At 35.6% G+C, this 45,506-nt stretch carries 41 protein-coding genes (1 of these 41 cut by a window edge); 12 read left to right on the top strand and 29 right to left on the bottom strand.

Annotated elements, in window-relative coordinates; translation table 11 throughout:
• Positions 1–133: 133 nt before the first annotated feature.
• From A8B35_RS06750 to A8B35_RS06650, 22 genes are all read right to left on the bottom strand, one after another.
• Positions 134–1,906 carry an ABC transporter ATP-binding protein gene (locus A8B35_RS06750; RefSeq protein ID WP_075602579.1) on the bottom strand — a complete coding sequence of 591 codons (1,773 nt, stop codon included), beginning with the start codon at positions 1,904–1,906 and terminating at the stop codon, positions 134–136.
• Between the two features lie 697 nt (positions 1,907–2,603).
• A complete protein-coding gene (locus A8B35_RS06745) occupies positions 2,604–3,731 on the bottom strand; it encodes an acyltransferase family protein (RefSeq protein ID WP_075602578.1) in 1,128 nt (375 codons plus the stop codon).
• Between the two features lie 1,133 nt (positions 3,732–4,864).
• On the bottom strand, positions 4,865–5,782 hold the full coding sequence (locus tag A8B35_RS06740) for a DUF3137 domain-containing protein (protein ID WP_075602577.1): 918 nt from the start codon (positions 5,780–5,782) through the stop codon (positions 4,865–4,867).
• Positions 5,783–5,785: 3 nt separating this feature from the next.
• On the bottom strand, positions 5,786–6,340 hold the full coding sequence (locus A8B35_RS06735) for a LemA family protein (RefSeq protein ID WP_075602576.1): 555 nt from the start codon (positions 6,338–6,340) through the stop codon (positions 5,786–5,788).
• Between the two features lie 205 nt (positions 6,341–6,545).
• Positions 6,546–7,025: a VOC family protein gene (locus A8B35_RS06730; RefSeq protein WP_075602575.1), complete on the bottom strand. Its 480-nt coding sequence runs from the start codon at positions 7,023–7,025 to the stop codon at positions 6,546–6,548.
• A 25-nt stretch (positions 7,026–7,050) separates the two neighbouring features.
• On the bottom strand, positions 7,051–7,368 hold the full coding sequence (locus A8B35_RS06725) for a hypothetical protein (protein WP_075602574.1): 318 nt from the start codon (positions 7,366–7,368) through the stop codon (positions 7,051–7,053).
• Positions 7,369–7,441: 73 nt separating this feature from the next.
• Positions 7,442–8,140, bottom strand: coding sequence for a hypothetical protein (locus A8B35_RS06720; protein WP_075602573.1), 699 nt, complete (start codon positions 8,138–8,140; stop codon positions 7,442–7,444).
• A gap of 132 nt (positions 8,141–8,272) precedes the next feature.
• Positions 8,273–8,758, bottom strand: coding sequence for a pyridoxamine 5'-phosphate oxidase family protein (locus tag A8B35_RS06715; RefSeq protein WP_075602572.1), 486 nt, complete (start codon positions 8,756–8,758; stop codon positions 8,273–8,275).
• A 1-nt stretch (position 8,759) separates the two neighbouring features.
• Positions 8,760–8,891 (bottom strand): hypothetical protein, encoded by a 132-nt coding sequence (locus tag A8B35_RS23750; RefSeq protein WP_262506896.1) that lies wholly within the window; start codon positions 8,889–8,891, stop codon positions 8,760–8,762.
• Positions 8,892–9,454: 563 nt separating this feature from the next.
• Positions 9,455–10,831, bottom strand: coding sequence for a 30S ribosomal protein S6--L-glutamate ligase (gene rimK / locus A8B35_RS06710; protein ID WP_075602571.1), 1,377 nt, complete (start codon positions 10,829–10,831; stop codon positions 9,455–9,457).
• Between the two features lie 40 nt (positions 10,832–10,871).
• A complete protein-coding gene (speA, locus tag A8B35_RS06705) occupies positions 10,872–12,767 on the bottom strand; it encodes a biosynthetic arginine decarboxylase (protein WP_075602570.1) in 1,896 nt (631 codons plus the stop codon).
• Between the two features lie 33 nt (positions 12,768–12,800).
• On the bottom strand, positions 12,801–13,670 hold the full coding sequence (gene speB / locus A8B35_RS06700) for an agmatinase (protein ID WP_222844106.1): 870 nt from the start codon (positions 13,668–13,670) through the stop codon (positions 12,801–12,803).
• 1 nt (position 13,671) lies between these two features.
• A complete protein-coding gene (gene nspC / locus A8B35_RS06695) occupies positions 13,672–14,841 on the bottom strand; it encodes a carboxynorspermidine decarboxylase (protein ID WP_075602569.1) in 1,170 nt (389 codons plus the stop codon).
• A complete protein-coding gene (locus tag A8B35_RS06690; protein ID WP_075602568.1) occupies positions 14,820–16,022 on the bottom strand; it encodes a saccharopine dehydrogenase family protein in 1,203 nt (400 codons plus the stop codon). Before A8B35_RS06690 ends, nspC begins: the two co-directional genes overlap by 22 nt.
• A gap of 366 nt (positions 16,023–16,388) precedes the next feature.
• The gene (locus tag A8B35_RS06685; protein ID WP_075602567.1) at positions 16,389–16,973 is read right to left on the bottom strand and encodes a hypothetical protein; all 585 of its coding nucleotides are present in this window, start codon (positions 16,971–16,973) and stop codon (positions 16,389–16,391) included.
• 27 nt (positions 16,974–17,000) lie between these two features.
• A complete protein-coding gene (locus A8B35_RS06680) occupies positions 17,001–17,327 on the bottom strand; it encodes a DMT family transporter (RefSeq protein WP_075602566.1) in 327 nt (108 codons plus the stop codon).
• A gap of 36 nt (positions 17,328–17,363) precedes the next feature.
• Entirely contained in the window at positions 17,364–17,834 is a 471-nt protein-coding gene (locus A8B35_RS06675; RefSeq protein ID WP_075602565.1) for a hypothetical protein, read from the bottom strand.
• 80 nt (positions 17,835–17,914) lie between these two features.
• Positions 17,915–18,313: a flotillin-like FloA family protein gene (locus A8B35_RS06670; protein WP_075602564.1), complete on the bottom strand. Its 399-nt coding sequence runs from the start codon at positions 18,311–18,313 to the stop codon at positions 17,915–17,917.
• 76 nt (positions 18,314–18,389) lie between these two features.
• A complete protein-coding gene (locus tag A8B35_RS06665; RefSeq protein ID WP_139314832.1) occupies positions 18,390–18,869 on the bottom strand; it encodes a hypothetical protein in 480 nt (159 codons plus the stop codon).
• A gap of 236 nt (positions 18,870–19,105) precedes the next feature.
• Positions 19,106–20,077: a transglutaminase domain-containing protein gene (locus A8B35_RS06660; protein WP_075602562.1), complete on the bottom strand. Its 972-nt coding sequence runs from the start codon at positions 20,075–20,077 to the stop codon at positions 19,106–19,108.
• Between the two features lie 327 nt (positions 20,078–20,404).
• Positions 20,405–21,409: a hypothetical protein gene (locus A8B35_RS06655; protein ID WP_075602561.1), complete on the bottom strand. Its 1,005-nt coding sequence runs from the start codon at positions 21,407–21,409 to the stop codon at positions 20,405–20,407.
• Positions 21,402–22,700 (bottom strand): lamin tail domain-containing protein, encoded by a 1,299-nt coding sequence (locus tag A8B35_RS06650; protein WP_075602560.1) that lies wholly within the window; start codon positions 22,698–22,700, stop codon positions 21,402–21,404. The genes A8B35_RS06655 and A8B35_RS06650 overlap by 8 nt, the downstream gene beginning before the upstream one ends.
• Before the next feature lie 255 nt (positions 22,701–22,955).
• On the opposite strand from A8B35_RS06650, the gene A8B35_RS06645 reads away from it, so the two are divergent.
• The gene (locus tag A8B35_RS06645) at positions 22,956–23,921 is read left to right on the top strand and encodes an endonuclease/exonuclease/phosphatase family protein (RefSeq protein ID WP_075602559.1); all 966 of its coding nucleotides are present in this window, start codon (positions 22,956–22,958) and stop codon (positions 23,919–23,921) included.
• Positions 23,922–24,228: 307 nt separating this feature from the next.
• Positions 24,229–24,699 (top strand): OsmC family protein, encoded by a 471-nt coding sequence (locus A8B35_RS06640; RefSeq protein WP_075602558.1) that lies wholly within the window; start codon positions 24,229–24,231, stop codon positions 24,697–24,699.
• Positions 24,700–24,721: 22 nt separating this feature from the next.
• On the opposite strand, the gene A8B35_RS06635 is transcribed toward A8B35_RS06640, so the two are convergent.
• Together A8B35_RS06635 and A8B35_RS06630 are read right to left on the bottom strand one after the other, a co-directional pair.
• Complete coding sequence (locus A8B35_RS06635; RefSeq protein ID WP_075602590.1) at positions 24,722–25,177, bottom strand: GNAT family N-acetyltransferase; 456 nt, start codon at positions 25,175–25,177, stop codon at positions 24,722–24,724.
• Between the two features lie 32 nt (positions 25,178–25,209).
• Positions 25,210–25,452 (bottom strand): hypothetical protein, encoded by a 243-nt coding sequence (locus A8B35_RS06630; RefSeq protein WP_075602557.1) that lies wholly within the window; start codon positions 25,450–25,452, stop codon positions 25,210–25,212.
• Between the two features lie 205 nt (positions 25,453–25,657).
• Here A8B35_RS06630 and A8B35_RS06625 point away from each other — a divergent pair, with 205 nt between their 5' ends.
• Positions 25,658–26,035 carry a nuclear transport factor 2 family protein gene (locus A8B35_RS06625; protein ID WP_075602556.1) on the top strand — a complete coding sequence of 126 codons (378 nt, stop codon included), beginning with the start codon at positions 25,658–25,660 and terminating at the stop codon, positions 26,033–26,035.
• Between the two features lie 45 nt (positions 26,036–26,080).
• On the opposite strand, the gene A8B35_RS06620 is transcribed toward A8B35_RS06625, so the two are convergent.
• Complete coding sequence (locus tag A8B35_RS06620; RefSeq protein ID WP_075602555.1) at positions 26,081–26,836, bottom strand: carbohydrate-binding family 9-like protein; 756 nt, start codon at positions 26,834–26,836, stop codon at positions 26,081–26,083.
• Between the two features lie 269 nt (positions 26,837–27,105).
• On the opposite strand from A8B35_RS06620, the gene A8B35_RS06615 reads away from it, so the two are divergent.
• The 5 genes from A8B35_RS06615 (at position 27,106) to A8B35_RS06595 (ending at position 35,327) form a co-directional block, all read left to right on the top strand.
• Complete coding sequence (locus A8B35_RS06615; protein WP_075602554.1) at positions 27,106–27,618, top strand: GbsR/MarR family transcriptional regulator; 513 nt, start codon at positions 27,106–27,108, stop codon at positions 27,616–27,618.
• A 27-nt stretch (positions 27,619–27,645) separates the two neighbouring features.
• Positions 27,646–28,755 (top strand): efflux RND transporter periplasmic adaptor subunit, encoded by a 1,110-nt coding sequence (locus tag A8B35_RS06610; RefSeq protein ID WP_075602553.1) that lies wholly within the window; start codon positions 27,646–27,648, stop codon positions 28,753–28,755.
• Positions 28,756–28,816: 61 nt separating this feature from the next.
• On the top strand, positions 28,817–32,008 hold the full coding sequence (locus A8B35_RS06605) for an efflux RND transporter permease subunit (protein WP_075602552.1): 3,192 nt from the start codon (positions 28,817–28,819) through the stop codon (positions 32,006–32,008).
• 17 nt (positions 32,009–32,025) lie between these two features.
• The gene (locus A8B35_RS06600) at positions 32,026–33,420 is read left to right on the top strand and encodes an efflux transporter outer membrane subunit (protein WP_075602551.1); all 1,395 of its coding nucleotides are present in this window, start codon (positions 32,026–32,028) and stop codon (positions 33,418–33,420) included.
• 269 nt (positions 33,421–33,689) lie between these two features.
• Positions 33,690–35,327, top strand: a complete 1,638-nt coding sequence (locus tag A8B35_RS06595) for an ABC-F family ATP-binding cassette domain-containing protein (protein WP_075602550.1) — start codon at positions 33,690–33,692, stop codon at positions 35,325–35,327.
• A 42-nt stretch (positions 35,328–35,369) separates the two neighbouring features.
• Here A8B35_RS06595 and A8B35_RS06590 read toward each other — a convergent pair whose 3' ends face one another.
• A complete protein-coding gene (locus A8B35_RS06590) occupies positions 35,370–36,197 on the bottom strand; it encodes a nitroreductase family protein (RefSeq protein ID WP_075602549.1) in 828 nt (275 codons plus the stop codon).
• Positions 36,198–36,414: 217 nt separating this feature from the next.
• On the opposite strand from A8B35_RS06590, the gene A8B35_RS06585 reads away from it, so the two are divergent.
• The 3 genes from A8B35_RS06585 (at position 36,415) to A8B35_RS06575 (ending at position 42,617) form a co-directional block, all read left to right on the top strand.
• Positions 36,415–37,764, top strand: coding sequence for a S41 family peptidase (locus tag A8B35_RS06585; RefSeq protein ID WP_075602548.1), 1,350 nt, complete (start codon positions 36,415–36,417; stop codon positions 37,762–37,764).
• Positions 37,765–38,004: 240 nt separating this feature from the next.
• Positions 38,005–40,035: a thioredoxin domain-containing protein gene (locus tag A8B35_RS06580; RefSeq protein WP_075602547.1), complete on the top strand. Its 2,031-nt coding sequence runs from the start codon at positions 38,005–38,007 to the stop codon at positions 40,033–40,035.
• A 146-nt stretch (positions 40,036–40,181) separates the two neighbouring features.
• Positions 40,182–42,617 (top strand): TonB-dependent receptor domain-containing protein, encoded by a 2,436-nt coding sequence (locus tag A8B35_RS06575; protein WP_075602546.1) that lies wholly within the window; start codon positions 40,182–40,184, stop codon positions 42,615–42,617.
• A gap of 68 nt (positions 42,618–42,685) precedes the next feature.
• On the opposite strand, the gene A8B35_RS06570 is transcribed toward A8B35_RS06575, so the two are convergent.
• The 3 genes from A8B35_RS06570 to A8B35_RS06560 all read right to left on the bottom strand — a co-directional run bounded on the left by A8B35_RS06570 (position 42,686) and on the right by A8B35_RS06560 (position 44,539).
• On the bottom strand, positions 42,686–43,039 hold the full coding sequence (locus A8B35_RS06570) for a DoxX family protein (RefSeq protein ID WP_075602545.1): 354 nt from the start codon (positions 43,037–43,039) through the stop codon (positions 42,686–42,688).
• Between the two features lie 18 nt (positions 43,040–43,057).
• Complete coding sequence (locus A8B35_RS06565; protein WP_075602544.1) at positions 43,058–43,918, bottom strand: SDR family oxidoreductase; 861 nt, start codon at positions 43,916–43,918, stop codon at positions 43,058–43,060.
• Between the two features lie 69 nt (positions 43,919–43,987).
• The gene (locus A8B35_RS06560; protein ID WP_075602543.1) at positions 43,988–44,539 is read right to left on the bottom strand and encodes a TetR/AcrR family transcriptional regulator; all 552 of its coding nucleotides are present in this window, start codon (positions 44,537–44,539) and stop codon (positions 43,988–43,990) included.
• A 150-nt stretch (positions 44,540–44,689) separates the two neighbouring features.
• Here A8B35_RS06560 and A8B35_RS06555 point away from each other — a divergent pair, with 150 nt between their 5' ends.
• Positions 44,690–45,506, top strand: the 5' portion of a protein-coding gene (locus tag A8B35_RS06555) for a DUF6377 domain-containing protein (RefSeq protein WP_075602542.1). The gene runs 818 nt beyond the window's last position; only the first 817 of its 1,635 coding nucleotides appear in the window; its start codon is at positions 44,690–44,692; its stop codon lies off the right edge, out of view.

The following is a 45,506-nucleotide window of genomic DNA, read 5'->3' as shown; positions in this document are numbered from 1 at the left end:
ACGGCTTGCCTTGAGATTGCTTCCTTCGTCGCAATGACGAGGCGCTTCTTTAAGTATAAATGATTAGTGTTAAGTTATAAGCGAGAAGCAAAGCGTTTATCATTTATAACTTAACACTTATCCCTGATTTAAACTAAACCGAGAACTGCAATTCGCTTAATTTACGGTAGGTGCCATTGGTGTTTTTCATCAACTCATCGTGAGTTCCTCTTTCGGTAATTTCGCCATGCTCAAGCACCACAATAGTATCGGCTTTGCGGATGGTAGAAAGGCGGTGTGCAATAATGAGCGAAGTTCGTCCTTTCATCAGTGTATCTAGGGCTTCTTGCACAAGTTTCTCCGAGGCTGAGTCCAGAGACGAAGTTGCTTCATCGAGGATGAGTATCTTCGGGTCTTTTAAAATGGCACGGGCAATGGCAATACGCTGTCTTTGACCTCCGGATAGCTGAGTGCCACGCTCACCCACAAGTGTTTCAAATCCTTCTTCAAAGCGCTCAATAAACTCCAATGCATTGGCGTTTTTGGCTGCAGCCAGTATATCTGCATCATTGGCATTGGGGCGTCCGTAGGCAATATTCTCACGTATGGTACCGCCAAATAGAAATACATCTTGGGGCACCAAGGCAATTTGTTTACGCAGGGCCGAAACATTAAACTCGTTATTGGGTCTTTGGTCGAATAAAATGGCGCCCTCATTGGTTTTGTGCATTTGTAATAATAATGCGGCAAGGGTCGATTTTCCGGCACCGCTGCCACCCACAATTGCTACGGTCTGGTTTTTATTTATGGTGAGGTTGATGTTCTTCAATACCTTTGTTTCGGGACGAGAAGGGTAGGCAAATGAAAGATTTACCAACTCAAGTTGTCCTTGAATCTGATTTTCTTCTGAAATCTCATTCAGGGTAATTATTTCTTCTTCATCCTCTTCGTGTAGTTCGAAAAGCGTTTCGGTGGCACCAATAAACTTTTGAATATTGGCAAAAACAGCGGCCAGTCCACCAATGGTTCCACCCACATATACCGAGTAGATTACAAAGGAAAAAAGTTGTCCTGAATTAATGCCTCCCGTTGATAGCATTAAAGATCCACGCCATATAACGGCAACAATAGCTCCAAACATTCCGAAGATGATGAACGACGAAAACATAGCACGGTATTTCCCGCTTTTCATCCCCAACAGCTTAATATCTTCCGTACGCGAAAAATATCTATCTATTTCGTAAGCCTCGTTGGTAAACGATTTCACGCTCTGTATGCCTTGTAGGGTTTCTTCCACTATAGTGTTAGAGTCGGCTACGTTTTTTTGCACATCCTTAGAGAATTTACGAATAAACTTACCAAAGAAACGGGCTACAATCATAGTTGGTGGCAAAATAATTAGCATAAAAAGCGTGAGTTTTACCGAGGTAAAAGCAAGTAAGGTAACGCCTCCGATAATAATGATTAATTGGCGAATAAGCTCAGCTAATGTAGTGGTTAAGGTTTCTTGTAACAATGAAATATCGGCCGATATTCTACTGTTTAATTCACCCACACGGTGTTTTTCAAAAAAGGTGATGGGTAGTTTTATAAGGTGATTAAAGGTATCGCGCCTGAGCATTGCCAAGCTTTTTTCGGTTACATTGTTGAATAAAATAATTCTGAAATAGGAGAAGGTGGCCTGTACCAACAATACAATACCCAATACCAAAGCAATTTGATTTAGGTTGGCCCAAGAGTCCTCGCCCGATCCGGCGTTTACCAAATCGCCCAATAGTTTAGGAAAGGTAAGATTGGCTAAGCTAGATACCAAAAGGAAGAATAGGCCTAAGAAATATTCGCGGCGATACGGACTAATGTATTTGTATAGTTTAAAAACTTTTGATAAGCCCGATTTGGTGATTTTATTTTTCTTTTCGTCTTGCATATGCTTTTATCTTACTGCTTCAATAACAACAAAATTAAAAGCATTTGGTTAAGGCACTTAATAATTATTAATTATCAATTGTTAATTGGAATTCAGCTTGCCCACGATATTGCGTCATCGCGAGGCACGTGGCGATCTCAAGGTGGTTATGAGAAGTATCAAGACGCAAGTATCAAGTATCAAGACGCAAGTATCAAGAGATTTACGGCTTGCCTTTATGTAGTTTTTTAACACAGAGACACAAAGTACACTGAGTTTTTTCTTTGTGTTCTAAGTGTCTTTGTGGTTTACCAATACGCTATTGCGTCATCGCGAGGCACGCGGCGATCTCAAGGCAGTTATGGTTGGTATCAAGGATCAAGGCAATTGTTAGTGGCTAATGGTTTCGCAAGTTGCCAACACGCTATTGCGTCATCGCGAGGCACGCGGCGATCTCAAGGTGGTTATCAAGTATCAAGACACAAGTATCAAGAGCTTTACAGCTTGCCTTGAGATTGCTTCCTTCGTCGCAATGACGAGGCGCTTATTTAATAGATAGTTGTTAATGATTTTTCAAGTTTCCAACGCGTTATTGCGTCATTGCGAGGCACGCGGCGATCTTAAGGTGGTTATGAGAAGTATCAAGTATCAAGACACAAGTATCAAGAGTTTCGCAGCTTGTCTTGGGATTGCTTCCTTCGTCGCAATGACGAGGCGCTTAGGTAATCTTTAATAGCTTATCTCGTAATTTAAGAAAAGGTTTTTCAATGATTAGATGAAGTAATAAACCAGCAACAATCGCAATTATTATGCAAATCCAGAAAGTCCACTGTTCTATACTTTCATTGCCTAAATCTTTAATAAACATCTTAGTAAAGTGATAAACTTGTTTGTGTGTTAGATATATAGAATAAGATAAAGTGGCTATAAGCAGCGTAAATTTGGTTTTAAACTTGTACAGTAGGCAAGTAGGACTAATTGCGGCAAGCACAATAATTGCATAAGCCAATGAAATTAATGGGTATCCGTAAATAGATGTATTGTACGAGATAAAATTGGCACAAAGCACATAGGCAAGCATAAATACCATTAGGCCTGCGAGTAATACTTTATTACCGTGCTGTATCAATTTTGCTTTGATGTTTGGTTTGTAGTTGAAAATTACGGCTATGCTTAAGCCCATTAATAAGCCATCCATTCGGTTATAACTTGGGTAATATACCTTTTCGAGAAAGCCATAAACCATTTGTCGGCGATTGCCATTATCAATAAATGGTTGAACATGCTCTTGCCAATTATACAGTCTTAAAATGTAACCCAGTATTATCAATCCAATTATTAAATAGGGCGTAGTTTTTTGAAGCTTATTTTTAAATAACAGTACAATCGAAATTGGAAGCAATAAGTAAAATTGTTCTTCAATGCATAAGGACCATGCGTGCGAAAAAGACTTTTCGGTTTGTGCATTTAGTCCAAAATTCTGAGTAAAAGTTAAAAACTTCCATAAAGGTGGTAAACCAGATCCTTCTTTTAATTCCGACAATGAATAATACATGATTAAAACAGCCAAATAAGCAGGTATTATTCTAAAGAATCGTTTAATGTAAAATTGACCAAAACTAATTCGGTTTGTGTTCTTGTATTCTATCAGTAACTGAAACCCTATTAAGTAACCGCTAAGTACAAAAAACAAATCAACACCCGTCCAACCTATCTGTTTTATGGGTTCTAAGTATGCGGGTATTCCTCTACCATAATGAAAAACCATAACAAGAAGTATTGCTATGGTTCTTAAGTGATCTAATCCGTGTAGTCTTTCGGTTTTGCGTTCAGTAATTTTAATCATTCACATCTTGTTTTTCTGCACTTGGGGTTTTGTTATAAAAGCAGGGGATACTGCCGTTATAGTATTGTTTACAAGATAAGATAATTAGCACAACTCTCAGTTAGGCAGTCTTACTAAAGCTTTAAATAAAACAAAAGCTATTTGTAAATAGGCCTCTAACGTGGTGCTTACACGCTATTGCGTCATCGCGAGGCACGCGGCGATTTCAAGGTGGTTATGAGAAGTATCAAGTATCAAGACGCAAGTATCAAGAGCTTTACAGCTTGCCTTGGGATTGCTTCCTTCGTCGCAATGACGAGGCGCTTATTTAATTGTTAGTGGCTAATTGTTTTGCAAGTTGTATACACGCTTTTGCGTAATCGCGAGGCACGCGCGATCTCAAGGTGGTTATGGTTGGTATCAAGTATCAAGAGTTTCGCAGCTTGCCTTGGGATTGCTTCCTTCGTCGCAATGACGAGGCGCTTAGGTAATTTTTAGTGGCTAATGGTTTTGCTAGTTGCCAACACGTTATTGCGTCATCGCGAGGTACGCTGCGATCTTAAGGCAGTTATGGTTGGTATCAAGTATCAAGACGCAAGTATCAAGAGCTTTACAGCTTGCCTTGGGATTGCTTCCTTCGTCGCAATGACGTGGCGCTTAGGTAATTGTTAGTGGCTAATGGTTTCGCAAGTTGTATACACGTTATTGCATTATCGTTTGGCACGTGGTGATCTCAGGTGAGATGTAAATAAAAAAGCCCCAAATCCGTATTAATGGAGATGGGGCTTTGTTATAAGTGCGGTGTTAAAAAATAAGTTATTCTGTTTCTACTATTTCACTTTCTTCAATCATTGATTTAGTGCTTCCATAAATAACATAATCGTTATAAAAAGCTTCGTTTTTGCCTTTCCAAACTAGTTTGCCTACATCGCTAAGCTCACTAATTTGTTTGTATAATTCGTTCGCTAATTTAATGCGTTCCAGGGTCTTTTCTTTACGTTCGGTAATGGTTAATCTTAAGGAAATATATATTAAGAATTAGAGGTTGCAGGATTTTGCTTGTGAGGTGAAAAAACAATTCCCGCAGTCAACACTGCGGGAATTGTTATATGTTTTGGTTTGTCACAAGAAGGGATTCTTGCGGCAGCGGTATTCTATTTCCAAATTTTTGTATTTAAGTCTAAATCATTAACCAAACCAGTAAGAAGTTCAAAATAATCAAAATGAGTTTTCATAAACTCTTTACTAGTAATGGGCTTCAGTAAATTTACTTCAAACAAATTAACATTATTAGGTATTGCAACATACAGCCAGTTATCTATTAAAGAAAAGGCAACTTTTTTATTCACCTTCTTTTTGTATTCGAGCATTCTGTGCATTAAACTAGGTGTTAGTTTATATCTCGATTCTACCTGATCTTCACCTACTACGGTAAACTCTTTGCGAAACTCAATATCTTCAAGCTTAATATTCATTTCGTTATGAATGCCAATTTTTACTTTAGTATATAAAGAAACATTAGAACGAGGCATTATAACAGTTTTAGAAGTAAAAGTTTTATTGAATCGTACTGCGATAAAAATACCGGTAAAAAAAATATCATATATACCCCATGCTTGAACTTCTGAGAAGTGTATATGTGTATTACCTATTCTACACTCGGTATAATCATCACCTGTTGTTCTCTTTACTTTCCCTCCTAATAAAAGACTATTGGTTAAAACAACAGGACTCATCCTTTGGCGAGGTAAGTATCTTACATCTTCATAAAAATATAATAGGAGCTCTGTAATTACTTTATTTTTGAATATTGGTGTTAATTCCTTAAATGCCTTTTGTCTTTTTCCATTAATCAGACCATAAAAAGTTAGTGCAGTTATAACTAGTTGGAGTATAGTAAATTCGATAGGAATTAAAAGATAAAAAATTGGTACAGAAACAAGAAATGCAACAAACCATTTAAAAAGGATCTGCATTTCATTAAGCCATTTTTTACGTACAATTTCAACCTCTTCGAGAACAGGATATATTTTAGCAAAAAAAGTATCGAAATCTTTATTTGAAAATTCCATTATTTAAGCTTTAAATAAATCTGACGCTTTAATATTATCGCGTTCAATTTCCTCGGCCTCAAAAACCTTTTTTTCGTTGAAACCTAGTAAGCCTGCAATAATATTAGAAGGGAACACTTGAATTGCATTATTGTATGATGTTACAGCCGTATTATAATACCTTCGTGCAGCCGAAATTTGTTCTTCTGAGGAAGTCCAATTTGCCTGAAGCGCAAGAAAAGTAGAATCTGCTTTTAATTGAGGATAGTTTTCTACATTCATTAATAATCCATTCATTTTACTTTGAAGATTATTATGGATTGTGACATCCTCAGTTACACTTCCTTCGCTAATAACCTGTGTGCGAAGTCTTGTTATTTCAGCAAAAACACCTTTTTCATACTTCATATACTCTTTTGTAACTTCTACAAGATTTGGTATTAAGTCGTATCTCTTTTTTAACATTACATCAACTGACCCAAACGCATTGGCTACCTCGTTTTTTCGCCTAATAAGGTTGTTATAAATTGTAATTAATATGATTAAAATAAAACTTACAATTGCTACTAAAATTATCATCGTTTAAAATATTTATTATTTGTGACTACTTAATTATTACCTATAATGTTTGGCTAGATGAAGCCGATTGATAAACTATTATCCCCATTTAAAGTAGGAGTGAGCTGAAAAAAGAATTCCCGCAGCCCCATGCAGCGTGAGTTGGTGTTTCTTTTATCAGTGTTTACCACAAGAGAGGACTCTTGCGGCAGCCTTGCATTATACCTCATTCTGTTAGGCATATTTCTTTTACCATTTCAATAGGTACAGATGTTCGTTCAGAGACTTGATTAACGCTCATTCCTTCATGGTAGAAACGTTTTACAAAACACGGAATGGTTTCTCCAATTTCAATCAAATTATTTTCAGGATCATAAAACCGAATTGTTTTCTGTCCCCACGATTCCTCAATGGTTTCGTGTAAGTATATCAAATTGTGTTCTTTTAATTTGGTAATTACGGCTTCATAATCATTCGTATCAAAACATATTTCCAGATTTTTATTTCCCGATGGGTGGTAAGTTTTACCAAGCTTTTTGGCAATTGTATAATCCTCTGAAAGTTTCCACAATGAGATGCCATTTTTAAATCCGATGCAGTTTCCAAAATCAACATCAATTTCTTGTTGTAATATTTCCTGATAAAATGCTTTCATCTTATCGAAATCATGGGTCATTATTACAGTTGAATGAAATTTTATATCCATTTTTTTAAAATTTAGGTTCGTTCGTTTATGCTATAAATTTTGCTCCTGCAATTCCAATTCCTGCTCCTAGTATTACCGAAAATACAAACATCGGAATTATGGCTTTTTTATCCCTTGGGAAAACAATTACCATTATCGGAATAGAGCTTAGAACACCAATCGCCATTCCTGTTATCCAGGGAGCAATGCCCCAATTTACAAATGGAATAATTAATCCGAGAGCAAAATAATGCAAAAAAGCAGAGATAATGTCTCGTTTATCCAATTTCTGTATTACCATAGGGATTGCATCTAGCAATCCGGCTACAAGTCCGATTAGTATTGCTATTAAGAAGTTATTCATTTGTGGGGTTATTTATTTAACACTTCAGTGATTAGCGAACTGGCCATTGATTCGATTGACGGTATGTGTTTTTTTATTGGATATCACTTATTCTAAATACTGCAAAATTTGCTATTAGTTTTGTTTCATTTTCAGTCTGGCCAGTTAATATCATTGGAGTTTCTTCAAAAAGAATTGGCTCTGCCGAAAAGGACGCTTTAAATTCATCAATAGTAAAGAATTCCTCTGGTGGATGAGAATGTCCCATTAAAGAATCAACAAATTTACGCTGAGCTAACACTTCCTCTGTAGTAACTCCAATTCTATAATTAGGAAACCCTATTGATATTATAGAATCAGGTCTAGAATTAAGTTTTAGAAAATTCTTAATGTCTTGAAAGAATATTTCCTTGTTTTCTTTTGGAGACTTACTATTTGATAATGAAATCTCGTGAGCTGCACTTATCATTAAAAACACATCCGCTTTCCAAGGGAATTGATATTTAAGAGCATCTTTAAACGACAATTTCAATGTAGAATAGTCAATGTTATTTAGATCAGGGATTTCATCAATATTATTTGAAGGCTCAACATTGATCAACTTAACTCTTTTCCCAAATTTATCTATAATTTTTGCTCCTATTCCTGGTCCTCCTCCAATATCAATAATATTTAGATTATCAGAGTCAATCAATGCAGTCAAATTACTTGCAACTAACTGATGCATTGAATTAATATTTACCGCGAAATTATTTACGTAATCAATTCCTTCAAATTTTTGAAAATTATCCATTTATTTAGGTTTATTTATTTTTGAATCGCTTTGCTTTTCTGCTAAGGTCTATTTGCTAAACTGTTTTCCTATGACGAGTGGGTGATGGCGCTATTAAATATATACATTGCTGTGTCGTCGTGCTATATATTACTATCGTCCAGCTTTTCCATGAATCTGTTTAATTCTTAGTTTTAGAATCTCCATTTTTGAGTAAAATTCATCCGATTTCAATAGTTTGTCCTTAATAACAGAATCCTTTTCCTCTAAATGATGAAGCAAAATCCGCATTCCATTTTTCTTATCTTGCAAATCATTAACTATTTCCATATCGCCCCAGAAAACAACAGATTCATATTCATGTCCGCATTCATCAATAACGTAACCTTTATCTTTAATCACTGTTGCACATACATTTTTGTTAGCATCCAAGAAATCCAGTTTCAAACCTTTTTTTGCACAGTGAAAATATAAAATCTCATTTACGGAATCATATCCATAACTCAAGCTTACAGCGTATGGTTCATTGTTACGGCACATTGAAATCACTGCAAATTTGCCTTCTTTTAAAATTCGGTCTATGTCAGATTTCTCAGTAAGTTCCCTATTCGGTCGATTATGTAAATGGTATTGTTTCATTTCAGTTTATATTTGATAAGGCTTTAGAATGGTAAGTCTTCATTTTTCTTCCTCCCCGCATTACCTCAAACATTCCTTGAAAGTTATTGGGTAAAAACACTTCGTCGCTGGGGTTATTCGAAATGGTTTTCATGCATAGTATTTTTTTATGATTGGTTTATAAGATTACAAGGGTGTCATCAATAATTAAATTAATTGCTGTACTTATTAAATATACCGTGTAGCTTCGGGGGAGCGTATATATTATACAATGCAAGAAGTGTGTGTAGTGTGCAGTGTAGCATGTTTTTCATGGTTTAGGATTTGGTTATTTTTTTTCTTCGCTCTCGAAAATAGGGAATTAATTGTGCAATGCAAATATTACCCTTGCGCTAATTTAGTGTTATGCAGTAATTTATAACCATACTAAATTATGTAGATATGAGTATAGGCGTTTTTAGGAGGGGAGGTAGTAATGTCAATCAATATTAGAATATGAACACAAAGACACTGAGGCACAGAGTTATTAATTTAATTTGCTGATTACATGATTCAAATCTAAGCTAACTGTTTGAATATATATAATCACACTCTGCGTCTTCGTGTCTCTGTGTTTTTACTTATTTTATCCCTTGATTTGAATTAGTAATAGAAGTTGTTTATGACTTCAAACCAACGAACTAACACTTCACTAAAAAGCGCTGCTATTGCGCTAAACTATGGCCTTTTAAATTTCAAGTCTCTTTCAATGGCTTCAATCATTTTTCCTGCAATATCTTTGTTCGATGCTCCTTCAATGCCTTCGAGACCGGGTGATGAGTTTACCTCAAGCAATAGCGGACTATTCTGACCCCGAATAATATCAACACCCGCAACTTTTAGTCCCATGGTTTTGGTAGCTAAAATAGCAATGCGTCGTTCTTCAGGGGTAATTTTAGTTATGGCAGCCGAGCCACCCATATGTATATTAGCTCTAAACTCACCAGGAGCTGCGGTGCGCATAATGCTTTCAACTACTTTTCCGTTCACCACAAAGCATCTAATGTCTTTACCATTGGCTTCTTTAATGAATTCTTGCACCAATATGTTTGCTCTCAGGCTTTTGAAAGCATTAATTAAGCTTTCTGCAGCTTTTTTGGTTTCGGCCAAAACTACGCCTTTACCTTGTGTACCCTCCAATAGTTTTACAATTAAAGGGGCACCACCCACCATTTTAATCAACTCATCGGTATCAAGTGGTGAGTTGGCAAAGCCTGTAGTGGGAATTGGCAAGCCGCTGTTAATAAGTAGCTGTAAAGAGTACAGCTTGTCTCTTGACTGCGTAATTGCCGATGCAGAGTTAAGCGTGTAAACCCCCATTGCTTCAAAATGACGCGTAAGTGCTGTTCCGTAAAAAGTGGCACTGGGGCGTATGCGAGGTATAATGGCATCAAAACCCGATAAAATACGACCACCACGGTAGTGCATCTCCGGATTTTTACCATCAAGCTTAATATAACAGTCCTTAATGCTTAAAAATTCAACGTCGTGACCGCGCTCTTGGCCTGCCTCAATAATACGCCGATTACTATATAAATCAGGATTAGAGGCCAATAAACCAATTTTTAAACCCGTAGGCTTAATAATATTGGTGCTGTAGTAGGTTTCAAGTACGTCAGGTGTTAAGTCGCCCAATAATAACGATGATTCTGGGTCAACCAACATTTTGCCACTCATGGCTTGTCTGCCCAAAAGCATGCGATAGCCCATAGAGTCCCGATTGGTTAAAGTAACCTCAACTTCCCAAGTATCCTCAGCTATTGAAATAGACGTTTTAATTACAAAACGCCTTTCGCTTTGTCCGCTCGAACTTTTAACTCTGCGTTTATCGTACACAGGCGCTTCGCAATGTATGGTGGTTTTACCATCGTTTTGCAAAGGGTGCACTTCAAAACTCACCCAAGGGTTACCATTTTTTTTAAATGGGGTAATGTTTACGGCATGTAGCGCCGAGGTTTTTGCACCCGAATCTACACGCGCTTTAATAGCCGGAATATTAATTTGGGGTAAACCGCACCACTCTTCACTACCTACTACTATTTTGTTTTCAGTCATTTCTTTAGCATTTATGGATGATATTCAAGCAATTTAAATATTATTTCTCTAAATAGGTATAGCCGTATAAGCCCGATCGGTAGTTCGATAAAAACTCTTTCCCTTCCTTGGGCGAAATTTTACCTTGCTTAACCGATGCAGTTACCCATGCCTCAACCGTACGTACCAGTTTTTTAGGGTTGTATTGTACGTATTCCAACACATCAGCAACGGTTTCGCCATCTATTATTTTATCAATAGAGTAGCCCTCTTTGGTGGCTGATAAATGCACTGCATTAGTATCGCCAAATAGGTTGTGCAAATCGCCAAGTATCTCTTGATACGCACCCACTAAAAATACGCCAATGTAGTACGAGTCGTCTGCTTTAAGCCGATGAACCGGTAAATTGTAGCTAATATTTTTAGTAGCAATAAAATTTTCAATCTTACCATCCGAATCGCATGTAATATCCTGTATGGTAGCTTCCACATCAGGCCTTTCGTTATGGCGATGAATCGGAATTATCGGGAATATCTGATCAATGGCCCATGAGTCGGGTAAAGACTGAAACAAGGAGAAATTGCAAAAGTATTTTTCCGATAATAGTTTCGATAAAGCATTCAATTCATCCGGCACATGCTTTAGGTTTGATGCTATTTTGTAAATATCGCGCGCAATGCTCCAAAACAAACGCTCAATTTGTGCACGTGTTTTAATATCTAACAAACCCAAGCTAAAACGATCTAGGGCTTCTTCGCGGATGAGTTGCGCATCGTGCCAAACCTCTAACATTTTAGATTGATTCAGGCATTCCCGCGAGTTATACAGCTCTTTAACCAAATCGTGGTCGTTTTCGCTTAGCTCCACTTCGTTTTTCCAAAGCGGGGCACACGACGATTCTAAAACCTCAAATACCAATACCGAATGGTGCGCCGTTAATGAGCGGCCCGATTCTGTAATGATGTTAGGGTGTGGTAGTTCGTTTTTATCCGACACATCTACCATGCACGAAATAGCATCGTTCACATACTCCTGAATACTATAGTTTACACTGCTTTCGCTATTGGCCGATTTGGTTCCATCGTAATCAATGCCCAAACCACCGCCTATATCAACAAACTCAACTTTAAAGCCCGATTTATGAAATTGAGCATAAAATTGCGATGCCTCGCGAAGGGCAATTTTAATGCGGCGAATATTGGTTACCTGACTACCAATATGAAAATGGATGAGCTTTAAGCTGTCCTTCATATCAATAGATTCAAGATAATCCATGGCCTCAATTAAGTCGCTCGATGTTAAACCAAACTTGCTTACATCGCCACCCGAACTTTCCCACTTGCCGCTACCTGAGCTGGCCAGTTTAACACGGATTCCAAGGTGTGGTGTAATGTTTAAGCGCTCAGCAATGGTAGTAATCATTTTAAGTTCGTTGAGCTTTTCAACTACCAAAAATATACGACGTCCCATTTTTTGCGCCAACAAGGCCAACTCAATGTAATCTTCATCCTTGTAGCCATTGCAAATAATCAACGAATCGTTATTGGTGCTTGATGCAATAACAGCATGCAATTCAGGCTTTGAACCTGCCTCTAAACCAATGTTGAACTTTTTACCATGGCTCACAATTTCATCAACCACAGGCTGAGTCTGATTTACCTTAATGGGATAAACCACAAAGCTTTCGCCTTTGAAATTATATTCTGCACTTGCTTTCCTAAAGCAGTCGTTCATTTTTAGGATTCGATTATCCAATATATCCGGAAAACGTAGTAATACAGGCGTGTTTATATCACGCACCTGAAGTTCATCAATCACTTCCTTTAAATCGATGCTGTTACCGTCTTTTTTAGGTGCAACGGTTACATTTCCTTTATCGTTAATTGAGAAATAATTAATTCCCCAGCCTTTAATGTTGTAAAGTTCAACTGAATCGTCAATGGTCCACTTTCTCATTTTATTCTTATACTAAACCTACCGTAGTAGCTGTTATTGCTTGCTTTTATAAATAATACTTAGGATGCGATAAATCAACTTTGCAGCCAAATAGTCGGGTGCTTTATTGGCTTTGTTTGGGCATAATTCTACTACATCAAATCCTACAATGTTTACCTTGGATGCCACTGTTTCTATAAGGTCAATCACATCATTAAACAATAATCCATCCGGTTCAGGCGTACCTGTAGAGGGCATAATAGAGGTGTCAAACACATCTAAATCAATGGTGAGATAAACGTTTTTATTGAGCTGCTTCAGCACCTCCTTTTTCCATGTTTTCTGCTTTCTAATCTGATGTCTGAAAAACATGGTGTCGGCATTAACAAAAGCCTTTTCTTCCTCGCACATGCTGCGGATGCCCACCTGTACAATGGGTGCTACTTCGCGTGCCTGATACATAGCACAGGCATGGTTATTTTCAGAACCCTCATACTTTGGGCGCAAATCAGCATGCGCATCTAACTGTAGTATACTAAGGTCTTTATACTTTTGTGCGTAAGCCTTAAAAGCGCCAATGCTTACCGAGTGCTCGCCACCAATTAATACCGTAAACTTATTGTTTTTAAACTGCTCGTTAACGGCGTTTTCAACGGCCAAAACCATGGCTTCCGGACTGGCTTTTTCATCCACAGGAGCTAGGGTGTAAATACCTTTTTTGCTCACATCCAATTCGGTTTCTATATCATACATCTCCAAGGTGCCCGAGGCCTCGATAATGGCTTCAGGGCCTTTGTCTGAACCCTTTATCCAGGTACTTGTGCCATCGTAGGGAACAGGAAGAATAACCATTTCAGCCTTGTTGTAATCGAGGCAATAGCCATCTTCGCCACAAAAGTGTTTCGAAAAATCTATGTTCATCATCTTAACTTAAGCGTGATTTGTAATCGAGATAACCAAACTCTTTAACGAGTGTAAGTTGCCCCATATCCGAATTAAATTTGTAAATATTAGGCAAGCGAACGCCATTAAATGTGGTGTTTTTAACCATGGTATAATGGGCCATATCGCCAAACACAAGTTTATCTCCAATGCCTAATGGCGCCTCAAAACTATAATCGCCAATTACATCGCCCGCCAAACAAGTTACACCGCCCAAACGGTAGGTGTGTGCTTTTACAGTGGGCTCATCGCCATTTTCGATAAACGGACGGTAAGGCATCTCCAAAACATCCGGCATATGGGCTGTGGCCGATGTGTCCAGAATCGCTAAATTCATTCCATTATTGAACACATCTAAAACCGAAGACACCAATACGCCGGTATTTAAAGCAATAGCCTCGCCAGGTTCTAAATAAACCTTCAGCTTATACTTATGCTTAAAATTGTTTATAATTCGGATGAGTCTTTCAACATCGTAATCGGGGCGGGTAATATGATGTCCACCACCAAAGTTAATCCACTCTAGCTTATCAAAATAAAAACCAAACTTCTCTTCAACCACCGCAAGGGTACGCTCAAGCGCATCGGCATTCAGTTCGCATAGGTTATGAAAATGCAACCCTGTGATGCCCTCAAGATCATCTAGGCCAGCCTTAAAGTTATCAAGCGTAGTGCCTAAACGACTGTTTGGACCACTAGGATCGTAAATAGCTGTATCGGTTTCTGAATGTTCAGGATTCACTCTAATGGCCGTTTGAATATGCGGATGCTGCTTTAACTGTTCCTTGAATCTGTTCCACTGCCCAAGCGAATTGAATACAATATGATTGGCTAATTTTACATGCGCATCCATATCAGCCTGAGAATAGGCAGGGGCATAGCAATGCAACTCGCCGCCAAACTCATTACGACCAAGCATAGCCTCGCTAACCGAACTAGCTGAAGTACCGGGTAAATATTTACGAACAAGCTTTGCCATGCTCCACATAGCAAAACCTTTAAAGGCCAAAAGGATTTTAGCACCCGTGTTATCTTGCACATATTTAAGCAGCTTGAGGTTCTCCTCCAACTTACTTTCGTTAACAATATAACACGGTGTTTTTAACTCATTTAGCTGCTGCTCCGAAAGCTTTATTCTACCGAACTGTTCCATTCTTCAACCTGCCAAGGTAAACCATAAGTATTTAGATCGTCCATAAAAGGATCCGGATCTAATTGCTCCATATTGTACACACCAGCTTGCTTCCATTTGCCAGTCAATATCATTTTGGCGCCAATCATGGCAGGAACACCTGTGGTGTAAGAAACAGCCTGCGAACCTACTTCCTTGTAGGTTTCGGCATGGTCGCAAATGTTATAAATAAATTTACGCGACTTTTTACCGTCTTTAATACCCTCAATAACACAACCAATGGATGTTTTACCCGTGTAATTCTCAGCCAAAGAGCCAGGATCAGGCAACAGACGTTTCAGAAACTCAAGCGGCACTACCTTCTGACCCTTATAATCTACCTCGTCGATACGATCTAAACCTAAGTTTTGAATCACACGCAAGTGCGTTAAATACTCTTCGCCAAAGGTCATCCAAAAGCGGATGCGCTTCAGGCCTTTAATATTTAGGCATAGCGATTCCATTTCCTCGTGATACATCAAGTACATTTTACGTGTACCAACACCTGGAAATTCAAAATCTTGTTTTACAGATAATGGGGCAGTTGTATGCCATTCGCCTTGTTCCCAATAGCGCCCGTTGGCTGTAATTTCACGAATGTTAATTTCAGGATTGAAATTGGTAGCAAATGCTTGTCCATGGTCACCGCCATTGCAGTCCACAATGTCTATTTGATGAATCTCATCGAATAAATGCTTTTGCGCATAAGCACAAAACATATTGGTAACACCTGGGTCGAAACCAGAACCAAGCAGAGCCATTAAACCAGCATCTTTGTATTTATCCTGATAAGCCCACTGCCATTTGTACTCAAATTTAGCCTCATCTTTAGGCTCGTAGTTGGCCGTGTCAAGATAATCGACACCTGTTTCCAGACATGCATCCATTATGGCCAAGTCCTGATAGGGCAGGGCCACATTAATCACCAACTTAGGCTGGTGCTTTTTGATTAGAGCAACCGTTTCTTCTACCTTATCAGCATCTAATGCTTCGGTAATAATTTCACGGTTCAAACGCTGTTTAACGTCTGCTGCGATTTTATCGCATTTACTTTTGGTACGAGATGCCAATACAATCTCACCAAAAACTTCCGGAACTGCTGCGCATTTATGTACTACTACATTACTTACGCCTCCGGCACCAATAACCAATACTTTGTTCATTTTTTTATGACAAAAACTAATTGTTTAAAAAATGTAATGACTCTCATTAGAGCCAAAACTCAAAAATACTCACTGTGTTAAGAACGCTTTGCAATTATCTATTAACCAATCCTTTATTTTGATTTAAGTTGGTTTCAAGAAAAAAGCCCGCAAATATATACTTTTATTTGATTTAAATGTATTAAAAAAATTACAGAACTAATTTCTCTTCAAATAAAAAGAATGTGTCTGGTGTAAGTATTATTAAGTCAGTTGCTTATGGGTGTGGGTTGGTCAGGTGTTCTTATGAAATTTCTTTATAATACAATGGAAATTAGTATTGATGCTAGGGAATAAAAAGACCAGCTAGCATCAATTGTGATCCTTTTATTTATCAATTAAACAATTTAAAACTTCCCAATTATTGTTTGTTTTTAGCAAGTTTACATTGGCTTTAAAGTTCCCATTTTCGGCAACGATGGTAAAGAGTAAATCCGATTCGCCTGTTTCTCCTGAATTTGTTATACCACCGCTAACGAGTATCCCATAATAAGAGATATTGCCAGTCTGCTCCTTTATAGCAGTATTATTCTCGCAATAGTGTTTGGCGGTTTTAAATGCGTTTGAGTTTCCAAAAATCAGAAACCCCATTAAAACCATACCCATCCAACCAATAATTGCAAAAGTCCAGGTTTCAAATAGGTGTTTAAACAGAAAGCTTATTCCTGTAAAAGGATTTTTTCTCATTTTCCTATTTAGCTCCTTGGCTATTTTTAAAAACTTTGGATAATGACCTCGTGTAGCTTTATAGTATTTAAACCAATGAAAGATGCCAAATAAGGTGATTATTGGAGCGCTAATAAGCCCAATAGTGGAATAAGGTTGATAGTTATAGAGCTCGCCATAAAATGAAGCAATCCATAATAAACATCCTATTAAAATTGCTGGTCGATGATTGAGGTTTGTATTCATATGAGTGTATTTATAGTATTAGTTGGTTTAGTGTGAAACTACTTTAAGTCCAATGATTGAGATAATTAATGTGCTAATAAAGAATATGCGCCAAAAGGTAGCAGGTTCATTAAATACGAGGATTCCAACCAACACGGTGCCTACGGCTCCAATGCCTGTCCAAACGGCATAGGCAGTTCCAATGGGCAATTGTTGTGTTACCTTGACCAAAAGAAACATGCTTACGGCTAAGCAAAGTAAGAATCCAAGATACCAGTATGTAGCTTGAATCCCAGTAGCTTCTTTGGCTTTACCCAAACAGGCAGCAAAGGCTACTTCAAACAGGCCGGCAATTATTAATAGTATCCAATTCATGAGTTATTGTTTATAAATTACAGGTGAAGTTATTTTTTATACAATAAAAACTAAAAATATACTGGCCAATAAACTTATTGCCAACCTCAATAACATTCTGTTATCAAATAACTTTATTGAGGGTTCACTTTTTTTAAAATAGATGAATAGGATTATGGCAATGGCAACCGAAGGAATTGTAACTAATAACATACTCTTTGAGCCGGGAAGATGCATAATAGTGTAAATTATTCCTATTGCTGTAACGCTTAAAGATATTGCAGAAACTTTTGAAATTACTTTAGCCAATTCGGTAAATTTAGCATCCTCATTAGGGTAGAAGGCACTTAAAAAGTAAAAGATGCCAAGAATACCCAATGGTGCTACAATAATTATCTCGTATGCTGAACTGATGTACTCTGTTAATGAATAAAACAGTATAAATACAGGCACTAAAAAAAGTTCTAATTTATTTAATCGGGGTTTAACCCATTTGCTAACCTTTACTAATTGTTCGTTTTGTTCCATGGTGATTTTGTTGATTATTTAGTGAATTGGATGTTTATTTATTTAGGTTTTTCCTTAAGGCTACCTGTTGCTTCTGAAGATTATTCAAATTGTATTTTTTCAAATTCCGATTGGTTTTCCGTTTTATTCATTATAGTTTCTACAATATCAATATCTTCTAAATCAAGTTTTGTCGCATTTTTGAAGGATAGTTTTAATCCATTTTGTTTGGCGGCAATCATTCCATGAACAATATTTTCGATATTACATCCTGCAAGGAAAATGGTTTCTAATTCTTCCTTACTAACTTTGATACCACCTTTATTAGCAGCAATTAAACCTTTTACAATTTCTGCTGGGGGTACTTTTCTAATCCGCATCATTATTAAGTCTAGTAGCGATATTTGAATGCCTGATACTAGTGCCGCAAACCAGAGAAAGAAAGGCACATAATATAAAAGAATAAAAAGTATTACGATTGTAATTGATAAATAGATCATAGGAGGGGTGCTATTATTTAAAATTAAATATAAATGGGAAAACAAAAGTTACTAGAATGGTCCGTGTACTATCTAATTAGTCTAAAGTGCGATCTAGTGTGTATATTAAGGTTCCGCTTGTTTCTGATTCAGATAGTACAATTTGATTAGATGAGACCTTTTCAATTTTCATGCTCATTGAAGCAAAGATTTGCGAATTAGAATTGTTTTTTTCTATCAATTTCCATTTGCCATACTCTTCAAAAAGTAATGTATCAGTATTAAGAGTAATTTGTTTTCCTAGAGTACTTACCGACATGGTTCCTTTGTGTTTTCTTCCATTTTCTAAGGCATTTTTAGAAATAGTCATGCAATAAGTGCCATTGTTTTTAAATTCATATTTAGTAGCGAGAGCCAATATCTTTGCATTCTGAATTAGTGGTTTGGGTACGTTCTTCATATCTACTTTTAGATCTGTAACCTTCCAATTACCAACTATTTCGTTTGAAATATTATTTGAGCATGAAACAAATAATAACACCATAAGGGTGCAACTTAATTGGAGTAGAACTTTCATTAGGCGTATACTTTTGGGTTTTTGTAAAAGAAAATATTTTAAGCAGTGTGTTTCGTCCTTGTCAATAATCAGCATTGATTGGATTTAGCGATTAATGACTTTATCAGGCCTGAAAATAGGGAAATAATTAACAAATGCTTAGTATGGTTTGACTAAATGTATGCTTTACATATTAATTTATAACGAGACTAAATTATTTAGATGGGAGTATAATTATTGAAGGAAATGGAGAGTTCCTATTTCAAATTGATTTTATATGCTACAATGGATTTGTTATTATGATATAGCGTTAGGTAACCACGTTTTATATTTTTTATAGGTATACTAAAACTAGTTTTTCCTTTGTTGTATTTAGTTTTAAGCTTTGTGGAATATTTATCTTTGCTAAAGGCATAACTAAGCTTACTTATTTCTGTATCACTATTAATTGTAAATTGTATGGCATCGCCTTTTACTTTCTCTATTACCCCATTATTCGGCTTTATTATTTGTATGTTAGAATTAATAGCAGACGAATAGTACAATGGCAAGTTTGCAAAATCTTTTTCGTTTCTTTTAACAAGTAACCATTGTTCATCATCAGGAAAGTGCTTTAAAAAGAAAAGCTCAGGGGCAGTGCAAAAGTAAGTTTCATCGTAATCTTGGGTAAATTTATTAGATTGTGCATTTACGCTTCCTGCTCCCCAAGTGGCATCAATTAATTCCCATTTACCATCTAATTTAACGGCATTCCATGCATGATCACTTCTTTTTGGTAATTTTCCAATATCATTAGTTGTGGTTTTTGAGGTTCCGCTGATAATTACACATTCAATATCATTTAAGTCGCAGAGCGTTTTAAATAAACGCGAATAGCCATCGCAAATGGCCTTATGCTTTTTAAATACCTTGGTAATAATTTTATGATTGTACTTGGCTTCTATCTCCAGTTTCTCTTCTTGCGTGCGATAAGAATATGATTTAGGCTTTATATTGGCATTAGCAGCAGGTACATCGTAAGCTATATTATGAGTAATCCAAACATAAATTGCGCTGGCTTTTTCTCTGTTAGTTTTATAATCAGAATTAATTCTTTTGGCTAATTTTTCATAGTTAGAAATAGACTTTGGATAATTGATCACTGTTTGCTTTATGCTTTCATTAATTTGAGCTGATAGCGATAAGCTAATAAATAGGGCAATAAGAGAAGTAAGTGTTATTTTGAACATGCTATAATTTGTTGGTTAGCCTCAAAGATAGGGATATTGAAAATAGAGTAGTGATGAACTTTCTTATTTTTTGACTTGTAAGTTTATTAGTATTCTTCAAAATACCATTTCTCAATGTTTTCAATTGAAAAGTCGTTACCATAAAGCTTAGTTCCATCAAGGTATTGTTTCATTCTGTTTATTTAATAGGGCTGTATTGCTATAATTTCTTTCAACTATAGGAGTCCCACTTGAACAATTCGTAGCCTAGACTTATGGATCTGTTGTACACATTTATGAGTGAGGTTGCATATTTAATGTGAAAATTATTTTTTGGTATTTTTTAAACTAATTGAATACTTTACTCAAGTAATCCAATATCTCAGGTGAATTTATCATATCATTAGTTTTATGAGATACGCCTTCAACTTTAATGAGCTGATGCGTATTGGCAGGAAAATATAAATCCATATAATTTTGTATGTTTATGGCTCTTTCATGCCTATGTTTACCTTGATATAATTCTTCACAGTCAAAGTTCTCATTATCTTCGTTCAGGTCTTCAGTACCACTACCAATAGTTACCTGCCTCAATGGGAAGTAATTTATTATCTCTGATGCTTCTATGCCTCTGAGGTATTCGTTTGCTGATACGTCTGTTAAACCAAAAATCCATGCATCATAACCAGGACAACTAGGAGCATTTAATGGAACTTCAAACCTATCCTTTTTTTCATTCCACCTTTCTGGCCCTAAATAAGCAACAGATGATGGGTTTAATGGTAAATATATTACCTCTTGTTCAACAATATCAGGCAGTTGTGATAATACAGCATAACGGTAAATATATTGTGCCCCTGCAGAATGACCGGAAAGAACAATGGTTTCGAGATTGGGGTATGTTTTTAAAACATGATTTATTAATAAGGTATCGAGTAAAGCAAACGAACTTATTTTTGGTACTGCATTAATTGATTTTTTGCCATCCTTCCATGAATATTTGGTCCAATAATAGTTGTTTCGATAATTGTGCATTTCATATTGGGGAGCCAAAACAATTACATTTGACCTATCGGTTGCACTATAGGCTGCATTTCTTGCAAATGTATAATGATCTGTGGCATTAAAATTGGCTCCATGCATATATAATAATAACTTGGTATATTGATTATTTCTCTCATGGGAACTAATATTTGCACTACAATAAAAATAAAAGTCCATTCCATCCTCAACTGTTATATGCTGCAAGTAATCTCTATTACGATCATAGTCCGATGATTTTGAGCACCCTAAAAACAGGAGCAAAACGCTCAAACTAATGATAGAAATATATGTCGTATATTTTTTATTCATACTCCTGAGGTGTAAATGTTCCTAAATTACTGTAGTCATCTTTTTCTTTTACAATCCATTCTGAATCTTCAACATTAGTACCTGCTGAATTAAGCCAATCTGTATTGGGGTCTGATACTATCCATTTACGCCAAAGTACTTTATTTTTTGAGGCACCAGGTTCGCCAGCAATATCCCAATCTCCATCCGGATCGTTAGTCTCATCATATGGCTCACCATACTGATCTATTAATTCAAATAATCCATTATTCTTTTTAAATAAACCAACGGCATCATCTCCGTTAGCTTTTAAATCGGGCCATACATAGTCGGGATTAAGAATTATAGAAGGATCAGTCCCTTCTCGTGCAATAATGACAACCTCGCCATGTGCTAATGTGCCATCAAAAGTAAGTTGAGTGGATCCGTCGAACATTCCATCGTTACCATTTGATGCGTATTGTAATGCATAATTTGATAATTGCACATCACTTTCAGTACCATTGTATATTTCAATATATGTATTTCGGAAATCACCTTCCTCTGCAGTACTTGTTACCCGAACCTCTGAAATTATAAGGTCATTTGTTAGAGGTGGAATAATTTCTGGTATTGTTGAATCTTCAGGTTCGAAATCGGCAATATTTGGACTATATGTACCTACATTTGAATAATCATCCTTACTAATTACAATCCATTCCGATCCAATTTCTGTAGTTCCAGCACTTTGTTTCCAATCTATATTTGGTGAATCAACCAACCATTTTCGCCAGAGTACGTAATCTTTTGATCCGTCTTCAATACCAGCTATATCCCAAGCTCCATACTCTGGAGCATTATCGTTTGTATAGGGTTCTCCATATTGATCAATCACATTATATCGATTGCCCGTCTTTTTTATAAGAGCAATACCATCATCACCGTTGGCTGTTAGATTTTCCCATACAAAATCAGGAAAAGGAAAGATTTTAGAGTCTGTTCCTTCTCTTACAATAACAATAACTTCTCCGTGAACTAGAGTTCCTGAAAATGAAATTTGAGTACTTTCATCCCATCTACCATTACTGCCATTAGAAGAATACCACATTCCATAATCTGATAAATCTACATCAAAACCTGTTCCGTTATAAACCTCAACAAAGGTATTTCTAAATCCATCATCTTCAGGGATACTTGTTACCCTTACCTCAGAAATTAGTAACTCTTTAGTTAGCGGAGGATCATAAACAGGTTCTTCATCTGTATCATCATTAGAACTGCAGGCAATTGTAGCAAGTATGAGAGTAATAAATATTAAATATTTTAGAAACATAATTCAATAATTAATTTAAAATCTATTGCATTATAAGTAATACAAATAGGAACGAAAATAGTTGTAGTGTATATGGATTATTCTATTGTGCAATAACGCGTTATAGTCTGTTGTGATTTACCGTAGCTCAATACAATATATAAGTGTAGGTAAAGAATAATAATAAATAAACTAGCTATAAAATGCATGTTCTTGATTTATTAGGTATTATGATATAAATTGCTTTTTTGAATTTTTAACCTAAACTTATTTATAATGGAAAATCACTTTATTGCATGGTGGAATGTTGAGAACTTATTTGATGTTAAGGATGCGCCATTGGAGCGTAGACCAGAGCGTGTGAAACGTAAAATTGCATCTGATTTATCGGTTTGGACAGTTGATGTGCTTGAGCAAAAATTACATAATTTGGCTTGGGTTATCTCGCAAATGAATAATGGTATGGGACCTGATATTCTCGGGGCTTGCGAAGTTGAAAACAAGTATGTACTTAAACAGCTTTTGTCTAAGATTACTTTATTGGATAGAGATTACGATATTATCCACTCCAACTCCGAAGATAGTAGAGGTATTGATATTGCATTTATCTACGACAAAAAGAAGTATACCTACATTGATACCGAATTTTTTCAGCATGCTGTTGTGAAGAGGTATGCTACTCGTGAAATTATTCAGGCAACTGTAAAAACCAAGCAAGGTAATGAATTGGTTTTACTCGGTAATCATTGGCCATCACGTACATCAGGTCAATACGAATCAGAACCTTTTAGAATAATAACAGGGGAGACCTTGAGCTATTTTGTGCAACGAATACAGGAGGTTAAGGGCTCTGATACAGCTGTAGTTGTAATGGGCGATTTTAATGATGAACCTTTCAATAGAGCTTTAAGCGATTATGCATTAAGCACTAGGAATAAGGCCAAAGTGATATCGGGTAGAAATCCTTATTTGTATAATTTGATGTGGCCATTAATGGGTGAGCGAACATCGAGTTATATATATGGAGGTCGTCCTTTGATGATTGATCAGTTTTTGGTTGCCAAAGGGGCGCTTAAATCAAATGGTACTTTTAGGGTGAATGAAGATTCCATTTCTATTGAGGTGTATGATGGTATGGTTAAAGGCAAGTATAATACTCCAGTTCGTTTTGGACAAGAAAAACCAAATTTAGCTGGTTATAGCGATCATTTGCCTATATCCTTTATTTTGGAAGAAAAATGACTCTTTCATAATATCATATAATTAATAAAGGGAGAATACTATTATTGTAGCTATTCTCCCTTCTTCATTTATCACAAGGTGTGGTAAATAATTTGTTAGCGTCGCTTATATTAAAATAGAATTCCTCGAAACAATCAGAAGTGCCTGTTTCTTGTAACTCAATTCAATTTATTCTCGGAAATAAAATACTAAGTATGATTGAACTTCAAAACTAAAGCGATTCAGTTTTGTTTGTAACAATAGTTTCTCTAGCGTACTAGTATTCAGTTAAAGGAAGAGTATTAAATAAATCTAATTCATCAAATAAATGAAAAATCACAAATATCAGGTGCAGATTGAGTGGACAGGGAATGAGGGCTTCGGTACAAAAAGTTATAACTCATATAATCGTAATCATGAGATTATAGTAAGCGAGAAATACGATTCTATAAAAGCCTCTTCTGATCCATCATTTATGGGAGAGTCTACCAGATATAATCCTGAAGAATTACTTCTATCATCGTTATCTTCTTGCCATATGTTGTGGTATTTACACCTCTGTAGCGCCCATAAAATTATTGTTGTGGAATATACTGATGAGGCTAGCGGAATAATGACTGAAACGGACAATGGTAGTGGTAAATTTGTTGAAGTAACTCTAGCCCCAAACGTAACTATAACAGATGCTAATCAACTTATAAAAGCTAAAGAATTGCATAAAAAGGCAAATGAAATGTGCTTTATAGCCAATTCGTGTAACTTCGCAATTAAGCATGAGCCTAATATCCGTACTGTATAATAATTAAGACATATAAGCTATGTTAAGCATCCAATAGTTTTTCAAAACAGATGCTGTCGCTAATGTTTTTATAGGGTTCATAATTCGGAGTTACGCTGTAACCATTTTTTTTGTAAACAGAAATTGCTTCAGGCATTTTAGCGCCTGTTTCCATAATACATCTCTCGTATTTTAACGCTTTAGCCCATGTTTCTAATTCGTTTAAAATTGAAGTTGCAATGCCCTTACCGCGCATCTGAGGGAGTACAAACATTCGTTTGATTTCCATAGATGATGCATCATAGCTTTTCATAGCACCACAACCTACAACAACTTTTTTATCATAAGCTAATACAACATTTTTAATTAAATCAATTTTATTATGTTGGGCGAAAAAGTTATTAGAGTCTCCATTTTTCTTGGCTAGGTTCTGATCTAGCTGGTTTACTAATTTCTGAAAATCGGGGTTATCTGATGAGGTTCTTATAAGCGTATACATATACAAAAAAAATATTCGATTAGCGATTACCATTAACGCTCATTGTCCTTAATTGTAGGCATCTTAATTTTATCAGGCTCTTGTTGGTGAAACACTTTAAATTCCTCAATTACCAGTTCCATATCTTTTAAGAATTCACTTGTTGCTCCGTTCTCTTTGGCAATGATGTAATAGGTTTCTAGGGTCTTTATTGAAGATATATCATGACCAGCAATTACAAATGCTGGCTCATCATTTTTTATGCATTTATGCAATATTGCTTTTTGATCTTTCATTCTGTTATGTTTAAAATAGAAGAAAACAAATATGCTAATTAATATGTGAAAATCGAATAAGTGTAGAAGGATAGTTCATCTTACCAAGTAAACATGATTTTTCTACCAATTATTCATGACTTATTTTAATGAGTAAAGGTAAGTGTTTGATATTTTAACTTTTATGCGTAAGTTGTATATGGCTCTATTAATTTAAATCCTTATTATGAATTTAGAAGTGAATAAAAAAAATGCCATTGCTTTTTATCAAATGGCCTATGAAGGTAAACCTAGAGAAGCTGTAGAAAAATATGTAGGAGATGACTATATTCAGCACAACCCAGATGTTGCCAATGGAACACAAGGCTTTATTGATTATTTTGAGAGAATGCAAAGCGAATATCCTAATAAAACCATAAAATTTGTACGTTGTATTGCCGAAGACAATTTAGTAGCCTTGCACACTCATCAAATTTGGCCAGGAAATGACCAGTATGTTACCATGGATTTTTTTCGTTTTGATGTGGAAGGTAAAATATGTGAGCATTGGGACTCTATTCAGCAAATACCAGAAAAATCGGCTAATCCAAATTCTATGTATTAAGCTAAGTATGATGTAAGAATAGTTTCTTCAAGCTTAGTATGCTATCTATTTCATAAATTCCATTAGACCAAAGTGGTTTTTGTTGTGTACTTGTTGGTGTTTTCTAACTGTAGGGAATATCGTTGACTGGCTCACGCGATCACCTTCAATATCATTTCTGTCTTTTCGCAAGGCAAAGAAATTCCATTTTACACCTTCTGTAATTGGAGTATAATTTCCGGTAATATGAAATGCTTTTAACGGGATTGCCATTTCTAAAGTCCAGCCATTATCAATATCAGAGTTATCGTTTATTGTTCCATCTATGGTAACTTCAACATCAAAATTAGGGCTATATGATTTGATTACCATCTTTTTGTTCTTATGTATTTTATTGAGGTATATGAAATCATTGCTCGCTTTATACGGATTAATTTCAAAGCCTAAATGCATGTTTAACTTAGTATCTGCCGGAATTAAAAATATCTCTACACAATCATCTAAAAAAGGCATACCATCACGTTCGGTTTCACGAGCCGTTATATATTTGTCTTCGCATTGATATAACAGATATAGGTTTTCATCATCCCACATCATTTTAAATTTTGTGAACTGTTTATCCGTAGGCCGCTCAATATCATAGAAGTTATTAAAGCTTCGTTCCTCTGCATTTGCCCATGCCTTGTCGTTTCCCTTGCCATCAATAATAATATCGCTATTAGCCTTGTATACAGAGTAAGTTTTTTGAGCTTTACCGTTGTATGTGCATAAAAAAAACAATAATAAAGCAATTAGTACTGGGTGTTGTAATATGTATTTCATAGGTGCAAATTTTAAATTACAAAGCTACAGTACCGTATAATTAGTACAGATGATTATTGTGTTTAAAAGGCAGGGTGTTTTGAACGAGTCCTGTATTTGTTCGTAAATTCAAGAAAATTAATGTATTCTGCTCGATATTTTTTCAACGGGTTTAAGTTGGTTTACTTGAACCATCTAAAAATGACTAAACAACAAATTGGGTACATAAATATATAGTTAGTTCGGTTATTTCCGAACTAATTGTATATTTGTGAAACAAAATAACCTAAATGGAGACAAAAGAAGAAGTTTTATTAGGCGTAAAAGAGCTTGTTGAAGAGCAAGGCCTATTATTTCAAAAGACATACAAAATATCGCCAGTTGTTGCTCGTGTTTTTGCATTATTAATAATAAAAGGTTCAGAAGGTTTATCTTTTGATAAAATAATAAGCACAATAGGAGCCGGTAAAGCTACCGTATCGGGTGCGTTAAAAACATTAGAAGACAAAAAGATGGCTTCCTTTTATACCAAGCCAGGTGATAGAAAACGCTATTTTAGACCAAACCCCAAACACTTTATAAATAATCTTGAAGATGAATTAGAAAAGGCTAAGAACTCCCTAGCAATGCATCATAAGATTAATCTTTTTAAAGTAGAGGCGAATAAAATTTTAAACGATGATGATAAACTAGAACTACCATTGGTTAATCCATCTAATTACACAAAGTACCTTACTAAGCAAATTGAAACAATAGAAAAGTTTATTGAAGATTTAAATTCTTTTTGGAAAGATAAATTTTAACACTACATAATTTACACTACAACTATTATGAATTTTACTAAACAATGCTTGGGTATTGTTGTATTGGCTGCAAGCTTAAGTGCATGCGGTCCTAAACAACAGCGCGCGCAGCAACAAGAACTTCATCTAAAAACAAAATCTGTAAACACTTCTAATGTCGAAATTTCTCGTCAGTATGCTACCAATATCGAAGGAATACAGACTATTGAAATTCGCCCGCAAACTTCAGGTTTTATTGAAAGCTGCAATATTATAGAGGGGCAGGAAGTAAAAAAAGGAGATGTGCTATTTACTATTAATAGCGAAAATCAGAAACAGACTGTAAGAGCTGCAGAAGCATTGGTGTTGGTTGCCAAAGCCAATGTAGAAAGAGCTGAGTTGGAAGTAGCTCAGGTAAAGCCTTTGGTGGAAAAAGGAATAATTGGAGAAGTTGAGCTAGCTACAAAAAAGAGTAATTTATCAGCATCAATTGCTCAATTAGAAAAGGCTAAAGCCGATTTATTGAACTCAAAGGAGAACCTATCCTACACCGTTATTAAAAGCCCGGTTGATGGGGTTGTTGGCGATTTACCCTACAAATTGGGTTCATTGGTAAGCAGCCAAACACCGCTTCCGTTAACAACGGTTTCTGATATTAGCGAAGTATACGCTTTTTTTACCCTTACCGAAAAAGAATTATTAGCCTTTAACAGAGGTAGTAAGGGGATGAGTCAAAAAGAAAGAATAATGGCTATGCCCGATGTTACATTGCTTTTGGCCGATGGATCCACTTACGAACATACGGGTAAAATTGTTGCAATCAATGGTTTGGTTAATCCGCGAACAGGAAGTGTGAGTTATAAAGCAGTATTTCCAAATCCGGATATGTTAATCCGAACCGGAAGTAGCGGAACGGTTAAAGTACCTTCTGCGCTTAATGATGCGTTATTAGTGCCACAATCAGCCACCTTTGAGTTACAAGGAAAACTTTTTGTTTATAAACTAGATGAAAATCGTAAAGCTATATCAAAGGAAATTAAGGTAAACAACAATCGTTTTAAGGATAACTATATTGCCGAATCGGGCATTAATATTGGCGATGAGATTGTTGCCGAAGGTATCATTAAAGTACGCGAAGGAATGACTATTTTGAATTAAAATTTCTCAATAGTCCTATTCGTTATTACCCACATTTTTTCTTATCAAACTATCATTTAATATGATTCAGAAATTTATAGAACGTCCTGTTCTGTCAACTGTTATATCCATACTTATTGTATTGTTGGGGTATATGGGCATTACCGGATTACCAATAGAGCAATTCCCAGATATTGCTCCACCAACAGTTACTGTTGATGCAACTTACCCAGGCGCCAATGCCGAAACAATCCTGAAAAGTGTTGTTACACCAATAGAAGAGGCCATTAATGGGGTTGAGGGCATGAGCTACATTAGCTCAAGTTCAAGTAACTCGGGCTCTGCTAAAATTAGTGTATTCTTTGAGTTGGGTACCGACCCGGATATAGCCGCGGTAAATGTACAGAACCGTGTTGCAAAAGTAACCAATAAACTACCGCAAGTAGTTGTACAAACAGGTGTAGAAACCAAAAAGGTACAAAATAGTGTATTGATGTTTGCATCGGTATATTCTGAGAATCCTGATTACGATTTTAACTTCTTAGATAATTATGCAAAAATCAACCTCATTCCAGTGCTTCAACGTATTGAAGGTGTTGCCGATGTGGATGCCTTTGGTGCACGTGATTACTCTATGCGTATTTGGCTTAAGCCAGATAAAATGGCTGTTTATGGCTTATTACCAGATGATGTAGCCCGTGCCATTCAAGAGCAAAATATAGAAGCGGCTCCGGGTAAGTTTGGAGAAAATTCTTTTGAGGTTTTTGAGTATACCATTCGTTACAAAGGAACTTTTTCTGAAGAAAAAGAATACGAGAATATTATCATCCGCACAGAGGGAAATGGAGATTTCCTAAGATTAAGAGATGTTGCTGATATTGAACTAGGTGCTTTTAGTTATATGTCAACCAACGTTACAGAAGGTAATCCATCTGTTGCTTTTGGTATTAAACAGACTGCTGGTTCAAATGCCAACGATATTATTATTGAATTAGAGCATGCACTTGACGAAGCTGCAAAAGATTTTCCTCCAGGAGTACATTATGTGATTCCGATGAATACTAAAGATTTCCTTGATGAGTCAATCAGTCAAGTTCTAATAACATTGGCCATTGCCTTTATATTGGTATTTCTTGTTGTACTTGTATTCTTACAAGATTTTAGAGCAACCTTAATTCCATCTATCGCAGTACCCGTAGCCATCATCGGAACATTCTTTTTTCTTGAGGTATTTGGCTTTTCTATAAACATGCTTACCATGTTTGCCATGGTACTTGCCATTGGTATTGTGGTAGATAATGCCATTGTGGTTGTTGAAGCCGTATATGTAAAACTCGATGAGGGTGTTGAGAGTGCTCGTAAGGCATCTATCATGGCCATGAAAGAGATTATTGGTGCTATTATTTCTGGTACACTAGTATTAGCGGCTGTATTTTTACCTGTTACTTTCTTGGGTGGTCCTGCCGGGATGTTTTACAGTCAGATTGCTATTACATTAACAATCTCTGTTATAATATCGGCTGTAAATGCACTTACTTTAAGTCCTGCTCTTTGTGCTCTGTTTTTAAAGCCACTGCACAAACGAAAAACAAAAAACTACAAAAGCATTACTGTTAAACTTGGCGATGGTTTTAATAAATCATTTGATAAAATAACTGATAAATATGTGTCTACAGTAGAGTTGTTCCTTAAAAAAATGTGGATACCAATTTTATTCCTGATTATCTGTGTAGTAGGTACTATTTGGTTATTTAATACTACCGCTACAGGGTTTATCCCGGCAGAAGATCAAGGAACTATTTATTGTGATATTGAACTTCCGCCAGGTTCAACATTAGAAAGAACCACTGCAATTGGCGAACAGCTAGATGATATTATTGCTGCCATGCCAATTGTAAAAACCAGAATGTTTATCAATGGTTTTAGTTTGATGAGTGGTACCAACGGATCGTCAAGAGCCTTTGCGGTAATTAAATTGAATCCTTGGGATGAACGAACAAAAGATAGTGAGCAAGTAAATGCTGTTGTTAAGCAATTGTATGGTGCAGTAGCTCATATTAAAGAAGCCAATATTTTATTTTTTACGCCTCCAACTGTCCGTGGTTTCGGTAACAATTCAGGTTTCGAATTTCAGTTACAAGATAAAACGGGTGGCGACTTAAAAAATATGGAAGCCAAAGCACAGGCCTTTTTAATGGAGCTTAATAAGCGACCAGAAGTAGCTTATGCTATTACTACATTTTCTACCAAATATCCGCAATACGAGATGGAGGTTAATGTAGAAAAAGTTAAGGAAGCGGGCTTAGATGTAAGTACATTATTTAGTACAATGCAAGCTTATTTTGGTAGTAGATATATTTCCGATTTTAACCGTTTTGGTAAACAATATCGTGTAGTGATTCAGGCACGCCCTGAAGAACGAGCAACGGCAGAAGCATTAAATAATATATACATCAGAAATGGTAAAAACGAATCGGTTGCTATCAGTCAGTTTGTTTCTATGACAAAAACAAATGGTCCTGATTTGGTAGAGCGTTTCAACTTGTTTAATGCTGCTAAAATAATAGGGGCAGCAGCACCGGGGTATAGTTCTGGGGATGCTATTAAAGCCATTGAAGAGGTGGCAGAAACACTCCCTACTGGTTTTGGATATGAGTTTTCGGGTATGACTCGTGAAGAACGTAAATCCGGTGGCGATTCGGCTATTGTATTTGCATTGAGTTTAATATTTGTTTATTTCTTACTATCGGCACAATACGAAAGTTACATTATTCCTTTCTCGGTTCTTCTATCATTACCTGTTGGAGTATTCGGAGCCATTGTATTTATCAATTTATTCGGAATAGAGAATAATATTTACTTCCAGGTGGCACTTATTATGTTGATCGGACTATTGGGTAAAAATGCCATATTAATTGTGGAGTATGCCCTTCAGAACCGCCGTAATGGAGATTCTTTATACAAGTCGGCTGTTGATGCAGCGCGTGTTCGTCTGCGTCCAATTATTATGACTTCGTTTACCTGTGTTCTAGGTCTTATCCCTTTAATGGTGGCCACAGGAGCTGGTGCAATGGGTAACAAATCCATTGGTACGGGTGCTGTAGGTGGTATGTTCATCGGAACTGTGCTTGGGGTATTTGTAATACCAACCTTGTTTGTGATATTCCAGTCTTTACAGGAGCGTATTAAAGGTGGTACCAAGCATTTTACACAAAAATTGGTAGATGTGGATGAGTTGGAGTTCGACAAAGAAAAAGTTAAGAAGTTTGATTAACTGCAACAGATTAATTAATGAGAGAACAATTAAATATGAAACAAACTACTTATATAATACTACTAAGCATGATATTTACATCGTGCTTAGTTACCAAAAAATACACGCGACCTGAGCTCGAACTATCAGAGGCTTATCGCGATGTAACATTAAAAGACTCCACTTCCTTAGCAGAAATGCCTTGGAACGAGTTTTTTACTGATCCAACTCTAAAGGACTTAATTAATGAGGCATTGGAGAATAACTTCGACTTATTAATGGCTTACCAAAGAGTACTTGCCGCTGAGGCTTTATTTAAACAAGGGAAAGCTGAATATATGCCAACCTTATCGGCTAATTTAGGTGTAGCCGAAAATAAGATGTCCAATCAATCGTGGATGCAAGGACTTAGCTTTGAAGAGTACAGTCTTAAGGGAAGCTTAACTTGGGAGCCCGATATTTGGGGGAGAATAACAGCCAATAAAAATGCTGCTAAAGCCACTTTATTTCAGGTGCAAGAAGATACCAAAGCCATACAAACAGCTTTAGTGGCTAATTTAGCATCGGCTTATTTTCAGTTGATTAAGGCTGATGCACAAATCGATTTGATGCATAAAACCATTGCCAACAGGAAGGAAAGTTTTGAGGTGATGATGGAGCTAAAAAAGAGTGGTAGAGTTAACGAAGCAGGAGTGATGCAAACAAAGGCTCAATTACATGCAACAGAAGCGCTATTGGTTGACTTTAATAGAATGCAGAAACTGTTAGAGAATACAATAAACCTAATATTGGGTCGTGAGTATGCAGATATAAAAAGAAGTCAGTTAAATGATATCAATACAGCTAAATCTGTAGAAACAGGCGTACCAGCCTTATTGTTGGCCAATCGTCCTGATGTGCGTGCTGCGGAGTTCAGGCTTATGCAGGCTTTTGAGCAAACCAATGTGGCTCGTACTAGTTTTTACCCAAACATTAGCATAAGCGCTTCGGGTGGTTTACAGGCTATGGATCCATCACTCTGGTTTAATAAAGATGCTTTGCTATATAACGCAGCTGCTAATTTAACGCAGCCAATTTTTAACAAACGCAGAAATAGAACAGCTCTTGAAGTTGCAAAGGCACAGCAAGAACAAGCTTTTATCGATTTTAAAAAATCGATTACGGGTGCATCAACACAAGTGTCTGATGCTTTAATTAACTACCAAGCAGCTACAGAAAAGTACAAAGTTAAATCTGATGAGTTAGAGGCTTTAAATAAGGCGGTGACATACTCTGAAGATCTTTTAACCAGTGGATTTGCAACCTATTTAGAGGTGCTAATTGCTCAAAACTCAGAACTCAATGCCGAAATAAATATTATTGACATAAAGGTTTCTAAACTTACCTCAATGATATCTATTTACGAGGCCCTTGGCGGTGGATGGCGTAATTAATAAATCTACTTTCAGTATTAGAATATACATTAAAAGTATATAGAATAAGAACTAATAAGGATGAGGCTGTCTCAAATGAGATGGCCTCTCTTTTTATAAATAAATTTTGTTGCTATCTGATTTTAAGTTTAAAAAGATTATCCATAATAACCCCAATCAATAATTTCTCCTCTAAAAATAGTTCTCTTAATCTTCGATTTTCTTTCTACTGGATAATTAATATAAAAACATACTAATTATATTTGCGCTCTGAAATAAAAATAGCACAAATGATTTCGATAGAAGGTTTAGGAGTAGAATTTGGAGGGAGTACACTTTTCAAAGATGTTTCATTCGTAGTTAATGAAAAAGATCGAATTGCTTTGATGGGAAAAAATGGAGCAGGAAAATCAACATTACTAAAAATAATGGCGGGTGCTCAGGCTCCTTCAATGGGTAGAGTTTCTGCACCAAGCGATTCTGTTATAGCATACCTTCCTCAGCATTTGATGACAGATAATGACCGCACTGTTTTTGAAGAAGCATCGCAAGCTTTTAGTGAGCTTATACAGATGCAAACAGAAATGGAAGCACTAAATAAGCAGTTAGAAACAAGAACTGATTATGAGAGTGAAGAATACTACGGAATTATTGAGAAGGTTAGTGTCCTGAGCGAAAAAGTATACAGTCTAGGCGAAATAAATTTTGATGCAGAGGTTGAAAAGATATTATTAGGTTTAGGTTTTTTAAGGGAAGATTTTACTCGACCAACTAGAGAATTCAGTGGAGGTTGGCGAATGCGTATTGAGTTAGCAAAAATCCTTTTGCGCGATCCGGATTTAATACTTCTTGATGAGCCAACCAACCACCTCGATATTGAATCGGTTCAATGGCTTGAAGATTTCTTAATAAATAGTGCTAAAGCAGTTATTGTTATTTCGCACGATAAAGCTTTTATCGATAATATCACCACACGTACTATTGAGGTGACGATGGGACGTATATATGATTACAAGGTTAACTATTCGCAGTATTTGATACATCGCCAAGAGCGAAGAGAACAGCAGCAGAAGGCTTATGATGAGCAGCAAAAGATGATTGCTGATAATATGGAATTTATTGAGCGCTTTAGAGGAACTTATTCAAAAACCAATCAAGTACAGTCTCGCGTTAGAATGCTTGAGAAATTAGAAATTCTTGAAGTAGATGAAGTAGATACTTCACATTTACGATTGAGGTTTCCTCCAGCACCTCGTTCAGGCGATTATCCGGTAATTGCGAAAGATGTGGAGAAAACTTACGATGATCATCTTGTTTTCTCGGAGGTTTCATTTGCGATAGAAAGAGGGGAGAAGGTGGCCTTTGTAGGAAAGAATGGTGAAGGTAAATCTACCTTGATAAAGGCCATTATGAGTGAGTTAAAACACAATGGTGAGCTAACTTTGGGCCACAATACTAAGGTGGGTTATTTTGCTCAAAATGAAGCTTCATTACTGGATGAGGAGTTAACTATATTTCAATCTATTGATGATATTGCAAAAGGAGAAATTAGAACTAAGATAAAAGATATACTAGGAGCCTTTATGTTTAGAGGCGACGATTTAGAAAAGAAGGTAAAAGTTTTATCAGGTGGTGAACGAACTCGCTTGGCTATGATTAAGCTTTTGCTTGAACCATACAATCTTTTAATATTAGATGAGCCTACTAATCATTTAGATATAAGAACTAAGGATATTTTAAAACAAGCCCTAATGGCTTACGATGGAACTTTGATTTTGGTAAGTCACGATCGTGATTTCTTGGATGGTTTAATCAGTAAGATATATGAGTTTGGAAATAAGAAAGTAAAAGAACACTTTGAAGGAATACAGGAGTTCTTAGAACGTAAAAAAATGGAACATCTTACCGAATTAGAAGCTAATAAATAAGAATTATCCCCAATACTCGATGTGAGTGTTGGGGAGTTGTTATTATAAATTTAATGTATTTACATTTAAGCCTTCACTTTGTACAGACCGAGTGTACTTAACCGCAGGTTTACCAAAAACCATAATATACCCTAAAGTATGTTCTTCAGGTATACCTAACTGCAATTTTAGTTCAGGAGCAATTTTATCAAATACAACTTTCGCCAATCCATCCCAAAGAGTACCTATACCTTTGGTGTTTGCATATAGTTCCATGTAAGTAAGAGAAATAACACAATCGGCAACACATGAGTTAATAGAACTAGGAGCAGAAGCTAAAATAATGTGGGGTGCATTTCTAAACAACACATCAATACCTTTACTATCCCATACCTTCTGAAAACTTCCAAACATGGCTAGAGAGTCAGGTAATTTCCCTGCATCTATTACTTCTTTTATAGCATCATAAACTAAAACTCTTAGCTTATCACGTTGTTCAGTTGACTTAGTAAGGGTTAAAAGTACTTGATTCTTATTATGACCAGTAGGTGCAAAAGCCGCTGTTTGCAATAAATCATTCAATTCAGAAGTGCTTAAAACCTCATCTTTATACTTACGAATAGTTCGTCTGGTTTGTATAAGGTGTTTCATGGCGTTCGTGGAAGGAATTTCGCCTTTTACCAAAACACTGTCTTCAGGATTTTTACCTAGTATAGATAATGCACCCGTTGGACAAACAGCCAAACAGTGTTGGCATTTTATACATTGTTTTTCTTTGCCTTCTTTTATTTCAGGTATACCTTTCTTTCCGTCAATTATCAAGGTTGGGCACTCCTTAGAGCATAGGCTACATTCGGTGCATTTTTCAATATCTATTTTAAAATCTATCATCATAATTTGTTTAATAACTGGTAGGCACAAAGATATATTAAAACTTATTTTATCGAAAAATAAGCATTAAAACACCCTGCTATTAGTCTTATTTATATTCATTATTAAGTGCACTTTCGTAGGGTGTAATAATGTACAATAACTGATATTGTATTGGCATCTATCAAATGATATATTTAAGTTGCAGATCTAATAACTAAAACAATTTATCAATTCTATGAAATTATTTGATTCTGCTATTTTAATCCTAATTGCAGTTTTTTTATGCGTTGGATGCAAAAAGGATAAGCAAATAGAACTTTCCCAATTAGAAAAAGTTAATGAATTCATTCATGAGAGTATGTCCACCAATTATTATTGGGAAGAACAGATGCCAGAGTTATCTCCTCATGAGCAAACAGACTGTAAAGTGTATTTTGATAAGTTATTGTACTCTTCAATTGATAAGTGGTCATTTATTACGAGCGATTATCAGGGCTTAGTTGATTATTTTAATGGAGTACGTAAAGAATATGGTTACTCTGTTAGACCGGCATTAATAAGTGAAGGAAGTTCTGATTGGATTGGTTTTGTTGAATTTGTTTACCCCAATACCCCCGCATCGAGAGCTAATTTAAAAAGAGGAGATATTATAATAGAAGTAAATGGACATTCTTTAAGTGAAAACACATATGCTGAGCTTTTTGATAATGAATCTATTTCGCTTACCCTAGGAACAATGAAAAGTGGTGTAGCTGAACCCTTAGATCAGCCAATTGTGTTATCCCCAGAAGAAATACATATTAATCCTATATTGAAAACACATGTTCAGGACCGAGATGGGCATATTATAGCTTATTTGGCTTATACATCATTTATTTCAAGCTTAAGTGCCGATTTAGAAAGTCTATTTGCAGAGTTTAAAGAACAAGGAGTACAAGATTTAATTCTTGATTTACGATATAATGGGGGAGGATCTGTAGCAACAGCAAAGTTATTAGCTTCAATGATTGGGCCATCATCTATAGCTGATGAAGTATTTATAAGATCATCTTATAATAATACAGTAAGTGATTATTTAGCAACTAAGTATCCTGATGATGAAAGTATATTTATAGATAGGTTTTTAAAGCATCCGAATAATTTAAACCTTCAAAACTTATATGTACTAACCACACCATCAACGGCGTCAGCAAGCGAAATGCTAATTTATGCCCTATCACCGTATATGAATGTGGTTCAAATAGGTGAAAAAACACAGGGTAAATATTATGGTTCTATAACAATTAACGATCTAGATAGTGATCACGGCTGGGCTATACAACCAATCGTTATGAAAGCTGAGAATGTTAACAATTCAATAGATTATTCCATTGGTTTATCTCCTCAAATTCAGATGTACGATAGTTTTTATGCTGAACTAGGAGCTGATGATGATCCGTTCATGAATGCTGCATTTAATCTAATAAATAATTCCGGTGAGGATAATGAAGTATTCAAAAGTAGTTCAAGTAAAATGCAATATATTAGTATGCCAAAGCCTTATGAGCACCCTCTAGAAAACAAAATGTATTTATCCTTACCTTAATTTATCCCTACTAAAATTTTATTAAGAGTTATTTCTTTCGAGATAGCTCTTTTTTTATGCGTTTATAGAACTAAAGACCCTCTCTGATGTTAATATGACTGGAGCTGTTGTGATCAGTTTTACTATGATTAGTTGCCCATATGGTGCTAATGTATTGCTAGGAAGTAGCAATAGATAGTAAAAAACTGAAGTGCGAGAAGGAGGCTCAGATGATTTTTTAGATATAAATATAAAGAGTACATGAGTAATAGAACCAATGCCTTAATAAATGAAAAGAGTCCATACTTATTAATGCATGCCCAAAATCCAGTGAATTGGTATCCGTGGGATACCGAAGCTTTAAATAAGGCCAAAAATGAGAATAAATTAATGGTTATCTCAATAGGTTATGCAGCTTGTCATTGGTGCCATGTTATGGAGAAAGAAAGTTTTAGCGATGTTGATGTGGCAGCTTTAATGAATCAGGATTTTGTATCAATTAAAATAGATAGAGAAGAGCGTCCGGACTTAGATCAAGTTTTTATGGATGTTGCACATTTAACTACTGGTAAGGGAGGGTGGCCTCTAAATATTATTACTTTACCAGATGGAACACCCGTATTTGCAGGAACATATTTTCAGAAGAGACAATGGATTAATCTACTAAATGAGATTAATCAGATATTTAATAATCAACCAGAAAGATTAGTTGATTTAGGTAAGCAAATTAAAGATGGTATCGAACGAATGGATTTTGTTGGTTTGGTAAAAGATTCAGCCTTATTTACTGAAGATAGTTTGCAAGAAGCCATTACCTCATGGAAAGATAATTTGGATATGGTTTGGGGAGGAAATATAGGAGCACCTAAATTTCCAATGCCAGTTGAGTTCAATTTCTTTTTGTCGTATTTATCAAATACCGAAGATGAGACGCTTCTAAATTATGTAAATACTTCATTAACTAGGATGGCCTTTGGAGGTATCTTTGATCACTTAGGTGGAGGTTTCGCCCGATATTCTGTTGATGAGTTTTGGAAAGTCCCTCATTTCGAGAAGATGCTATATGATCAGGGGCAACTTATTGAAGTGTATTCGAAGGCTTATCGTTTAACTAAAAATCCTTTATATAAGAAAGTAGTTGAGGAAACAATAGCATTCATTACGCGTGAATTAAAGACGCCAGAAGGTGGTTTTTATTCAGCAAAAGATGCCGATAGTGAAGGTGAAGAAGGGAAGTATTACGTATGGACTAAATCTGAAATTGAGGCTTTGTTAGGAGATGAGGCTAGTTTGTTTTGTGAGGTCTTTAATATTTCAGAATCCGGTAACTGGGAGCAAGGTAAAAATGTTCTGTTTCAAACCCAGTGTATACAAGAATTTGCTGATCGCTTAAACGTTGATTTTGATGAATTAAATTCAAAACTGAATAAAAGCAAGCAAATATTATACAAGCAACGAATAACTAGAACTTATCCTTTATTGGATGATAAAATACTAACATCATGGAATGCAATAGCAATAAAAGGTTTAGTACAGGCTTACAAGGCCTTGGGTAACGAGGCTTATTTAAATCAGGCTATTGAGAGTTCTGAGTTTATAAAGGCAAAAGCATTTCAAGATAATGGAGCTTTATGGCGCAGTTTAAAAGGTGATAAGGGAAGTATAAATGCGTTTTTAGACGATTATGCCATGCTTATTGATGCTTGGATTGATTTGTATCAGGTGACTTTTGATGAGCAATGGATCTTATTATCTAATAGTTTATTAGAGTACGTTAGGGCACATTTCTTTAACGAAGATAATCAATTGTTTTATTACGCTTCGGTTCTTGATGAACCACTACTAGTTCGTAAGTCTGAGATTTCAGATAATGTAATACCGGCTTCTAATAGCGTTATGGCAATAAATATATACCGCTTAAGTAAATATTTTTTACATAAGGAAGGGTATCACACCTCGTTGCAAATGCTTAAGAATCTTTCGGGGAAAATTGACGAGCATGGGAAATATTATGCCAATTGGCAGCGCTTAAAGCTATTTTTTATTTATGGTACTAATGAGTTGGTTATTTCGGGCGGCGACATAAAAAATGCCCATAATGAACTGATAACAGATTTTAATCCATTTGTGTTTTTAGCATCGGCAGATAATAACTTGCCGATAACAGAAGGGAAAAATAGTAAAGACCTGACTTTCTATATTTGTAATGATAATGCATGTGGTGCTCCTGTTCATACTGTTGAAGATGCTTTACTTACCTTAAAGCATAACAATAATGTTAGAAATAGGTAAGCGTAGGTGTAAAAATATTTTTTTACATTTTCATAGGCGTTATTATAAATAGAGTGAAGGTTTTTAGTTTATTTGTCGTCTTTATATAGTGCAAGAGTGTATTTTTGCATTTTAAACTAGTTGATTAAAAATATATCTATATTATAATGAAGCAAGTACTTATTATTAACCTTCTATTATTTTTATTTCTACCAAGTGCAATGTCTAATCCGGCAGAGGCCGTAGATGGCGTTATTAAAGGAAAAATTGTTGATGCCAATTCTCGTCGTCCATTAGAGTACGTTTCGGTTGCCATATATGAAGCTGAAACGGGCAAATTGATTACGGGTACTATTACAAAAAGTGATGGTGTTTTTCGAGTTCCAGATATTGAGAATGGTAAATATTACGTAGAACTAAGTTTTATGGGATATGAAACTGAGAGAGTAGATAAGGTAGAGCTAATAGAAGGGCAAAGAAGTGCAAATATTGGAATACTTGGTCTTAAAGAAAATACTGAAAGTATTGAAGAGGTAGAAGTAATTGCTGAAAGGGCAGCTATTGATTATAAAATTGATAAGAAAATAGTAAATGTTAGTAAGCAATATACAGCAGTATCGGGTTCTGCAGTTAATATATTGGAGAATGTGCCATCAATGACGGTTGATATAGAAGGTAATGTATCCATGCGAGGCAGTAGCGATTTTATGGTGTTAATTGATGGTATACCTAGTGTGCTTGAAGCATCAGAAGCCTTACAGCAAATTCCAGCATCATCCATTGATAATATAGAAATTATTACTAACCCTTCAGCAAAATATAATCCTGAAGGTACAGGCGGCATCATTAACATTATTACTAAAAAGAATATGCTTCAGGGTGTAAATGGAGTGGTAAATGTTAATGGAGGAACGATGGGTTATGGTGGCGACTTCTTATTTAATTATCGTCAAGGAAGATTTGGGTATTACCTAGCGGGAGATTATAACGATCGTAGGTTCAACGGTGAACAATATTTAGATAGAGAGTCGTACAACGGAGATGAAACGAACTACTTATCAAATGATGGTACTTTAAAACGCGAAATGTACCGAGGCAATATCAGAGGAGGTTTTGATTGGAAAATTGATACCATGAATACTCTTAAAATTGATCTGAATATTGGGAAACGTAGTTATAATAGTACATCTAATTTGAACTATAGTGAGTGGAGTAACATAAGTGCTGATCCATACAGATATACAAGTAATGAAGATGGATTACGTAGTAGCGACATGTTTTCAGCAAGTGCTACCTACCTGCATAAGTTTAATACAGACGGGCATGAGTTAAAGGTAACAGCCTCTAATAGATCAATGAATAGTAAAGAGTCTAATGAAAATCAACTTTACGATGCTGCCGGGAACAAAATGGAAGGTCGAAAAAGTACAGAAGATGGCCCCGTGAATATGTTTCAGGGTAATATTGATTATAGTTTGCCATTAGGTAATAATGGTAAGTTAGAATCAGGCTATCAGATAGAAGTAAGGACAAGTACTGATGAAACAGGATTGGCTATTGATAGTTTAGGTAATGGCAATTACGAGCAAGATCCTCTTTACTCTAATACAACTTCATTTACTAATAATATACACGCGCTATATACAACATATGCGAGTATGCTTGGTAAATTTGGGTATCAGTTAGGCTTAAGGGCTGAGTATACGGATAGAACCATTGAACTAATTAACTCAGGTGCTGAAGATATTGGTGAAACAAAATCTGAAATTAATAGAGTAGATTGGTTCCCAACGATTCATTTATCCTATAAACTACCTCACGAACAAGAGTTGATGACTAGTTATACTCGAAGAATTCAACGCCCTAGAAGCTATTATCTAGAACCTTTTGTAACGTGGACAGATGCTTTTAATGTGCGACAAGGTAATCCTGATTTATTACCAGAATATATTGATGCTTTAGAAATTGCTTACCTTAAGAAATGGGATAAAGCATTTGTCAATTTCGAAGCTTATTATCGAGTTACTCATAATAAAGTTGAGTGGATTAGATCTGTATATCAGGATAACATTATGATGCGTTCACCTGAAAATGTTGGTAAAGATTATTCTTTAGGTTTGGATGCTACCTTTAGTTTTGATCCATTTAAATGGTGGCGAGCTGATTTATCGGGAAGTATGTACGACTATGAAGTAACAGGCATGTATAATGGTGTAGATTTTAGTAGAAGTGATTTTATGTGGAATGCGAGGTTAAATAACACGTTTAAAATCAATAAAACTACACAGATACAGGCATTTACTAGATATAATAGTAAGCAAATTACAGCCCAAGGGTACAGAGAAAGTTTTGTTAGTACTGATTTAGCCTTTAGAAAAGAAATGTTTGATAGAAATATTACAGGAGTGCTGCAAGTGAGAGATGTATTTAATCAAAACAGAAGAGCAGGAGTATCACAAGGTGAAGATTTTTACGAATATTCTCATCATTCCTACAATGCACCTTTAGTAACTTTAACTGTGACTTACCGTTTTAATAATTATAAATCACCGCGATCAAAGAAAGGTGGTCCTGATGGTTTTGGAGGTGATGAGGAGTATTAATACTAATTAACAATATTCAAAAAAGAGCGTATAGCCAGTTAGGTTATACGCTTTTTTTATTTCAGAATTTAGATTCTTTTATGCAGATAAATATATGATACAATTAAGATAAGCATCAGTACAACTAATAGTAACATTATAAAAATAGAATCGCGGTGCTTTAAATGGGCTACAAAGGCCGTAATTAGAAACAATGCAATACCTGCATAAGTCCATTCTTTTAACTGGATATTCAAGTGTGGGATTAATATCAAAATAGCAGCCAATAGTTTTAATACAGCTAATTCAATCCTGAAAAAATCAGGAAATCCAAGTGCTTTAATTCCTTCCTTAGTAGCATTACTAAAAATATAAGAGTAGGAGCTGATAAATAGAAAAGCGGAAATAATTATTGTTGATATCCAATAGATTGTTTGTGCCATGAGTTTATTGTCATTAGATTATAAGAAACTATCTGTAATTTGTTTCACTAATAAAGTTCCATCTGGGTCACTGTTTGTTTTTAACTTACAAAAATCTTCTGCCCATTTAGAAGTTCTAAGTCTTAAAGGAGGAGTTGGATTCTGGGCTACATCAAATACTATATTGGCAACCTCTTCACCTGTTTGATATACCTGTTCTTTGCTTTCCGATGCTCTTTTCTGGTTACCTGCAAAATATCTTTCAAAAACTGGTAGGTATTCTCCCGAAGCTAGTTGACCTTTAACAGTTGTCTTTTCTACTGCCGATTTCATAAATTCAGTGGCAATACCTCCTGGTTCTACACAAGTAAGTTTAATGCCAAAAGCATCGGTAACGTAACTTGCAAGCGCCTCAGTATATCCTTCTACTGCAAATTTTGCCGCACAATACAATTCATTAAAAGGTTGCCCAACTAATCCTCCAACAGAAGTGATATTTATAATTTGTCCTGATTTTTGTTGGCGCATAAAGGGTAAAACGGCTTGAGTACAGAAAACTACTCCATGATAGTTAACATCACTTACCCAACGAATTTCTTCTTCACTTGCTTGTTCTGTAGTTTTTGCAAAGCCTGCACCAGCATTATTCAAAAGCAAATCAATTTTGCTATCATTATCAATTATATGTTGTATGGCTTTTCGTATCGATTCTGGCTTTGTTACATCTAATTCTATTAGTTCTATATCTAAACTTTGCGCAGCTATCTTTTTCTTAAGTTCAAGCCCCTTGTTAAGATTTCGCATACTTGCATATACCTTATAGTTATTACGAGCAAAAAGGATAGCGCTTTCAAAGCCAACGCCAGTAGAGGCTCCTGTTATTAAAATATTTCTCTTCATCGTTTTTGATTTTTAATGTATAATGAAGAAACAGTATGTTGGAGTGAATGTTCATTCCAAAATACATTTTTAATCTTTAATAGCATCCCACAGCATAGTAACTTGATTGCTGATGGAATTAGTATTGTCAGCATTAGAGGAAAAGAACCAGCGTAGGTAGGATAATACAGTTCCACCTATAAACATCAATAACTCAGCATTCGAGATGTTTTTAATAATCCTATCAGATTTTCCTTTATTTAATAACTCACCTACATATTTAATGGCTTTTTCTCCCTCAGCCTTACTTTCTGGTGTAATTAAAGGAGATGCCTGAAGCTGTTCCATAAACTTAAAATAATTAGGCTTGCTTTTAAAAAAGTCTATTGTAGCAATAAAGTAGGTTTCAAATTGAGTCTTTATTGCCATATTAGGATCAAAGGCATTATATATATATTCTTCTTCCTTTTTAATACTAACATAAATGTAATTGATTAATATATCCTTATTACGGAAGTAATTATAAATTGTACCAATTCCTGTTCCTGCTTTTTTAGCTATTGCAGACATCGGTGTGTTATGTATTCCATTTTGAGTAATAAGTTCTATGGCTGCGTCTACTATTAATTCTTTTTTGCTCATTTGGTAAATATAATAAGCTTGGAATGATTATTCCATAAAATCGATACAAAATACAGCGATTGAGTTACATATTTTTAAGATATTTGTTCTCATTATACACCTATTGCCACATGATAGGCACACAAAATGAAATTGAATCAATAAATAAAAATGAAACATACTTTTTTAGCCTTGTGCTTGCTGATACTTTCTTTTAATAATTTGTATCCCAATAATTATAATGAAGCTTTACTTCAATTAGATAAACTAATTGAAAACAGAGTGCTCTATCATGATAAATTTGAAGAACGTATTTCAAATATTAAATCTCTATATAGCATAGCACCTAATAATGAATCAAAGTATACTCTTGCCCGTCAGTTATGTGATATTTATAGCTCATATAATATTGATTCAGCAACTATTTATGCCGATTTAGTTATTGATTACGCCACTTCTTCTAAAAAAAAGGAATTCATAGATGAAGCATCAATAATAATGGCTAAAACATATTTGCTAGGAGGTATGTTTACAGAGGCTGATGCAATATTAAATAATATAAATAGTAGTGGGCTAAGCGATATATTACTGCTTGCTTACTATACTGAACGAACTACTCAGTATAGGTATTTATCTAAATATACTTCAGGCACTAATCTAGAGCCTATATATAATAAAACAAGAATCACATATCAGGATTCTGCTTTTAATATTTCAAAAGAACACTATCCTGGTTACTCTTTGCTGCAAGCTGAAAATTTGATTGATAAAAATAAGCTTGAGGATGCGATTCTAATACTTGAAAAACAACTGAACAAGTACGATCCTAAAGATAGGGGGTATGCCTTTCTGTCATATACTATTTCCAGGGCTTATGCTATGCAAAGTAACCTTGATAAACAAAAAGAGTATTTAGCGCTTTCAGCTAGCTCTGATATTTATAATGCAGTAAGAGAAAATGTAGCTTTACACGAATTAGCTTTACTGT

It is taken from the genome of Saccharicrinis aurantiacus (assembly GCF_001660705.2).
Lineage (GTDB): Bacteria > Bacteroidota > Bacteroidia > Bacteroidales > Marinilabiliaceae > Saccharicrinis > Saccharicrinis aurantiacus.
Note: the sequence above shows the minus strand (reverse complement) of the source record. Positions and strands in the feature narration are given on the sequence as shown.

Bases quoted from the DNA above. Each gene is read 5' to 3' on its own strand.
- rimK (WP_075602571.1), bottom strand. From the start codon at position 10,831: ATGACTGAAAACAAAATAGTAGTAGGTAGTGAAGAGTGGTGCGGTTTA.
- A8B35_RS06640 (WP_075602558.1), top strand. From the start codon at position 24,229: ATGAAAAATCACAAATATCAGGTGCAGATTGAGTGGACAGGGAATGAG.
- nspC (WP_075602569.1), bottom strand. From the start codon at position 14,841: ATGGAACAGTTCGGTAGAATAAAGCTTTCGGAGCAGCAGCTAAATGAG.
- A8B35_RS06735 (WP_075602576.1), bottom strand. From the start codon at position 6,340: ATGATAATTTTAGTAGCAATTGTAAGTTTTATTTTAATCATATTAATT.
- A8B35_RS06750 (WP_075602579.1), bottom strand. From the start codon at position 1,906: ATGCAAGACGAAAAGAAAAATAAAATCACCAAATCGGGCTTATCAAAA.
- A8B35_RS06635 (WP_075602590.1), bottom strand. From the start codon at position 25,177: ATGTATACGCTTATAAGAACCTCATCAGATAACCCCGATTTTCAGAAA.
- speA (WP_075602570.1), bottom strand. From the start codon at position 12,767: ATGAGAAAGTGGACCATTGACGATTCAGTTGAACTTTACAACATTAAA.
- A8B35_RS06660 (WP_075602562.1), bottom strand. From the start codon at position 20,077: ATGTTCAAAATAACACTTACTTCTCTTATTGCCCTATTTATTAGCTTA.
- A8B35_RS06560 (WP_075602543.1), bottom strand. From the start codon at position 44,539: ATGAGCAAAAAAGAATTAATAGTAGACGCAGCCATAGAACTTATTACT.
- A8B35_RS06585 (WP_075602548.1), top strand. From the start codon at position 36,415: ATGAAATTATTTGATTCTGCTATTTTAATCCTAATTGCAGTTTTTTTA.
- A8B35_RS06580 (WP_075602547.1), top strand. From the start codon at position 38,005: ATGAGTAATAGAACCAATGCCTTAATAAATGAAAAGAGTCCATACTTA.
- A8B35_RS06630 (WP_075602557.1), bottom strand. From the start codon at position 25,452: ATGAAAGATCAAAAAGCAATATTGCATAAATGCATAAAAAATGATGAG.
- A8B35_RS06645 (WP_075602559.1), top strand. From the start codon at position 22,956: ATGGAAAATCACTTTATTGCATGGTGGAATGTTGAGAACTTATTTGAT.
- A8B35_RS06600 (WP_075602551.1), top strand. From the start codon at position 32,026: ATGAGAGAACAATTAAATATGAAACAAACTACTTATATAATACTACTA.
- A8B35_RS06620 (WP_075602555.1), bottom strand. From the start codon at position 26,836: ATGAAATACATATTACAACACCCAGTACTAATTGCTTTATTATTGTTT.
- A8B35_RS06565 (WP_075602544.1), bottom strand. From the start codon at position 43,918: ATGAAGAGAAATATTTTAATAACAGGAGCCTCTACTGGCGTTGGCTTT.
- A8B35_RS06690 (WP_075602568.1), bottom strand. From the start codon at position 16,022: ATGAACAAAGTATTGGTTATTGGTGCCGGAGGCGTAAGTAATGTAGTA.
- A8B35_RS06655 (WP_075602561.1), bottom strand. From the start codon at position 21,409: ATGAATAAAAAATATACGACATATATTTCTATCATTAGTTTGAGCGTT.
- A8B35_RS06615 (WP_075602554.1), top strand. From the start codon at position 27,106: ATGGAGACAAAAGAAGAAGTTTTATTAGGCGTAAAAGAGCTTGTTGAA.
- A8B35_RS06745 (WP_075602578.1), bottom strand. From the start codon at position 3,731: ATGATTAAAATTACTGAACGCAAAACCGAAAGACTACACGGATTAGAT.
- A8B35_RS06665 (WP_139314832.1), bottom strand. From the start codon at position 18,869: ATGAAAGTTCTACTCCAATTAAGTTGCACCCTTATGGTGTTATTATTT.
- A8B35_RS06725 (WP_075602574.1), bottom strand. From the start codon at position 7,368: ATGAATAACTTCTTAATAGCAATACTAATCGGACTTGTAGCCGGATTG.
- A8B35_RS06590 (WP_075602549.1), bottom strand. From the start codon at position 36,197: ATGATAGATTTTAAAATAGATATTGAAAAATGCACCGAATGTAGCCTA.
- A8B35_RS06625 (WP_075602556.1), top strand. From the start codon at position 25,658: ATGAATTTAGAAGTGAATAAAAAAAATGCCATTGCTTTTTATCAAATG.
- A8B35_RS06650 (WP_075602560.1), bottom strand. From the start codon at position 22,700: ATGTTTCTAAAATATTTAATATTTATTACTCTCATACTTGCTACAATT.
- A8B35_RS23750 (WP_262506896.1), bottom strand. From the start codon at position 8,891: ATGAAAACCATTTCGAATAACCCCAGCGACGAAGTGTTTTTACCCAAT.
- A8B35_RS06680 (WP_075602566.1), bottom strand. From the start codon at position 17,327: ATGAATTGGATACTATTAATAATTGCCGGCCTGTTTGAAGTAGCCTTT.
- A8B35_RS06575 (WP_075602546.1), top strand. From the start codon at position 40,182: ATGAAGCAAGTACTTATTATTAACCTTCTATTATTTTTATTTCTACCA.
- A8B35_RS06730 (WP_075602575.1), bottom strand. From the start codon at position 7,025: ATGGATATAAAATTTCATTCAACTGTAATAATGACCCATGATTTCGAT.
- A8B35_RS06720 (WP_075602573.1), bottom strand. From the start codon at position 8,140: ATGGATAATTTTCAAAAATTTGAAGGAATTGATTACGTAAATAATTTC.
- A8B35_RS06670 (WP_075602564.1), bottom strand. From the start codon at position 18,313: ATGATCTATTTATCAATTACAATCGTAATACTTTTTATTCTTTTATAT.
- A8B35_RS06605 (WP_075602552.1), top strand. From the start codon at position 28,817: ATGATTCAGAAATTTATAGAACGTCCTGTTCTGTCAACTGTTATATCC.
- speB (WP_222844106.1), bottom strand. From the start codon at position 13,670: ATGATGAACATAGATTTTTCGAAACACTTTTGTGGCGAAGATGGCTAT.
- A8B35_RS06685 (WP_075602567.1), bottom strand. From the start codon at position 16,973: ATGAATACAAACCTCAATCATCGACCAGCAATTTTAATAGGATGTTTA.
- A8B35_RS06610 (WP_075602553.1), top strand. From the start codon at position 27,646: ATGAATTTTACTAAACAATGCTTGGGTATTGTTGTATTGGCTGCAAGC.
- A8B35_RS06740 (WP_075602577.1), bottom strand. From the start codon at position 5,782: ATGGAATTTTCAAATAAAGATTTCGATACTTTTTTTGCTAAAATATAT.
- A8B35_RS06570 (WP_075602545.1), bottom strand. From the start codon at position 43,039: ATGGCACAAACAATCTATTGGATATCAACAATAATTATTTCCGCTTTT.
- A8B35_RS06675 (WP_075602565.1), bottom strand. From the start codon at position 17,834: ATGGAACAAAACGAACAATTAGTAAAGGTTAGCAAATGGGTTAAACCC.
- A8B35_RS06595 (WP_075602550.1), top strand. From the start codon at position 33,690: ATGATTTCGATAGAAGGTTTAGGAGTAGAATTTGGAGGGAGTACACTT.
- A8B35_RS06715 (WP_075602572.1), bottom strand. From the start codon at position 8,758: ATGAAACAATACCATTTACATAATCGACCGAATAGGGAACTTACTGAG.